The organism is Mixta intestinalis (genome assembly GCF_009914055.1).
GTDB classification, from domain to species: domain Bacteria; phylum Pseudomonadota; class Gammaproteobacteria; order Enterobacterales; family Enterobacteriaceae; genus Mixta; species Mixta intestinalis.
This window is the reverse complement of sequence record NZ_CP028271.1, coordinates 858780-916450: the sequence shown is the minus strand read 5'-3', so window position 1 is coordinate 916450 and position 57671 is coordinate 858780. Positions and strand designations below refer to the sequence as shown.

The 57671-nt window shown below is 47.8% G+C and carries 51 protein-coding genes, 5 tRNA genes and 4 pseudogenes (1 of these 60 only partly in view); 19 read left to right on the top strand and 41 right to left on the bottom strand.

Going from position 1 to position 57671, the window contains the following annotated elements:
* Nucleotides 1-238: 238 nt before the first annotated feature.
* The 24 genes and pseudogenes from C7M51_RS04230 to uvrY form a co-directional block, all read right to left on the bottom strand.
* A tRNA-Leu gene (locus C7M51_RS04230) sits at nucleotides 239-325 on the bottom strand.
* Between the two features lie 9 nt (nucleotides 326-334).
* A tRNA-Cys gene (locus C7M51_RS04225) sits at nucleotides 335-408 on the bottom strand.
* A gap of 470 nt (nucleotides 409-878) precedes the next feature.
* A complete protein-coding gene (locus C7M51_RS04220; protein ID WP_160620641.1) occupies nucleotides 879-1880 on the bottom strand; it encodes a hypothetical protein in 1002 nt (333 codons plus the stop codon).
* Nucleotides 1881-1895: 15 nt separating this feature from the next.
* Nucleotides 1896-2828, bottom strand: coding sequence for an ACP S-malonyltransferase (locus C7M51_RS04215; protein WP_160620640.1), 933 nt, complete (start codon nucleotides 2826-2828; stop codon nucleotides 1896-1898).
* A 10-nt stretch (nucleotides 2829-2838) separates the two neighbouring features.
* Nucleotides 2839-4206: a hypothetical protein gene (locus C7M51_RS04210; protein ID WP_244323793.1), complete on the bottom strand. Its 1368-nt coding sequence runs from the start codon at nucleotides 4204-4206 to the stop codon at nucleotides 2839-2841.
* Nucleotides 4206-4991, bottom strand: a complete 786-nt coding sequence (locus tag C7M51_RS04205; RefSeq protein WP_160620639.1) for an outer membrane lipoprotein-sorting protein — start codon at nucleotides 4989-4991, stop codon at nucleotides 4206-4208. Before C7M51_RS04205 ends, C7M51_RS04210 begins: the two co-directional genes overlap by 1 nt.
* Nucleotides 4992-5001: 10 nt before the next feature.
* Nucleotides 5002-6315, bottom strand: coding sequence for an ABC transporter permease (locus C7M51_RS04200; protein WP_160620638.1), 1314 nt, complete (start codon nucleotides 6313-6315; stop codon nucleotides 5002-5004).
* Nucleotides 6316-6972 (bottom strand): hypothetical protein, encoded by a 657-nt coding sequence (locus tag C7M51_RS04195; protein ID WP_244323792.1) that lies wholly within the window; start codon nucleotides 6970-6972, stop codon nucleotides 6316-6318. It abuts the gene before it with no gap.
* Nucleotides 6962-7663 carry an ABC transporter ATP-binding protein gene (locus tag C7M51_RS04190; RefSeq protein ID WP_160620637.1) on the bottom strand — a complete coding sequence of 234 codons (702 nt, stop codon included), beginning with the start codon at nucleotides 7661-7663 and terminating at the stop codon, nucleotides 6962-6964. The genes C7M51_RS04195 and C7M51_RS04190 overlap by 11 nt, the downstream gene beginning before the upstream one ends.
* 21 nt (nucleotides 7664-7684) lie before the next feature.
* A complete protein-coding gene (locus C7M51_RS22705; RefSeq protein WP_425280994.1) occupies nucleotides 7685-8239 on the bottom strand; it encodes a hypothetical protein in 555 nt (184 codons plus the stop codon).
* 17 nt (nucleotides 8240-8256) lie between these two features.
* Complete coding sequence (locus tag C7M51_RS22700; protein WP_425280993.1) at nucleotides 8257-8673, bottom strand: hypothetical protein; 417 nt, start codon at nucleotides 8671-8673, stop codon at nucleotides 8257-8259.
* A gap of 1 nt (nucleotide 8674) precedes the next feature.
* A complete protein-coding gene (locus tag C7M51_RS04180; protein ID WP_160623557.1) occupies nucleotides 8675-9901 on the bottom strand; it encodes a beta-ketoacyl synthase N-terminal-like domain-containing protein in 1227 nt (408 codons plus the stop codon).
* A gap of 4 nt (nucleotides 9902-9905) precedes the next feature.
* Nucleotides 9906-12464: a beta-ketoacyl-[acyl-carrier-protein] synthase family protein gene (locus tag C7M51_RS04175; RefSeq protein WP_160623556.1), complete on the bottom strand. Its 2559-nt coding sequence runs from the start codon at nucleotides 12462-12464 to the stop codon at nucleotides 9906-9908.
* Nucleotides 12465-12598: 134 nt separating this feature from the next.
* Entirely contained in the window at nucleotides 12599-13759 is a 1161-nt protein-coding gene (locus C7M51_RS04170) for an aminomethyl transferase family protein (protein WP_160620636.1), read from the bottom strand.
* A 17-nt stretch (nucleotides 13760-13776) separates the two neighbouring features.
* Nucleotides 13777-14079 carry an acyl carrier protein gene (locus C7M51_RS04165; protein WP_160620635.1) on the bottom strand — a complete coding sequence of 101 codons (303 nt, stop codon included), beginning with the start codon at nucleotides 14077-14079 and terminating at the stop codon, nucleotides 13777-13779.
* A gap of 18 nt (nucleotides 14080-14097) precedes the next feature.
* On the bottom strand, nucleotides 14098-14649 hold the full coding sequence (locus C7M51_RS04160; RefSeq protein ID WP_160620634.1) for a hotdog family protein: 552 nt from the start codon (nucleotides 14647-14649) through the stop codon (nucleotides 14098-14100).
* 3 nt (nucleotides 14650-14652) lie between these two features.
* On the bottom strand, nucleotides 14653-15408 hold the full coding sequence (locus tag C7M51_RS04155) for an SDR family oxidoreductase (protein ID WP_160620633.1): 756 nt from the start codon (nucleotides 15406-15408) through the stop codon (nucleotides 14653-14655).
* Nucleotides 15409-15428: 20 nt separating this feature from the next.
* Nucleotides 15429-15805 (bottom strand): annotated as a pseudogene (acpS, locus tag C7M51_RS04150) (holo-ACP synthase).
* 20 nt (nucleotides 15806-15825) lie between these two features.
* Nucleotides 15826-17475 carry a ShlB/FhaC/HecB family hemolysin secretion/activation protein gene (locus tag C7M51_RS04145; RefSeq protein ID WP_160620632.1) on the bottom strand — a complete coding sequence of 550 codons (1650 nt, stop codon included), beginning with the start codon at nucleotides 17473-17475 and terminating at the stop codon, nucleotides 15826-15828.
* Nucleotides 17476-17531: 56 nt separating this feature from the next.
* The gene (locus tag C7M51_RS04140; RefSeq protein WP_244323791.1) at nucleotides 17532-20114 is read right to left on the bottom strand and encodes a filamentous hemagglutinin N-terminal domain-containing protein; all 2583 of its coding nucleotides are present in this window, start codon (nucleotides 20112-20114) and stop codon (nucleotides 17532-17534) included.
* A gap of 1163 nt (nucleotides 20115-21277) precedes the next feature.
* Nucleotides 21278-21353: transfer RNA gene (locus tag C7M51_RS04135), tRNA-Gly, on the bottom strand.
* 147 nt (nucleotides 21354-21500) lie between these two features.
* Complete coding sequence (gene pgsA / locus C7M51_RS04130; RefSeq protein ID WP_160620630.1) at nucleotides 21501-22049, bottom strand: CDP-diacylglycerol--glycerol-3-phosphate 3-phosphatidyltransferase; 549 nt, start codon at nucleotides 22047-22049, stop codon at nucleotides 21501-21503.
* Between the two features lie 71 nt (nucleotides 22050-22120).
* Entirely contained in the window at nucleotides 22121-23953 is a 1833-nt protein-coding gene (gene uvrC, locus C7M51_RS04125; RefSeq protein ID WP_160620629.1) for an excinuclease ABC subunit UvrC, read from the bottom strand.
* Nucleotides 23946-24605: a UvrY/SirA/GacA family response regulator transcription factor gene (gene uvrY, locus C7M51_RS04120; RefSeq protein ID WP_160620628.1), complete on the bottom strand. Its 660-nt coding sequence runs from the start codon at nucleotides 24603-24605 to the stop codon at nucleotides 23946-23948. Before uvrY ends, uvrC begins: the two co-directional genes overlap by 8 nt.
* Before the next feature lie 479 nt (nucleotides 24606-25084).
* Here uvrY and C7M51_RS04115 point away from each other — a divergent pair, with 479 nt between their 5' ends.
* On the top strand, nucleotides 25085-25309 hold the full coding sequence (locus C7M51_RS04115; RefSeq protein WP_160620627.1) for a DUF2594 family protein: 225 nt from the start codon (nucleotides 25085-25087) through the stop codon (nucleotides 25307-25309).
* Nucleotides 25310-25440: 131 nt separating this feature from the next.
* Here C7M51_RS04115 and C7M51_RS04110 read toward each other — a convergent pair whose 3' ends face one another.
* The 3 genes from C7M51_RS04110 to C7M51_RS04100 form a co-directional block, all read right to left on the bottom strand.
* A complete protein-coding gene (locus C7M51_RS04110) occupies nucleotides 25441-26058 on the bottom strand; it encodes an acyl-homoserine-lactone synthase (protein WP_160623555.1) in 618 nt (205 codons plus the stop codon).
* A gap of 129 nt (nucleotides 26059-26187) precedes the next feature.
* Nucleotides 26188-26910 (bottom strand): autoinducer binding domain-containing protein, encoded by a 723-nt coding sequence (locus tag C7M51_RS04105; RefSeq protein ID WP_160620626.1) that lies wholly within the window; start codon nucleotides 26908-26910, stop codon nucleotides 26188-26190.
* 620 nt (nucleotides 26911-27530) lie between these two features.
* Nucleotides 27531-28229, bottom strand: coding sequence for an extensin-like domain-containing protein (locus C7M51_RS04100; protein WP_160620625.1), 699 nt, complete (start codon nucleotides 28227-28229; stop codon nucleotides 27531-27533).
* Between the two features lie 295 nt (nucleotides 28230-28524).
* Between C7M51_RS04100 and cycA the strand changes: the two genes are divergently transcribed.
* Nucleotides 28525-29922, top strand: a complete 1398-nt coding sequence (cycA, locus tag C7M51_RS04095; RefSeq protein WP_160620624.1) for a D-serine/D-alanine/glycine transporter — start codon at nucleotides 28525-28527, stop codon at nucleotides 29920-29922.
* 121 nt (nucleotides 29923-30043) lie between these two features.
* Here cycA and C7M51_RS04090 read toward each other — a convergent pair.
* The 3 genes and pseudogenes from C7M51_RS04090 to C7M51_RS04080 all read right to left on the bottom strand — a co-directional run.
* A pseudogene (locus tag C7M51_RS04090) lies at nucleotides 30044-30169 on the bottom strand (metal-dependent hydrolase); the annotation flags it as partial.
* Between the two features lie 39 nt (nucleotides 30170-30208).
* Nucleotides 30209-30835 (bottom strand): HTH-type transcriptional regulator RutR, encoded by a 627-nt coding sequence (rutR, locus tag C7M51_RS04085; RefSeq protein WP_160620623.1) that lies wholly within the window; start codon nucleotides 30833-30835, stop codon nucleotides 30209-30211.
* A 179-nt stretch (nucleotides 30836-31014) separates the two neighbouring features.
* Nucleotides 31015-31928 (bottom strand): annotated as a pseudogene (locus C7M51_RS04080) (DMT family transporter).
* Between the two features lie 291 nt (nucleotides 31929-32219).
* Between C7M51_RS04080 and wrbA the strand changes: the two are divergent.
* The 3 genes from wrbA (at nucleotide 32220) to C7M51_RS04065 (ending at nucleotide 34513) form a co-directional block, all read left to right on the top strand.
* Entirely contained in the window at nucleotides 32220-32819 is a 600-nt protein-coding gene (wrbA, locus tag C7M51_RS04075; protein ID WP_160620622.1) for an NAD(P)H:quinone oxidoreductase, read from the top strand.
* A gap of 24 nt (nucleotides 32820-32843) precedes the next feature.
* Entirely contained in the window at nucleotides 32844-33074 is a 231-nt protein-coding gene (locus C7M51_RS04070) for a YccJ family protein (RefSeq protein ID WP_103058002.1), read from the top strand.
* Between the two features lie 62 nt (nucleotides 33075-33136).
* Nucleotides 33137-34513, top strand: a complete 1377-nt coding sequence (locus C7M51_RS04065) for an NAD-dependent succinate-semialdehyde dehydrogenase (protein ID WP_160620621.1) — start codon at nucleotides 33137-33139, stop codon at nucleotides 34511-34513.
* Nucleotides 34514-34567: 54 nt separating this feature from the next.
* On the opposite strand, the gene agp is transcribed toward C7M51_RS04065, so the two are convergent.
* From agp to C7M51_RS04050, 3 genes are all read right to left on the bottom strand, one after another.
* Complete coding sequence (agp, locus tag C7M51_RS04060) at nucleotides 34568-36211, bottom strand: bifunctional glucose-1-phosphatase/inositol phosphatase (protein ID WP_160620620.1); 1644 nt, start codon at nucleotides 36209-36211, stop codon at nucleotides 34568-34570.
* A 322-nt stretch (nucleotides 36212-36533) separates the two neighbouring features.
* Nucleotides 36534-36621: transfer RNA gene (locus tag C7M51_RS04055), tRNA-Ser, on the bottom strand.
* A 202-nt stretch (nucleotides 36622-36823) separates the two neighbouring features.
* Nucleotides 36824-36911: transfer RNA gene (locus C7M51_RS04050), tRNA-Ser, on the bottom strand.
* Between the two features lie 219 nt (nucleotides 36912-37130).
* Here C7M51_RS04050 and yccA point away from each other — a divergent pair.
* On the top strand, nucleotides 37131-37793 hold the full coding sequence (gene yccA, locus C7M51_RS04045; protein WP_160620619.1) for an FtsH protease modulator YccA: 663 nt from the start codon (nucleotides 37131-37133) through the stop codon (nucleotides 37791-37793).
* A gap of 104 nt (nucleotides 37794-37897) precedes the next feature.
* Nucleotides 37898-38224 (top strand): sulfurtransferase TusE, encoded by a 327-nt coding sequence (gene tusE / locus C7M51_RS04040; RefSeq protein WP_160620618.1) that lies wholly within the window; start codon nucleotides 37898-37900, stop codon nucleotides 38222-38224.
* A 34-nt stretch (nucleotides 38225-38258) separates the two neighbouring features.
* Here tusE and yccX read toward each other — a convergent pair whose 3' ends face one another.
* Nucleotides 38259-38537 carry an acylphosphatase gene (gene yccX, locus C7M51_RS04035; protein WP_160620617.1) on the bottom strand — a complete coding sequence of 93 codons (279 nt, stop codon included), beginning with the start codon at nucleotides 38535-38537 and terminating at the stop codon, nucleotides 38259-38261.
* 89 nt (nucleotides 38538-38626) lie between these two features.
* Here yccX and rlmI point away from each other — a divergent pair, with 89 nt between their 5' ends.
* The gene (rlmI, locus tag C7M51_RS04030) at nucleotides 38627-39817 is read left to right on the top strand and encodes a 23S rRNA (cytosine(1962)-C(5))-methyltransferase RlmI (RefSeq protein ID WP_160620616.1); all 1191 of its coding nucleotides are present in this window, start codon (nucleotides 38627-38629) and stop codon (nucleotides 39815-39817) included.
* Nucleotides 39818-39880: 63 nt separating this feature from the next.
* Nucleotides 39881-40198 carry a heat shock protein HspQ gene (gene hspQ / locus C7M51_RS04025; protein WP_160620615.1) on the top strand — a complete coding sequence of 106 codons (318 nt, stop codon included), beginning with the start codon at nucleotides 39881-39883 and terminating at the stop codon, nucleotides 40196-40198.
* Nucleotides 40199-40274: 76 nt separating this feature from the next.
* Here the strand turns inward: hspQ and C7M51_RS04020 are convergent, their stop codons facing one another.
* The gene (locus C7M51_RS04020) at nucleotides 40275-40691 is read right to left on the bottom strand and encodes a CoA-binding protein (protein WP_160620614.1); all 417 of its coding nucleotides are present in this window, start codon (nucleotides 40689-40691) and stop codon (nucleotides 40275-40277) included.
* Nucleotides 40692-40881: 190 nt separating this feature from the next.
* On the opposite strand from C7M51_RS04020, the gene C7M51_RS04015 reads away from it, so the two are divergent.
* Entirely contained in the window at nucleotides 40882-41532 is a 651-nt protein-coding gene (locus tag C7M51_RS04015; protein WP_160620613.1) for a DUF2057 family protein, read from the top strand.
* A gap of 71 nt (nucleotides 41533-41603) precedes the next feature.
* Complete coding sequence (locus C7M51_RS04010) at nucleotides 41604-42062, top strand: methylglyoxal synthase (protein ID WP_160620612.1); 459 nt, start codon at nucleotides 41604-41606, stop codon at nucleotides 42060-42062.
* Between the two features lie 5 nt (nucleotides 42063-42067).
* On the opposite strand, the gene helD is transcribed toward C7M51_RS04010, so the two are convergent.
* Nucleotides 42068-44122 (bottom strand): DNA helicase IV, encoded by a 2055-nt coding sequence (gene helD, locus C7M51_RS04005; RefSeq protein ID WP_160620611.1) that lies wholly within the window; start codon nucleotides 44120-44122, stop codon nucleotides 42068-42070.
* Nucleotides 44123-44257: 135 nt separating this feature from the next.
* Here helD and C7M51_RS04000 point away from each other — a divergent pair, with 135 nt between their 5' ends.
* Together C7M51_RS04000 and yccS are read left to right on the top strand one after the other, a co-directional pair.
* Complete coding sequence (locus tag C7M51_RS04000; RefSeq protein ID WP_160620610.1) at nucleotides 44258-44704, top strand: YccF domain-containing protein; 447 nt, start codon at nucleotides 44258-44260, stop codon at nucleotides 44702-44704.
* 12 nt (nucleotides 44705-44716) lie between these two features.
* Nucleotides 44717-46864: a YccS family putative transporter gene (gene yccS, locus C7M51_RS03995; RefSeq protein ID WP_160620609.1), complete on the top strand. Its 2148-nt coding sequence runs from the start codon at nucleotides 44717-44719 to the stop codon at nucleotides 46862-46864.
* On the opposite strand, the gene C7M51_RS03990 is transcribed toward yccS, so the two are convergent.
* The gene (locus C7M51_RS03990) at nucleotides 46861-47484 is read right to left on the bottom strand and encodes a TfoX/Sxy family DNA transformation protein (RefSeq protein WP_160620608.1); all 624 of its coding nucleotides are present in this window, start codon (nucleotides 47482-47484) and stop codon (nucleotides 46861-46863) included. The genes yccS and C7M51_RS03990 overlap by 4 nt on opposite strands.
* Before the next feature lie 210 nt (nucleotides 47485-47694).
* Between C7M51_RS03990 and sulA the strand changes: the two genes are divergently transcribed.
* Together sulA and ompA are read left to right on the top strand one after the other, a co-directional pair.
* Nucleotides 47695-48201, top strand: coding sequence for an SOS-induced cell division inhibitor SulA (gene sulA / locus C7M51_RS03985; RefSeq protein WP_160620607.1), 507 nt, complete (start codon nucleotides 47695-47697; stop codon nucleotides 48199-48201).
* 350 nt (nucleotides 48202-48551) lie between these two features.
* A complete protein-coding gene (gene ompA / locus C7M51_RS03980; RefSeq protein WP_160620606.1) occupies nucleotides 48552-49625 on the top strand; it encodes a porin OmpA in 1074 nt (357 codons plus the stop codon).
* A gap of 67 nt (nucleotides 49626-49692) precedes the next feature.
* On the opposite strand, the gene matP is transcribed toward ompA, so the two are convergent.
* A complete protein-coding gene (gene matP / locus C7M51_RS03975; protein ID WP_160620605.1) occupies nucleotides 49693-50154 on the bottom strand; it encodes a macrodomain Ter protein MatP in 462 nt (153 codons plus the stop codon).
* A gap of 185 nt (nucleotides 50155-50339) precedes the next feature.
* Here matP and C7M51_RS03970 point away from each other — a divergent pair, with 185 nt between their 5' ends.
* The 4 genes and pseudogenes from C7M51_RS03970 to C7M51_RS03955 all read left to right on the top strand — a co-directional run bounded on the left by C7M51_RS03970 (nucleotide 50340) and on the right by C7M51_RS03955 (nucleotide 55335).
* The gene (locus C7M51_RS03970; RefSeq protein ID WP_160620604.1) at nucleotides 50340-52088 is read left to right on the top strand and encodes an AAA family ATPase; all 1749 of its coding nucleotides are present in this window, start codon (nucleotides 50340-50342) and stop codon (nucleotides 52086-52088) included.
* Nucleotides 52089-52153: 65 nt separating this feature from the next.
* Nucleotides 52154-52672 (top strand): bifunctional 3-hydroxydecanoyl-ACP dehydratase/trans-2-decenoyl-ACP isomerase, encoded by a 519-nt coding sequence (gene fabA, locus C7M51_RS03965; RefSeq protein WP_141174541.1) that lies wholly within the window; start codon nucleotides 52154-52156, stop codon nucleotides 52670-52672.
* A gap of 902 nt (nucleotides 52673-53574) precedes the next feature.
* Nucleotides 53575-54027: pseudogene (gene tnpA, locus C7M51_RS03960) on the top strand (IS200/IS605 family transposase).
* Nucleotides 54028-54348: 321 nt separating this feature from the next.
* Complete coding sequence (locus tag C7M51_RS03955; RefSeq protein WP_160620603.1) at nucleotides 54349-55335, top strand: acyltransferase family protein; 987 nt, start codon at nucleotides 54349-54351, stop codon at nucleotides 55333-55335.
* 515 nt (nucleotides 55336-55850) lie between these two features.
* On the opposite strand, the gene rmf is transcribed toward C7M51_RS03955, so the two are convergent.
* The 3 genes from rmf to pqiB form a co-directional block, all read right to left on the bottom strand.
* Nucleotides 55851-56033: a ribosome modulation factor gene (gene rmf, locus C7M51_RS03950; RefSeq protein ID WP_141174542.1), complete on the bottom strand. Its 183-nt coding sequence runs from the start codon at nucleotides 56031-56033 to the stop codon at nucleotides 55851-55853.
* 264 nt (nucleotides 56034-56297) lie between these two features.
* A complete protein-coding gene (gene pqiC / locus C7M51_RS03945) occupies nucleotides 56298-56879 on the bottom strand; it encodes a membrane integrity-associated transporter subunit PqiC (protein ID WP_160620602.1) in 582 nt (193 codons plus the stop codon).
* Nucleotides 56876-57671 carry the 3' end of an intermembrane transport protein PqiB gene (gene pqiB, locus C7M51_RS03940; protein ID WP_160620601.1) on the bottom strand. Its footprint extends 848 nt past the window's final position, so 796 of the gene's 1644 nt are visible here — the last part of the coding sequence; its start codon lies off the right edge, out of view; it ends in the stop codon at nucleotides 56876-56878. Before pqiB ends, pqiC begins: the two co-directional genes overlap by 4 nt.

The window sequence follows — 57671 nt, the reverse complement described above, 5'->3', positions numbered from 1 at the left end:
AAAGTTAACTACCCGATAAAGCTGACAGATAGAAGTTTAAACGGTACTAAGAATACAGCGCTGCTCAGATTAACGGTGGATGTATGGTGAACGACTCAGAACGGGCCAGGGCGGGCGATCGGAGGTGACTGCAGACAGTGTATGGCAGAGAAAAGCAACCGAATGAAACCAATAAAAACAAAAAACCGCCCTTGGGCGGTTACGACATCACTGCTATTGCTTTGATTTTATTCAGTTTTGGTGCCCGGGGCGGGACTTGAACCCGCACAGCCATACAGCCGAGGGATTTTAAATCCCTTGTGTCTACCGATTTCACCACCCGGGCGATGTAAATTGGAGGCGCGTCCCGGAGTCGAACCGAGGTGGACGGATTTGCAATCCGCTGCATGGCCACTCTGCCAACGCGCCTTTATTCCGTATGATTATCCCCAATCGGATAATCTAAATTCTTTTTAAGTTAACACCTTAACTCGTGGCGCTAACCCTTTGATTCGAGGAGCGTTTTCGCGTTCCTTCATCTGATGGACGGCATTATGGACTAACTTCCTGCGGTTGGCAACCCCCTGAAGTTAATTTTTTTAGAACCTTTTCTGAAGCGGAAATATATTGCTGCAATAATCACCAATTTTTCAGCTTATCCTGTCAGATAAAGAGGTTCTGTCGGTACATACTGCCCTTTTCATGCTTTACGGTTTCGCTACAGCAATAAGGTATAGATGCCTTTTGCCACAAAGAAAAGGTTTTCCTGAGCATTATGTTACTTTAATCGCTCAGTGATGCAGTCGCGGTTCCTAACTGCCGGAAAAATCACTCGTTTAATATTTCACCAGGTGATAAACCGAACAGATATTATCGCCTATTCGGTTATCCCCCTCCGATTACCAGAGCTGGCTGCGCTTATCTATTTCATTCCAGCGAAAATACATATCACATGCAGACAGGTAATCGGTATGCCAGCACCAGTAAAGATGGAGCAAATAATAGCAAGCCCCAGGCAGGAAACTGGCGAGAAAATAGACTTCAAACGGAAGTTCCCATGCCAATAAAGCCAGTAGTAAATTAATCAGCACTATCCAGACAAACTGTACCATTAGTACCAGCAGCAGCCGGAAAGCCAGCGATGTCCGTTGAAATTTCGCGCAGGGAATAGCCGTTGAAAAAGAAAAATCAATTTCACTCAGAAAAAGTTTGCCGAGAAAAACGTAACGCTTTGACAAGCGCGTAAACAGCAAATTTATAGCCAGTACGATTGCGCATAAAATAAACGTCGCGACGATCCGCGTTGGCGTTAACCAACCCTGAAGAGAAGAAAAATCAGGGTTTCTTCTTAACGGGCTAATGGTCAGTAATGTCAGCACTATCGTCAGTATAAAGCTAAAGCCAATATAGTGATACAGCGTTCGGTACTGTCGCTGATGCTGTGTAGTAATCCCCAACTGCCTGATATAACTCGATCTCAACCAGCGGAATACCAGGTAAACCATTAGGGGCAATATTGCAGACAGCACAACGAACGCAGGCGTTGTCGGCGACAGGCGCAAACCGTAATAAAGAATAAGCCACAGAGCAAGAATCGACACTATTCCTACCAGCAGCGGACGAGAAAGATACTTTTCCGTACGGGAGCAGGTCTTATCTATAAAATAGCTCAGATCAACGTTTTTTGTGACGCCCTTGTACATCCAGTACGCTTCCAGCTCATAGATAACGTTGAATAAAATAACCGCTGTAATGGCACTGAGATACCCGGCGTCGTTTACGTTGATAACGTAGCCATTGTTCCGCCAGTAAAGCCCGAGGAAGAAAAACAGAATCAGGTAAATAAAAGGTAAAACCCTTTTGTCCTGATAACGAATGAAGGTTAAATAATCTGGAATCATGATATCCCCCACTATTCAGATAATTTTTCGACAATGTAAGACCATTGCTGGCGAAAAGCGTGGGAAGTCATTAAGCAACTGCCCCAGATAGGCTTTATTGCTGATTTCGATAAACAGCGGCGGCGTTTCTTGTGCCAGAAAACGCTCCAGCGAATCAGTCCACTTCACCGTATGCGTTAAATGTTGTGATAAGTTTTTCCGGATCGCTTCCGGATTATCTTCAGGTTTTCCGGTTACATTCATCAGGACGTCATATTGCGGTTGCTCAATCGGGAGATATGTCAGAAAATCATGCATCTGCTGAACGCCGTCACGCATCAGGCGTGTATGCCATGCACCGCTGACGCCCAGTTTTACCGCCTCAAAACCATCTGCAACGAGGCTACGATTAAACTCACTCAGGGCCGGGATCGCTCCACCAACTACCTGCTGTCGGCGGCTGTTATCACAGCTGACGTCGAGCTCAATACCGCTATTTTCAATCCGTTTACACATCGCCAGATAATCCATACCTTTTACCGCCAGCATGCTGCCCTTATTCATTTTGCTTAGCGTATTCATTAACGTGGATCGGAAGTGGATCACTCTGAAGGTATCCTCAAGGCTCAGCGCTTCAGCCGCATATAACGCACCATATTCTCCGACGCTGTGACCACAGGCGCCAGAGAGGGTGCAGGAAGCGAGCTTTTCGCGGATCAACGTATAAAGCGTCAGATTAATCGCTGTTACCGCCAGCTGCTGTACCGTAGTTTGTATCAGCTTATTCATCGGCCCTTTTAAACATAAGCGTCGCAAATCCAGACCTGAAATATCGCTGGCGCAGTCCCAGATATGGCGCGTTGCGACGTTAATATCCCAGAGATCGGCTCCCATACCAATAACCGGATTTCCCTGCCCCGCGAACAGTAAAACAATGGGCCTTGATACGCTGTTTATATTGATATCCATATACATTGCCTCAGAAATAATACTTAATCCCGGAATAAACTCCTGTAGTTTTACCAAACAGGCCAAATTCCGAATCTCTGTTTCCCTGTGAGCGATAAATTCCGGTGTAGATTTCCATCTTTTCATCCAGCTGCGCCAGGGGTTTATTATAATGAATGCCCAATGCCAGACTACGATCCTGCATATTCATTACGCCATAAGGTTGCAGACTGGAGCGATCGCCCAGACGGAAGGTGGCAAAGGCGTGAATATAATGCCTACCCTGTAGCTGCCCTCGATTTGCAACATTGTCTATTTCCGCTGCCATCAGATACTGCCAGGCATCAAACGCCCGATCCAGCGGCGCATAGCCGGTGCGTCGGTTAAGGAAGCGAATAAGCTGGGTTTGCTTACGCCATGCCGATCTGGAATAACCTTCGCTCTGAAAATAATATTCCATACCCACAAGGCTAAAGTTATCGGTGGTGTATTGACCGCCCAGCGCTGCCTCCATGCCATTCTTATTGCTACGGCGATAGAGCGACGAAGGAAAGCGGTAATGCTGCACCTGCAATGCCTTATCGTTATCCAGATGACGCCACTGCTGTTGAGCATGCCACGCCAGCTCGGTAGTAATGGCAAACTGCGGCGTCAGATAAAAGCTGTCAGCAACAGCAAGGCTGCGGGATTCACCGAGGCTCATGCTAACCGTAGGCGTATGGCTGACTGACCGATAGTCCGTATAGCGCAACAGGTAGCGCTCACTGGCGTTAGCACGCTCGATTGCCGACCAGTTACCGGATGACATATAGCGCCTGGTAACATGCGTTAACCTGGGCGCTACCGTAAAAGCCAGAGCGTACTCAGACGTCTCTTCTGTTAAGCGCCAGCCCCAAAATGCTTCACGATAAATCGGCTTTATCGCGGGATCGTAAATGCCACTGGCTTTAAATCCACTGTCATAGTTATTAAGTAAATTAGCAGGAGACTTTAAATAAAATAACCCGGAACGATTTTTGAGCTTTCCCGCCTCAAGGCTAACTTTTTCTGAAAATGTCCATGAAAGACTCAGGCGGTCGATCAGGCCTCTGGCGCGGTGTTCGTCCTTTTCAAATTCTTTTGGTTTACGATAAGGCTGATAGGCCAGCGCATAGAGCGAAACCTGTGCATCGAGTTTATTTTCTACCAGCCAGCAACGATTGCTGTAGTGAATCCCCCAGTCGTTGTAGACATTATCTTTTTGATAAGGATGTTTACCGTCTGGCCGCCAGAGCGAAGGCTGCCGTTTGGCATAGCTTATCTGCCCAAAAAGCATTATCTCCGCCCCGGAAAGGCAATCTGCCATTAAACCAGGCGCAACCAGCAACAGTGAGATAAATAACGGGGCAGCACGCAGCATTAGCCCTTACCCCGCTGTATATACTCTTTGGTAAAGTGCGAGACAGGCAGAGATTCAAACCGGACGTCACTATATTCCATAACGGAATAGCCTTTACTGTAGCGAACATCCTGCACCAGGATACGCGTTGGCCGATATTTTCCCAGCACTGGCTGATAATTCTGATACAGCACCTCTTTAAGCAGTTTATTATCCTGTGAGTAGTAGCTGGCTTTATAAGGGCGATAGTCGCTATCCTTTTCAACGTAGTAGGTAATCTTCGGCCAAATAACATCCGCCGTTTTACGTTCCAGCTTTAACCTGTAGCAGCGTTTTTCGCCGCAAGGTTCCTCACCGTCCAGCTCAGCATGATAAGCATATTCAAAATTAGTGACGATAACATCACCATTAGATATCTGCCCCAACAGCCTCTGCTGACGAGAAATTGGCACCGGGCGTCGTAGCTGTGGCGTATAAAACCAAAGCGCGTACCAGTCAGAAAGCATAATTTTGCCACGATCGCTGGGTGGATAGACAAATCGCACCAGCGATCGCGCATCAGCCTCAACGCCTTTTTCCGGTTTCATAAAGCGCATCGAAATATCCAGTACCTGCTTAGCGCTCGGCTCCGGGGAGCCTGAACGATATTCCAGCACCGTGACGGTATAGCGAAAAGGCCGGTTAGGCGATCGCACCTCGTCTGCTAACCTGATAATTTCCAACGCCTGAGGCGATGAGGCATTAGCCCATACCACCGGAGTAAGCACCAGAAAGAGCAGCAATAAGTGCAGACCATAGAGTTTCATTATCGCTTCCTCAGGCATACTTAAATGCATCGGTAATATTCAACCTGGCGGCACGGAACGCAGGCAAAACTGCAGCCAGAGCCGACGTTAACACCGGCAGGATAAATGTCATCCAGATCAGTTCAGGATTATCCGTTTTAATAAAGGCGATATAACCTTGTGTCTGCCCTGGCGAAGGCGGCATAGCAATACCATACAAATTGATAATTCCGGCCAGACCATAACCGATAAGCAAACTTCCCAACGCACCCGCCAGCCCGATAAATATCCCTTCCAGTAAAAACAGCCGCATAACGTGGCCTGGCGGCAGCCCTATTGCTCTAAGCGTGGTGATTTCGCGCGTTCGTTCAACGATATTCATCGTCATGGCGTTACCGATCATAAAAATAACAATCAGCGCAACGATAACTTTAATAAAGAAATAGATACCGGACAGCAGGCTTTCTACCTGTTGATAAAATAACGACATCTCTTTCCACTCTTTCACCACCAGCGGTAGCTGATTATCGATAATAAACTGCTGTAATTTTGCTTTGAATACAGGCAAATCACTGTCGTTTTTTAGCAGAATTAAGATTTTGCTGACACCGTTAGTGCCCATAATATGCTGAGCTGTAATAAGAGGAATTTTCATAGCGACATCATCATAATCTTTGATGCCGGAAGCAAAAATCCCGCTCAACTGTAAGGAGAGTGCGCCCTGTCCTCCGCTGGCATTGACAACCATAACATCCAGCCAGTCCATATAACCTGCATTAAGCGTACTCGCCAGACCGCTTCCCAACGTTACCCGATCGGTTTTAATACGCGACAGATCGCTACCGGAGAGCAACCGATCAAAGGAGCCAAGTTTTAACGCTGCGACCGGCTCTACGCCCAGCGCGGAGAAATAACTGGAGGCTTCATTTTCATAATGAGAGATGATCCCCGAAAATTCCAGCTGCCCCGAAAGCGTAGAAATATAGCTTGAAAGCTGGTCGTTACCAGTAAGCAGCGTCTTCAGTTTTTCATAATCTTCAATAATGCTCTGATTCTTATTTGCCGTAGCAAAATAGTGCTTATGATAAATTTGCAGGTGACCAACGTTAGTTCTTATTGTTTGTTCCTGCAATATCCAGAAAGAGTAACTAATAAACCCGCCATAAATGAAAATGGCAACACCACCTAATATGATAGCGGCAATAGTTGCAGACGAACGCCTTTTATGTCTGAACAGATTCAGAAAGGCAAATTTTGCATCCTGCGTTCTGCATATTACGCAGTAAAGCACGAAGCATAAAATCAGCGATACCACTACCGTGACGATTTCCACTCCGCCTGTCATTTATCCTCCTTCGACTAAAGGCAATATAATCTGTGCGACTTCGTTAACTTTCCATTCCGGAGCCGCGTTATTTTCCAGCGAAAGTAATTTCAAGGTTGGGTGCTGCACTTTTATTTGCGTTAACAGCGCGGCGGCCTGTTGATGTTGTCCACAAAGATAAAGCGCGCGATAGCGCATGTAGCTAACGTCAGGTATAAGATCGTCGAGCAAGGATTCTTTGGCTGCTAATAACTGAGCCGTATCATGCAGGGTAATGACACACCGTCCCAGCTTAGCAGGAAGCCAGGCATCAACACGCGCCCTTAAATATCGGACGCGCGAATCAGATTCATGGAGATCGACAGCCTCATCCAGGTAGAAAAAACCCAACTTTGCATATTCGGCCGCTTTAACAATATCATTCACCGTATCATAATGATTTGCCAGTTTTAGCATGCCGTAAGCATAGAAGATGAGAGAGGTAACGTTTTTTTGTTGAGTATATTCTTCAAACAGCGCCGTAGTCAGTTTTTCCAGGTCGCTGTGTCTCACTGGAAAACCTGCCTGCAGGACAGAATCTACTGCAGGTAGTTTGTTGTTGGCTCTTACCGGGATACTGGCGCTAAACAGTAATATGCCAATACAAAGCAGTCGTGGGAAGTGGCGTTTAAGCATCATAAACCAGTTCTCCATCTCTGATATTGATAACACGCCCCGCTCGTTCTTTTAGCTGAATAGAATGGGTGGAAATAATAAAAGTAGTGGCGGTCTGGGCGTTAATATCTAATAACAGATCGAGGATCGATTCTCCGGTAGCTATATCAAGATTGCCCGTTGGTTCATCAGCCACCACTATTTTTGGCTCATGGGCCAGCGCGCGTGCAATCGCTACGCGCTGCTGCTGTCCACCCGAGAGTTCGCCAGGCTTGCGCTCTGCCAGATCTCCCAGCCCAACAAGATTCAGGTAGTGCATCGCACGCATTTTCGCCTCTTTCCGGCTAAAATGCCCATTCAGAATCAACGGATAACGTACATTATCCAGGGCATTAAGTACCGGCATCAAATTGAAAAATTGAAAGATAAAACCCAGCTCACGACTTCTGATTTGCGCAAGCTGTTGCTCATTCAGTTCATTCAGCACCTGGTTTAAAAACATGACCGTACCGGTAGTTGGCTTATCGATACCGGACAGGATATTTAATAATGTGCTTTTTCCACTCCCTGATGGGCCGCATAGAGCCAGAAAATCACCGCTGGCTATCTCAAGGTTAACGTTCTTCAGCGCCTCGACTCTGTTTTCACCGCTACCGTAGCTTTTACCGATACCATTCAGATAAATTGCCGGCAATTCCTTTATATTGTTTGCCATCTCGCTTTTCCATTAAGCCTGTTAATCACGCCAGGTGTCGAAGTAGTTATAACCACCATAATTATCAGGAACGATGGTGCGTAGTGCTCCCGTAGCCAGGCTCTGCTGTTCAAGAGAGACCCAGCTTAATGCGGGCGTCAGGCAACCGCTGCCGCCATATTTTTCAGTCAGGTTAAGCGCCTCAATACCGGCAGCCTCTATCGCTTTAACCAGCGTACTGCCCGCCCGGCTTTTTCTGAGGCCGGTAAAAAAGATGCGATCGATTGACTCATCAGTAGCAAAAAGCGGTGCCGCACGTTGAATATCGTTACCAGCATTAATATAGCGACCGCAGTTAATCCTTAATGCACTTTCACGCTTGCTAAAAATAAAGCAGCCTGCGCGCTCTACTGAAAGATTGATATGTGTATCCTGCTGCTTTCTTTTACCTCCGCCAGCAATATCCTCATCTGAAAAAACCAGCAGTGGGATTGAGCGGTAGGCGGCACAAATCACCACAAAATCGCACACATCCCAGTTAAGGTAATCCTGCGCAACGCGCATCGCCTGCATTAGTGACTGTTTTTCACCACGCATCTTGCAGGTAAAACCTTTCACCGAGAATTTTTTACCAGGTTTTTAGGCAGCGTATCGATAATTCCAGCATGTAACGCGCTGGACATATTTTCATACAGCCCTGCTTCTCCCCAGGAATCAACGTAGAACAGCGCTGTACGCGATTTAATTAACTGCATGCGTACTTTCGCCGCCAGCTGCTGTAGTGCGTTATCGGACGCCTGCTCCAGCGCCTCAATATACTTAATGTAATCAGGCTTACGAATCATCTCTCTGGCGTAGAGAGTTTTCTCCACACCGAAGCGTTTAAATCCCCAACCCTGCGCTCTGGAGGATTTTAACGCTTTGTTATAAATATGCGATTCCCAGACGTTAAGCCAGCTGGGTATATAAAAATAAAATTCATCCTCTGGCTCAATAATAGAATAAGAGGACAGATAGATCATATTTTCCATCTCAGCCCGCCTGCCGATCACAGTGAGAGATAACCATAGCGATGATGGAGCCATCAACACCTACGCCGGTTTTCAATAAATGCGATTTGTTATGCTGAACAGCGCCGCAATCCACTAACAGATGACTGGATATTTCTTTAATAATTTCATCATTACTAACGGGAGAAAGCAGTTCATTATGCAATAGCGTATGGTGAGCAATAATCAAATCAACCAAACCGGAGCCTGTGGTGGTATACCCTATCTGCCCTTTATAAGCCAGCACTGGGACGGTTTTATCACTCAACAGCATTCCCAGTGCCTTCGCCTCCGCCTTATCACTGGCATCAGAGCCGTTGCCATGAGGAATAATCGCGGCGAGATCGTGGCAACTGATATCGGCCTCCAGCATTACGCCATTCATCGCCTTTAATAAACTGAGGCTTAAATAGGCTGCATCATTACTACGGTTGGCACTGATTTGCACATAGGTTGATCTCAGCTGCACGCCATCGAAACGCTGTCGGGCACGGCGATGACGTCCACTTTCCAGCAGCATAACACTGTATCCTTCAGCAAATAAAACGCCTTTGCTGTTTTCACCAAAGGGTTGCACCACTTCGCTATCCAGCATGCCATTGTTTTCCAGAAACCAGCAATCCTGAGTTTTGATTTCCGAACAATTGATCACCATAACCAGATCGATATCGCCCTGTTCTATAGCTTTACGACCAATATGCAGCGCTGCCAATGCGGAATTACTGGTGCAATTCATATTAGGCGGCTGATACTTTAGCCGATACCGGCTGGCAATATGATGGGATACACCATCCTGCGACATTTTTTCTACGTGCAGATTCATGACCGAGGTAACGAGTTTGACATCCTCAATATCATTCCGATCGTAGAAATTTTTATAATCTCTCGCATCCGTCCGCGGCCCCAGACCGGTCAGATAAACCCTGACGTTTTCACCTGACAAACAAGTTTTATCCAGCCCTGCCTGTACAAGCGCGTTGTCAATCAGGCGATCCAGCAAAGCCAGTACGCTTTTAAGATCGCTGTTGCACTGCAAACGGGCAACATAGCGGTTGTACTTGAAACCGCTCTTGATCGCCTCATCATCCGTTTTAAACCAGCGCGTTTTCTCAACGCGCTTTCCCTGCCTGAGCTGTTCGATTAACGCATGGCTGTTTTCAGCAAACGGCAGGCAGACGCTGTAGCCAGCGATCATTGTTGCGTTGCTCAACGCTTCATCCCTTGATAACGAATGCATAGTAGTTTCCACCCTCGGAGGCTCCCACTAACAACACCTGGTTTACCGCCATGCTCAGCGGTTCACGCACGAAGTTAAGGCGCGCATCGCAAAACGCTTCGGTATAGGGAATGGCCGGAATGCGCTGATTTTTCATGCAGTCGGTAAGAATAGCGAGATTCAGCAGGCCAGCAGAGGACTCGACAAACCCGAAAAAGGCGTTGTAGTTCACTACCGGCACTTGCGGATTTTGCTGGCAGAAAATCTGTTCAATGGCGTCGATTTCAATCCGTGCGCTCTCTTTACTACCGTTGCTGCTGCCACAAACCAGATCGATATCTTTAGCCGACAGGCCCGCGTCCGTAAGCGCGCGCGCAATCGCCAGCGCCATAGCCTGTGCTTTTTCGCTTAGCGCTGAGCCATCAAAATAGCTGTTGCTGCTCGCTTTACCGTAGCCGACGATTTCTGCCAGGATTTGTGCATTTCGCGCCAGCGCGGTTTCCGGTGCTTCCAGTAACAGCATGCAGGCCCCTTCCCCAGGAACGAAACCTTTTGGATCGCTACCATATATCTGATACTGGCTCGCCTCGGAAGCCATATGAATTTTCTGCGTGACAGCATCCATATAGAGAGACATTGAAGGGAAATACTCATCCGCTCCGCCAACGATTACCTGCGGCTGGAGCGCCTGGCGAATAAGTTCATAACCATAAGTCAGCGCGCCTAATGCCGCATTTTCGCCTGTCGCCAGCGTAGTGGTGTAACCTTTAATACCTTCGGAAATTGCGCAAAAAGTAGGGATCGCATTCATCAGCGAACCGGGGAACTCAGATGTACGCACCTTACGCGGATCCGGTTTCAGGCTCTGGAGATATTTATAGGTGGTTTCTTGCGGGCCACGCGCCATGCCCATAATAAAACCAAACTCATCACCATCCTTTCTGATTTTACGCCCGGCACGATTCAACGCTTCTGACAGCGCAATCAGCGCAAATGTGCCTCCGCGTGTTGCTTTACGCGCATCGTAACGGCGTAAATGTTTGCGCGGCTCCAGACCGGTAATCTGAAAAGTCTTAAAATGTTCCGCCTCTTCCGGCAACGGCTGCTCGCTGAGGGAGAAGCCATCGCCCTGCAGTGCTTCAAACTGCCGCGTATCAACCAATACCTCCAGCAGCTCTGCTGCCTCTTTCAGCGTATCGTCATAAAATGTCACTGGGCTGAGCGTAACGGAACGATTGTCAGCCCAGATAAAATCCAGTATTTCATTCAGCGTATGCCCAATGGCGGTTACGGCACCCAGCCCGGAAATTACTACTCGTTTTTCGTCATATGCCGTCACCGGCACCGAAGCGGGTTTAGTGCTGACGACCAAGCTACAGTTATTACCGCCAAAGGCGTAGTTGTTCTTGAGGAAGATATTGATCTCTTTTTCGCGGAACGCGTTGGCAACGTAATCCAGATCGCACCCTGAACGCGGCGTACCGAAATTGAGTGTCGGTAAGACCTGTTTTTCCGGCAGCGTGACCAGACAGGCAATTAACTCCACGATCCCTGCTGCGCCAATATTATGTCCAAAGTAGGATTTGGTTGAGCTGACCAGCATTTTCGCCGCGTCCGGGAACACTTTCTTCATCGCCAGAGTTTCGATTCTGTCGTTCGCCTCGGTTCCCGTTCCGTGCACATTGACATAATCCACCTGCTCCGGAGTAATGCCAGCGTTCAGCATCGCTTTCTTCATTACCTGTACCGCACCGCCAGCGCGCGGATCGGGCCCGGTTTCATGATAGGCATCGCAGGAGGTGGCATAAGAAAGGATCTCGCCATAAATAGTGGCACCTCTGGCGATAGCATGCTCATACTCTTCCAGAACGATCGCACCGGCACCTTCGCCGATGGACATTCCGGGGCTGCCGGAAAACGGCGTGCAGGAATCGGGATGCATTACATTCAGTACGTAAAAACCAGCGAACGTCGGCAAATAAACCGGCTCGGTGCCAACTGCGAGCATGGTATGGCTTTTGCCATTTTGGATATAATCAAAAGCCATTCCCACCGCGTTCGGGCTGGCTGTACAGGCCGTCGCCACCAGTTCCATACCGCCCTTCAGCCCCAACAGCGTGGAAACACTGGAGCAGCATGAGGAAAAACCGCCAGAATAGATGGCCTTTTGCAGTGAAAAATCCTGAATACGCTGTTCAAACAGCGGTAAAAAAGCCTCTGTTCCTGCTGATGAAACACCGATAATCAGTCCGGTTTCGTTAAGGCACGCGCTGTCGTTAATCAGTCCGGCCTGTATCAGGGCATCCTTACTGACCTTATATGCCCAGAGCGCAGCATTATCGAGTGACTTAACGATATCGTCCGAGAGATCTGAATAATCGATCTTATGCAGAACTTCAGCTGCCCGTGCGTTATCAAACCATTTTGCGAAACGCTGGCTATCGGCCACACCGCATTTTTTATCCAGTAACGCCTGCCTGAAGTCCGAAATATTATCTGCCAGAGATGACAGTACCCCCATTCCAGTAATAACAACCCTTTTTCGCTGTTTTTGCATCATCCATATCCGCTTATTATTTTCTATTCTGGGGACAAGTGTTCCCTGTCTCAGGCGCAGAAATGGTCTGAGCTGGCTGGTCGCCGCTCTTTACAGCTCAGAACCTGGTCTGCAAAACAAACACCATCAGCGCATTACAGCGCGCTACGGGATTTCGACGCATCAATAAAACTATGTTCCGTCGGGCTGACCAACATGCTGAGGTTATAAAGGAACGGTAGATTGTGCGTCATAGCGGCAACATCGCCGTCGCGGGTGCGAATAGTGAAACCTTCAATATCTGACCAGGCATAGGCTTCATCCAGCAAAGCCAGCGCAATAAAGGAACAACGAGCCGGTGAAAAAGTTGTGCTGATCAGTTTACCGACAACCTTGCCATCAACCAGTACGCAATCATCAGGCTGCATATTCGTACAGGCAGCAACAGGCAACATCCCTACCACTCTGCATTCAACGCCGGAACGGGAGTACTCTTCTACAGCCTCTTTGCCGATAAAATCTTCTTTGTCGTATTGCACAGCCCACTGCAGCTGTAACTCAACTGGATTGCGCGAGTAAGCGGCATAGATTGAGGTATCCCAGGCAGGATTCTCTATACGTACCGTTTTTTGATAATCCAGCCCACCGGTTTGCAGACGATATTTTTCGCCAATGTCCAGCAGCTGCTGCCACAACGCCGCCAGTGCTCCCTGTTCACCTATCATCAGGTAGCCAAACTCGCCATGTTTACCGCAGCGAAAAACCATCAGCCCATCGTCAGTATTCATAAATTCATGATAGGGCAACCCGATGATGTCAAAGCCATACACTTCCGCCAAAACTTCCCATGAATAAGGCCCTTCAAGCAGAGCGGCTCCCCAGCAGGCCTCCTCCATAGTGCAGATTTGCGGTGTATCCTGAATATCCAGCTCTTCCGCTTTTTCCAAAATCTTTTCCAGCCGCGCGATAACTGCCGACGCGGTCATATTTTCAGAAAGCAGGTAATAGCCTTCATCGGCGCAGAGAATATAGACATCACCGCAAATGGTTCCATCCTCATTAAGAACCAGAGAATAAATGCCCTGTTCATCACGAATAGTAGAAACATCCGCAGAAACCATATGGTTTACCAGCGCCCAGGCATCTTCCCCCATAACGCTAACGATAGACATATGGGAGTAATCAACCAGCAGCGCATTTTCCCTGACGGCACGATATTCAGTATCGTCATCATGGTAAGAGGCAGGTACGGTTTTATCATTAAATTGCCCCATCCGGGCGTGATGCTTTATGTGTAAATCATGAAGTGTGTTCATATAAATACCTTTATGACTTATTTATCTTTAGTGGATGAGGCTGCTTTTTTCTTTTGAATAATGAACGATGCCAAATTATTGATGGTGCGCATATAGGCCGGATCGTCAGTTTCACTTACCTGAATATCAAACACTTTATCTAACAGGACCAGAATTTCAGTTGCGTCAACCGAATCCAGTTTTAATCCATTGCCGAAAAGCGCGGTGTCATCATCAATCTGGGCTGCATCTTTAGGAATATTCAGGCGCTGAATAATTTCCGTTTTAATGGTATACAATACCGCCTTACGCTCATCGATGTTCTCTTGCATCGTTGCCATCACTGAAACTCCATGTCGTTATAAGTTAACTTCCCGATAATTGATTATCGTCCCCTGACTGATCAGCCGTTTTCCGACGTGAGCGGAAACCGAATAGTGTTTAAATCCTTTTTCATCGGCGAAAGCCAGCTTGCTTACTACCTCAATGGTGTCTCCCGGCCAGGCGGTATCTTTAAATTTTAAATTTTGTGCCGCCAGCACGCCTCTTACCTGCGCGCGTCGGGTGCGAATAATATCCCGCATATTATCGTCATAAATTTTTCCGCGGATATCACGCAATGAGTGCAGACTTTCATTATAGCGTTCACGATACAGGTCACAGATATCGGTTAAAAAAGATAAGTATTCACTCGCCTGGCCAAAAATCTCAGAAATAATCGCTCCCGGCATAATAGGATCTTCCGGGAAATGGCCGGCTAAATAAGGATCGTTATAGGTAACGTGTTTGATAACCTGCACATAACCGTTTGGGCCATATTTAAAATCATCAATGCGATCCACCATCAGCAGCGGCGGACGCCAGCCGCCCATTTCCAAAAATACTTTTGAGGGAATGGCATATTTCGACATAAATCACCGCATAACCAGACCGCCATCAATAACGATGGTCTGTCCGACAATGTAACTCGAAGCTGAAGAGCTCAAATAAACGATGGTGTTTGCCACCTCGGCGCTTTTACCCAGTCTCTTTAGCGGAATGGAATTGATAACATCACGAACCACAGTACGCGATACTTTTTTGACCATTTTTGAATCAATCATGCCCGGCGCCACGGCATTAACCCGTACGCCTCGTGGCGCCAGCTCCGCCGCCAGGGTGCGGGTGAAACTGAGCATCGCGCCTTTTGAGGCGCTGTAATTAATCTGACCGACGCTGGGAATAATGGCGGCAATCGAGGCGACATTAACAATTACCGGGCTTTCTGCCGCTCTTAACAGCATCAGCGCTTCTTTGGTTAATCTGAAAACCGTAAGCAAATTGGTATCAATAACTGTGCTAAAATCATCAACACTCATCGCGGCAAACAAGCTGTCTTTAACAATACCAGCATTATTTACCAGTACATCAATTTTACCGGCACTCTCACTAAGATAGGCACAAAGCTGTATAACTGACTCATTATTAGCCAGATCGCACTGTAGGATATTAAGCTGTTCACCGTGCGGGTGAATTTTTTTTAATTCAATAAGATCAGCAGCATGGGAGTTGTATAACGCATAAACCCGACACTGTTGCTCTAAAAATCGGGTGCAAATAGCTAATCCAAGATCGCCACTGGCGCCGGTAACCAGCACGGTTTTATCAATAAGGTCGTTATACTTATACATATAAATAAACCCTCTGTTAATTATTGCTGTGTGAGAATGGCCACAACAGCAATAGCATGAGTTCGACAGTGAGAAATACTCAATGACAATGCTGTCATTTTTTTTCAGCCAAGTGCTCTCTCAGCCTTCCTCGCAGTACGAAACAGGGACAGCCATATTTATCGTGTTCTACTTCCATATCATGAAAACGTATACCTTCACGAAAACCCAGCCCTATAGCCTTAACCATCGATTCTTTTGCTGCCCAAAAGCCAGCTGCTCTTTCATAATTCGGATGCTGGGCATCAATTTTCTTAATCTCCCGCTCGGTAAATACACGTTGCAGGAACGCCCTACCTGACACCGAAATGGCCCTTTCAATACGCTCTACTTCAACTATGTCCGTACCAATAAACATATCTTTCCTCTTGGTAAGGATTATAACTGGTAAAAAACGTGAAAGTTTATAGTAAATTTATCTATATTTAGCTCATCTGGTGAAATTAACGGTGTTGATAACGAAACGTCATAACCCAGTGCACCTGTCCCTCCCTTAATACCTGCTACGGCCCCCATAATTTTTTGGCTACTGCCCGAATTGTGAGTATAGGCACTGCTTGAGATCTGCCCATAATCTATACCGATATAAGGTTCTATCGCTTTATAACTCGTCATAAAATTTATGGTATTTTGCAGATAGAATCCTTTATCACCATACAGCCCACTACTGTTTTCAAAACCACGAACGTTCCAACGACTGCCTATGGTAAACTGATCCTGTAGTGTCAACGGATTAGGCGCATATTGCGCGCCAAATTTCATATTGTAGTAAGCATCAAGAGACCCATAACGAAGTAGCCTGGTATAATTCAAATCCAGATTCACAATGTGACTTGCTTCATTCACTTCACCTGTTTTCATATCGGAAGTAGGGGTTCCCCCAAACCACGTCAAAAAACGTTGATAAGTCAAGCTGCCGTTCAATGCAGCTCCGGGAGAGTTCTGTTTATAATGCAATCCGAACCGAACGTTTCCCATATCACGTTTTTGCAATAATAACGCGATATCATTCAGCTTATAGTCAGCTTTCCTTCGGATAAGCTCAGCCGTCCCGGTGATTTTTTTGTCACTATTACGGAAAAGCGTTCTACTGGCTTTAGCACTAAAATATTTATTTTCTCCACGATAGCTAAGATCCATATCAGCAATACTAAATCCCTGCCGCGAAGCGCTGCTACTATAAAACAACTCATAATCCCAGTAACCGAAAGGAATAGAATAGTAAGTACTGATACTCTTATAATTACCTGTAGTGCTGGTTGTGCCTGAAACGTAGAAAATGTCGTTAGTTTTTGTCAGGTTATAAAGATACCCTACTCCACCTGCTAACTGCCTTCCCGTACTTTTATCGCCCCAGTTATTATAGGTCGCTCTAAGGTTCCAGCTTCTGTAACGATTAGTGGCGATTACCACATTGCTGTAACCATTGCGACTACCAGGCGTAATACCAATTTTCACATCAACACCGGGAACCCGCTGTAAATTTTCAAGACCTTGCTCTATGTCCCTGATATTCAATATATCGTCTTTTTTAAAAGGAAGAATATATTGATAAATATCGTTATTTTCAATTTTTATCTCATCTATTTTTCCCGGAACCACCTTTAAAACCAGTTTATTAAGTGAGAGATCTTGCTCAGGGATTTCAATGCGGGTTGTAATATAGCCTGCATTAATAAAGTAATCCTGAATAAGCGAGACTGTTTTTTCTAAACCCTGCATTCCCATGCAACGCCGCACAATCATTTCCTTTAATTGATTAAGTGATGCGCGCTGTAAAAAATTGTCCTCAAGCACAATTTCATTTATTAAAAAACAATTTTCTTCAACGGGGAATTCTGCTATGTCATTATGTTTTTTATTGATAATAGAATACACATCCTTTTTAACTAAATTATTTTCCTTACGTGCAGCATCATCATTATTTTGCTGTTCTTTAATAATACGATTTAACTCTGGCTGCGCTACCGCCTGAAAATGACAGGCATAAGTAGTTAAAAAACAAAAAATAGCATGCGTTATTTTCATGTTTATCCTGGATGAAAAAGGCGGCAGCCGCCAGACTGCCGCTTTTAATTTATTTATTATTTAGGGCCTTCAGTTTCAAGCACTATTCCGCTGATATTATTTACTTTTCCACTATTCAGTTCGGTTCCTTTAAAACCACCTAGCACAGCATTATTACCGCTATTAAGAATACTATTTGCAGTAACCTGAACATTATTTACTGAATGTAGCTTACCGTAGTTATAGACATTCTTTTCGGATTCAACGATAACTAACTTGTCACTGACCAGGTTAGCTTTATTAGTAATATCTCCTTTCGCGGTTATTAATGTAACTTCACCACTATTCATATTACTTTGATGGTTATTAGTAATGTATCCATCAGATTTAACCGTAAGTTTTTTACCAGCATCTATATCTTTATAGTTAGTTACTGCATTTTTAGCAGAAACTGATACATCACCTTTCGCATGGATAGTATTACGGTTAGAAAGGATACCCTGTTTCACATTTACAGTAACATTACCTGATTCACTATTGATCCAACCGTAGTTAGTGAATGTATTATTCAGGTTTAATGTTAATCCCTGATGCCCCTCAACGACGCCCGTCAAGTTATCTTCTACAATTGTCCCGGAGCTACGGTTATCCATAGATACAGCATCAATTGTCATCGTACCTTTACCGCTTATGAGAGCATAGTTGTTATTAATATAATTAGCATGAATAGAAGCCTCGCCAGCATTGGCTAAAATCTTCCCGTAATTATTGTTTATGTCGCCAGAAATGTTCAGATTAATCGGGCCGGCTTCACCGATAATGCGGCTATTGCTATTAATAAGGGTGGCTGCATTAATTTCTACGCCAGCACGCCCTACCATACCGCCTTTCTGCTGTGGCATTCCAAGATAGTTTCCGTGAATACCTGCGAATTCATAACCATTACGGTTATCAACGTAAGTACCGGCATTAAGAGTTAGCTTTTTATTGGCCACCATTAACGCCTCACTGTTATCAATATATCTGTCAGCAGTAAGCTCTACATCCTGGCCTTCTAATATGCTACCTTTATTAAATATGCTGTCAGCCTTAACTTTTACATATCCTTCTTTCGCCTTAACAATGGCCAGGGTATTGAGGAACTCACGATCAACTTTAATATCAATATTTTCATCGCTTACCAGTCCTGCACGAGAATTAAGCAGTGATTTAGCGGTAATATCTATTGATTTATTGCTTGATAATTTACCATCATAATTATCAACCGAACCGCTACTGGTAAGGCTAAGATCGCCTTTAGTTGCAATTTGCCCATTACGATTATTAATCGCTGCGGCTTTAATTTTGATGCCGCCTTCACCAGCAATAATCCCCAATGAATCTCCGCTAAACGTATCGGCTGTCGCCGTGGTGCCGTTAGTTACGCTGCCCTGCAGCGCGTTAATATGAACATGTCCGGCAGTTGAACGAATAAGGCCTTTAGTATTATAGAGATGGCTCTTACTGGTTAAATCCATATCACCGGTGGCTTCTATCGTACCATCACTATTATCAATATAATTGGATGTTGTGCCGACATAGTGACCTTTAATCAATCCGTTACGGTTATCCAGCGTTCCCGTTTCCAGTAGAACAGCCGCGGAGTGTATGCCTGAGTGCGCTCCTTTACCGGAGTTAGTTAGTGTCTGGTTGTGCGTATTGATCGCCACCATGTTACTTGCTTCGATTTTGCCATTGACATTGTTAAATACACCACTATCAATATATATGTTTCCTTTTGTAGCGATTCTGCCCCCAGCTGAGTTGGTAAGCGCGTTCTGGTTAGTATCGATATTAATATCAAGTTCACCAGTAATTGTGCCTGCCTCATTTTCCAGCGCGTTAGCAGTTCTGATAGAGACATTACCCAATGAATTGATTGCAGCTTTAGTATTTATCAGTTTACCGTTGCTTGTGATCTCGACGCCCAGCGGTCCACCGGCGATAACACCCGCATTTCGCACGCCCAGCCCTTGCTCAGTGCTAATGAGTTTGATTTTATCGGCATACATTCCTCCCAGGGCTGCTACGTCGATACCATAACTGTTGAAGATGTTGAAGAAATTCCATCCCGCTTCAACTTTACCTGTCACGTTACCTGCTGTATCGATATAGTTATTACCTGCAATAACCGACAGCTCTTTAGCCATGACCTTACCATTTACTTTAACATAACGTGCCAGCAACTCGGTTGGTGATACGTTAGTCAAATTTTTAACATCAATAGTACCCTGGCTTACCGCATAGCCTTTTAGCTCACCGTTTTGCATATCTGGCTTACCAGTAGTCAGAGTAACGTTTTCTGTATTGATAAAGTTACAACCTTGACAGCTAATGCCATTTGGGTTAGCAATAATTAAATGTGCCTTGCCGCCAGCCACTTCCATCGTTCCATTTAAGGTACTCTGGTTTTTAGAAGTAACTTCATTCAGAATAATTTTTGCCGCACCTGAAGCAAGGTTACTATTTCCCTGAATTTCCCCAGCCAAAGTCGTGTTAACGACATTTTGGCTGTTATTAAAAATCAAACCATTTTTATCTACATTCAATTTATCGTAGAAGTTATGAGAAATACCTTTATCATTAGCTTTATTAATATCAACGACCGTAACACCATTCACCGCTGATACCGTCGTACCCTCTTTTACTGCGGCGTTAGCAACCTGGATTATTACAGGTAACGTTAGTAACAACGATACTGCTACAGGATTTAGCTTTGCTAAACCGTAATTTTTTTTGTTGCACTCATTTTATTTTTCCTAATTTTACTATTTTTATTTTTCAATAGCGCCTGGCTAGTGATTCCATTCAGTGAGCAAACAAAATTATGTCGTCTGAATATATTACCCCATCACTAATTAAGGCTCCCTGCTTCAATACCTTATAAGATATTGAATTTACGTTTCGGCATCAGAGGAAATATAATTTCCTCTGATGCCATTCTTACCTGTGAAGGCAAGATTTCTGTTAAGTAACTGCGATCGATAAAATTATTTCGCAGCAACCGATAATAGTATTTTTACTGGATTTTTATAATATCAACTGAATTTAAAAAAAATCAAAAACTTAACAATGAAAACATGATTTTTTCTTACTATTAATATGAAAATAAAGTAAAGATATTATTTATTAAGCATTTCAGTCAAGAAAAAATGATTATTTTAGAAAGTTTTTTATATATTTAATGTGGTCAGCACTCGCCTGTTTAAACCTGTAAAAAAACCATATTTATGTTCTATTACACAGGTAGAATAATTGCTATCTTCGATCTTATTTCTTTAAAAAAACATACTATCAAAATAATTTCTCAGCTAACCCAACATCAAAAAATGTAGGTGAAATCTGTTTCACTATTAAAGATTCCAAAAATTAACTGAATGATTTATAAAATCGATCGCTAAAATATAATAACAACCCTTATCAGGCAATCATTAAATAACTAGAAATAAACAAAATAAATAATTAACCAAAGGTTAACAACCACTTTAAGGATGCAAGAGAGACAGCAGACAGCAGACAGCAGACAGCAGACAGCAGACAGCAGACAGCAGACAGCAGACAGCAGACAGCAGACAGCAGACAGCAGACAGCAACATAAAGCTATAGCAAACAAAATTTATCGGCTTGATCTTTTTTGATGAAGGAACTGAAATGGAAGAATGGATCAAAGGGAGTTAATGACTAAAAACCGGAACCTGCCTGTTGGGGAGGTTAAAAATACAAAAAGGGCCCTACGGCCCTTTTTTCACAACAAACGAAATTGACACGTCTGCTGGCGATAATTTGGAGCGGGAAACGAGACTCGAACTCGCGACCCCGACCTTGGCAAGGTCGTGCTCTACCAACTGAGCTATTCCCGCGAAGATCAGCATTTACAAAAAGCTGATAATTTTTTTCTCTTGGCGACATTAACGCCTTTCGATGGGATGCATTTTACTGACCTCTATGGATGAGTCAATAAAATTATCTATCTTCTCATCCGTTTGCCGTTTTTTGCAGCGTATCGATTACCGCTCAAACAGATCGCTACGTGCAGCGTTGAGGTACTGGAACATTGACCAAAACGTCAGTACCGCAGCGATATACAACGCGCCCACGCCAATAGCGGAGATCAGTTGATTAGGATGCCAAAGTAGCGCAACCAGCGCCAACATCTGTGCCGTTGTTTTCACCTTACCGATCCAGGATACTGCCACGCTGCTGCGCTTACCAATTTCAGCCATCCATTCGCGCAGCGCGGAAATAATAATTTCGCGGGCAATCATGGTCGCCGCTGGCAGCGTAATCCACCAGGCGTGAAATTGTTCCGCCACAAGCACCAGAGCCATCGCCACCATCACCTTATCGGCAACCGGATCAAGAAACGCACCAAAGCGGGTAGACTGCTTCCAGCGACGGGCAAGGAAACCGTCAAACCAGTCGGTGATGGCTGCGATAACAAAAATAATGGCACATACCATCGGCCCCCACTTGAACGGCAGATAGAACGCCAGAACAAAAAAAGGAATCAGGACGACACGAAACAGGGTAAGCCACGTCGGAATATTCAATTGCATAAGGTACGCTAACTGTCTGGCATGAGTAGGGTTTACCCGTATGTTGCTACATTGCCACCGGGGTTTCAATGCTAGTGTTTTAACGAGTAATAAATTTTCTCCGCCAGGGCGTGAGAAATGCCAGGAACTTTAGCGATCTCTTCAACCGAGGCGTTCATCAGCGGCTGTAGGCCGCCCATATATTTTAACAGCTGTTGTCGGCGTTTTGGACCCACGCCCTCAATGCTCTCCAGCGCACTGGTATTTTTAACTTTTGCCCGCTTGTTACGATGCCCGGTAATCGCATGATTATGGGAATCGTCACGGATATGCTGAATAACGTGCAGTGCAGGTGAATCGGGCGGCATCGAGAATCCCTCCCCTTCCGGCTCTAAAAACAGTGTTTCCAGACCTGCTTTACGATCGCTCCCCTTCGCCACACCCAGCAGAAGTGGATGCTCCTTGTCCCAGCTTACGTTAAGTTCAGCAAAAACCTGTTTCGCCTGCGCCAACTGCCCTTTACCACCGTCAATGACAATCACATCCGGCACTTTTTCCGGTTCCAGCTCTTTGCCATAGCGACGTCGCAACACCTGACTCATCGCCGCGTAGTCATCGCCAGGCGTTATGCCAGTAATATTATACCGCCGATACTCCGACCGCAGCGGCCCGTTGCTGTCAAACACTACACAGGAAGCTACCGTCTGCTCTCCCATGGTATGGCTGATGTCAAAACACTCCATACGTTTAATCTGCGGTAGATCAAGCGCATCAGCCAGCGCCGTTAGCCGCTGATGAATGGTTGACTGCTGGGTTAATTTAGTTATTAGCGCCGTTGCCGCATTAGTTCGTGCCAGCTTCAGGTAACGGGCGCGATCGCCGCGCGGTTTGCTTTGGATATGGATTTTACGTCCGGCCAGCTCGCTTAGCGAGTCAGCCAGCAGTTCCCGTTCCGGCAGATTGAAATCAAGTAAAATCTCACCGGGCAACGTACGCGCTTCACTTCCCTGCAGGTAGAATTGCCCGACAAAAGTCTGTACCACTTCAGCCAAATCGGTGCCGCCTGGAATTTTCGGAAAATAGCTGCGGCTACCCAGCACCTTGCCCTGTCGAATAAAAAGAACGTGCAGACAGGCCATACCTGCATCATAGGAAACGCCAATAACATCCAGATCGTCACCCTGATTGGAGACAAACTGTTTCTCCGTAACGCGACGTACCGCCTGAATTTGATCGCGCAGGCGCGCCGCTTCTTCAAAACGCAGCGCCTGACTAGCCTGTTCCATCCGGCTGACCAACATATTCAGCACCTGATCATCCTTGCCGGAAAGAAACAGCCGAACATATTCCGTCTGCTGGGCATATTCTTCTTCGCTCACCAGCCCGGCAACGCACGGCCCCAGACAGCGGCCTATTTGATATTGCAGGCAGGGCCGCGAACGGTTGCGATAAACGTTATTTTCGCACTGACGAACAGGGAAAATTTTCTGCAGCAGCGCCAGGGTTTCACGCACTGCATAACCGTTAGGAAACGGGCCGAAGTATTCGCCTTTCGCATGTTTTGCGCCGCGATGAATTGCCAGACGTGGATGGGGATCGGCACTCAGGAAAATATAGGGATAAGATTTATCGTCACGCAGCAGAACGTTGTAGCGAGGCTGATAGAGCTTAATATAGTTATGTTCCAGCAGCAGCGCTTCGGTTTCCGTATGCGTAACGGTAACGTCAATATGATGGATATTGGCTACCAGCGCTTCGGTTTTACGACTGGCAAGGTTGCTGCGAAAATAGCTACTGAGGCGTTTTTTCAGATCCTTGGCTTTACCAACATAAATCACTGTGCCGCCACTGTCATACATGCGATAAACGCCTGGCTGGCTGGTGACGGTTTTCAGGAAAGATTTTGCGTCAAAGGCTTCACTCACTACTGATCAACGACTCCGCATTAAACAGGCCATGCCGGATGGCCAGATGCGTTAACTCTACGTCGCCACTGATATTTAGCTTGCTAAACATTCGGTAACGGTAGCTGTTAACGGTTTTGGGACTGAGATTAAGCTGCTCAGAAATATCTGTCACTTTCTGTCCCTTGGTTATCATCAGCATAATCTGCAATTCCCGTTCCGACAAACAGCTAAAGGGAGATTCACCCTTTTCTGGCTCAATCTGGCTCAACGCCATCTGCTGCGCAATATCTGAAGCGATATAGCGTTGCCCTGAATGAACTGAACGAATGGCGTTGATCACTTCCTGCGGCGCGGCGCCTTTGCTGAGGTAACCCGCCGCCCCGGCCTGCATCACTTTAGCTGGCAGCGGATTTTCCGTATGGATCGTCAACATGATGATTTTGGCATCCGGGTTGAAGCGCACGATCTTGCGCGTGGCTTCCAGACCGCCAATCCCCGGCATGTTCATATCCATCAGGATGACATCAACCTTATTTGTTCGGCACCATTTTACCGCATCCTCACCGCAGCAGGCCTCACCGGCTACCTGAATACCTTTGATATCTTCCAGTATGCGACGAATCCCTGCGCGTACCAGTTCGTGGTCATCCACAAGAAGAATGCTAATCAAAAGAGGATTTCTCCGGAATGGTCATGTTTAAGGGCGACACTTTAATTAAGCGTCTTAATGTTACTCTCTTTTGTTGTGGGTTTGAACATAATTCAGTGTTTTTTTAGGCAGGTAAATGGGCATTTTTATCCTGCATTTATCAGCTATCTTACTGAGAAGGCTTCATTCGCTCAGATAATAAAAGGTTAAAAGCGTTAAAAATAAGCAAAAAAAATTTTAAATGATAAAACCTTTACAGACAACAGGTTACAATAATAAACAACAGCAGCACTTTTCCCAATTATTAATTATTCTGTCGCCGTTTTTTAGTACAAAAAATAGTTTGCCTATTTAATTGGCTTCTTCAGTTCATGTGGTGATTTATTCCACAACGTTCGAAACGAAGCGAGAAAGCGGTCTCATAATTTATGTTATACTTTATCAGGATTGAATTTTGAGCAGTAACTCTAATATTTGTACAGTATTATCAAGGAGAAACTATGGGCCAGAACGACTTTACTACCTCAGAAGAAACTAAAAACCTGGCAAATGAAGTAGCCTGCCTGAAAGCGCTGGTCACCATGATGTTAAAAAGTATGGGGCAAGCGGATGCAGGAAAAGTGATCCTCAATATGGAGCGGATAATCACACAACTGGATGACCCTCAGCAGGCGGAAGCGTTCAGTCAGACTATCGGACAGATTAAAACGGCTTATCGCCGCTAACTACGGCAAGCGGGTTAATTTATTCCCCAGGCGACAAGAGTTCTGACACGCTGCCCGTATAAACCCTTCGTTACAAGGCGTTTCCCCCTTACACAGGCCAGCGCCCACTATATCGGGCGCTGGCCCCAGGCTTAACGTCCGTGCGACTGCCAGTTGATAGAGACGCCCAGCGAAGGCAACACTTCTTCCGGGCTAAAACGGCGTGCGCCACGGTATTTTTCCGCCAGTTCCTGCTGCTTAACCGGGATTTTTACCGCAAACAGATTGTCTTCTGACTGAATGAGACCCGGCGTTAAAGGTTCAAATTCTACTTTATGCTGCTCGAACATCTGTTCCAGCATGGGCGTCGCCGCACTGACCAGAAACTCAATGCCTGATAATTCTGCCAGTTGAACCGCATGCCAGAGAATGGTTAACGGCAAATCGCGATCCACATCCAGTCGGGCAGAAAAACGAGACATTTCCCATACCACTTCTTTGCGATCAAAAGGTACGCTGATACCTTCAATGTTGCCAGGTTCCTGCCACTGCATCAAACGGGCGCAGCCACAGATACCGAAACGCACATGCCATGCAATAAGCCAGGTAACATCGGAGCGGTCAAATCGATCGTACTCCTGCCCCGGCGTACTGAGTCGGGAAGGAATCGACCAGCCTTCGCCACGAGCAAATACGCTGTAACGGTAACTGCCCAATTCAGCCAATAACGAGGATGGCATATCCTTTAGCTGGGTTTGGATAATCTTCATCATGTTCCCCTGTCGCACTCCCTCGTTTGAGCCGTATGCACACGGCGTTTTGCCAGCTGATACCCCGGCCGAAGGGTAGACAACTGGTTAACCTTATGAAACTACTAAATTTAGTAGTTGCAAACCCCTTTACAGTAACCCCATCGCGGCCGCATAGCTGGCTACCTGCGTTTTGTTGGGTGCGTTAAACCGCTTTTGCAGATTTTTTTGGTGAAAATTTACCGTATAGGGCGAGATGGAAAGTATCAACGAAATCTCGGCTGCCGTTTTCCCTTCCGCCGTCCATTTTAAAATTTCCAGTTCACGCGAACTTAGCGTTATATCTAAGATCCGCATCGAAATATCATCCAGGCGCAGCAACGTTTGCAACGCCAGATCCAAAAGATACTGTAGACCCAACTGTTGTTCAGGCAACAACTTCAACATATTTACTGCTTTTTTAGACGCTACTGATAATATACCCGTTGCACGATTAGATGCCATCAACGAACAGGAAAAACCTGAAGACAATCCATACTCTTTTGCCTCGCGCCAGAATATTTCGTCGTTTTCCGAAACAGTATCCTGCCAGGCGATAAATTTTCCTGACGGCGGTGCGTTACGCAAAACAGGATCGACAGCATAATAGTTTTCATTATCGTACCGCTTTAACCAGCAGTGCGGGTAGGTAGTAAAAAGAAAGGTTCTGGGACGGGTAAAAGGTACCGGATGACGGATAAATAAAGCAAAGTGATCCAGTCCCAGTGCTTCAACCCACTGTTGCAGTGCATCTGTTAACTCTTCAGAATTATTTAGCAAAAGAAACTGCGCCTCGACCTCTCTGCGCCAGGCAAAGTAATCATCGAACGTCATCAAAGCCTCGCCGGTGCGCGCTGCCCGCTCGCGCCGTGGATTAAGTCAAACTGCCACCGAAGTAACAAAAAATTAAATGCTGACGAAAAATTATTTTAATTATATTGTTTCTGGTGTGGTTGATAACCCTTTGCTGCATTTCTAAACCGTTAAGCAAATGTAATCGTATTGCCTAATGCCTACGTTGATCAACCCCTTGTAATTTCGTCATGTTATGTTCGTTAAAACCCATGGTTCCTTCTGCTATAGCAAATCAGTCAAATAATAAGATTTTTCTTAAAATTATTCAACGTTATTGCACTCTTAGCAGAATAATTTTTTGCCCTGTATAATAGGGGCTAATCTACATATCGCTAATCATCTTCCCTGGTAAACAATTTAATCGCGCAACCGCCAGAAAAAACATCACTGAAACTAATAGATATTGCGAATTTTTGTGTTAGATTTGCCTGCAAAATTAACAATTAACTTTATTGTTAATAAGAGAATCAATTGGTTATTATAATTTAAACTATAAATAACACGCGGCAATATTGATATTTAACGTTACCGAAAAGGTTATAAAGGTCTGTCTGTATTGGTGAATAATTAAGCGCTTCAGGTCATGCCATCGCATTGGGTTAACGACATAACCGATAGCCTTGCATACCAAGATGGAAGTGGGCGGCATGCGCCGTGTTATAGTCCGGCCCCAGCGCATTACCAAACCAGGCGCAGCCATCATTGAACCACTGCCGTAACAGCGCAGGCTTCTCTCCTGTTCCCTTCCACTCTTTTCCCACGCTAAGACGCGTACCATTCGCCAGGCGAAAAGCCGTCACATCCCACGCATTGGCCGTTGCATGTTCACTTAAACGTCCGGTGGCACGGTGATAGATATTACGGCAGGCATAGCTTCCTACATGATCGATTTGAACCAGTGATGAATGTAATGGGCTGGCAAGCGCGCTTTTTTTCGCCTGAATAACAAACATCGTGCTGCTTATCGCCAGCGGGCAACTGGCAAGAAAACTGCTGCTCAGTTTGACCCCTGCTAACTGTTGAATACGGATTGGTGCAGGAAGCGGACAGGCACCGGTTACCGCAGGCGGTTGGGTAAAGCTAATCAGTTCCGCCTTTTTCGCCTGCGTCAGTACTGCCAGACAGGCAGCAGGATCGCTTTTTAACCGCTGTAGTTTATATTGCGTGATCGGGCCAGGCGGATCGGTGACGTTGAGCGGCGTGAAAGGATTCCAGTGAGACGGCAAATTTTTTTGCAGCCAGGGAAAAGCTGCCAGCGCAGCCACTATCAGTAGCAAGAATGCCGCGATGCCCTTCACCCGGCCCTCCTGTGATATGCCGCTGAGATAATACAGAAAGTGTAGTTGCAGACCCGTCAAGCAACAGAAAAACGGTCACTTTTGAGCTTTTTTGTTTTGATGCTGCACAAAAGTTGCACAATTGAAACAAATGTAAATAAATGATGCCAGCCACAGGTACGATATCCTGTAGGATTGGCAAAAATCATTAGCTGTTAATCCGCTTATTACACTATCTTATGCCAACTTACCTTCGCGTAAGAATAAAAAATATCGGCCAGCAGAGCCGCACAACATCACAGACAGGAACCACCTCATGGTAGATCACACTAAAGATACGCTGCAAAGCGCAGAAAGCCCGGATAAGCTCCGACGGAGCCTTCATAATCGCCATATACAGCTGATTGCCATTGGCGGTGCCATCGGTACCGGCTTGTTTATGGGATCCGGCAAAACCATCAGCCTCGCGGGCCCTTCGATCATTTTCGTTTATATGATCATCGGTTTTATGCTGTTTTTCGTTATGCGGGCGATGGGAGAGTTACTGCTTTCCAACCTTGAATACAAATCCTTCAGCGATTTCGCTGCTGACTTGCTGGGCCCCTGGGCCGGCTATTTTACCGGCTGGACCTACTGGTTTTGCTGGGTGGTTACCGGTATCGCCGATATTGTCGCCATCAGCTCCTACTTTCAGCTCTGGTTTCCGGATTTCTCGATCTGGATGAGTGCCCTGCTTTGTGTAGTGGTGTTTCTGGCGCTGAATATCCTGACGGTGAAGCTGTTTGGGGAAATGGAATTCTGGTTCGCCATTATCAAAATCGTGGCAATTGTCGCCTTAATCATTACCGGCGTTGTGCTGGTTGCGCTGCATTATCCCTCTCCCGGTGGCGGCAGCGCTGCGCTATCCAATATCTGGAGCTACGGCGGCATGTTCCCGAAAGGCCTGAGCGGGTTCTTTGCCGGTTTCCAGATTGCCGTTTTCGCCTTTGTCGGTATTGAACTGGTCGGTACGGCGGCGGCAGAGACGCACGATCCTCATAGAGTGCTGCCACGTGCCATTAATGCCATTCCGCTGCGCGTTATTATGTTCTACGTGCTGGCGCTAATGGTTATCATGGCCGTGACACCGTGGAATAGTGTAGTAGCAGACCGTAGTCCCTTTGTCGCCATGTTTATGATGATTGGCCTGCCTGCAGCAGCCAGTATTGTGAACTTTGTGGTGCTGACCTCGGCGGCTTCATCCGCCAACAGCGGTATTTTCTCTACCAGCCGTATGCTTTATGGTTTGTCAGAACAGGGCGTAGCACATCGCACCTTTGGACGCCTTTCTACCCGTGCGGTGCCAACGTCAGGTCTGTTCTTCTCCTGCTTCTGTCTGCTGGTAGGCGTGGCATTAATCTACCTGATTCCAAACGTAATGACCGTATTTACCATGGTCACTACGGTATCAGCCATTCTGTTTATGTTTGTCTGGACAATCATTCTTTGCTCTTATCTGGCGTACCGCAAGAAGCATCCGCAGCGCCACCAGAATTCCAGCTTTAAAATGCCTCTGGGCAAGCTGATGTGCTGGGTCTGCATGGCCTTCTTTGCGTTTGTGATTGTTTTGCTGACATTGCAGGAAGATACGCGTAATGCGCTGATGGTTACGCCACTGTGGTTTATTCTGCTGGGCTTCGGCTGGTGGATGCGCAGCCGTAACGCGGCTCGATAACCTAAAGGGCGAACATCTGTTCGCCCTTTTTCATAGCCGCTCTCATAACTGCTGCCACGTCTGTGCTAACGGCAGCCGCCCGGATGACAGGCGTGAAGGCTGACCACCAACGCAACCATTAATATTTTTGCTTCAGCACACCGGCGATAAGCCAGACCAGCAGCAGTGAACATAAGGTCAGCCAGATCAGCGCATAACTTTCGGTACGGTGCAGCATCATGTTGCGTATTGCATCGCCATGATCGAGAACACCTCCGTTCTGGCGAAAGTAAAGTTTCTGGCTTTTTTAACGCATACGAATGCCTTCAATCACCATATGCTGCACGTTAGCTACCGTTTGCGCGAAAAATGCCGCATCATTCAGGGTACAGCCACTCACCGCCTCAACCTGCACGGCAAAATCGGCATAATGTTGAGTCGTTGCCCATAGCATAAACACCAGATGCTGCGGTTCCACTGGAGCCAACCGTTTTTGTGCGACCCAGTTTTCAATCACACGTGATTTATTATCAATCAGCTGTTTTAAATCACCTTCCAGCTCCGCTTTCAGTAGCGGCGCGCCCTGCAACATCTCCAGACAGAACAGCCGAGAGGCTTGAGGATGATCGCGCGAAACCTCCAGTTTAAGCTGGATATAGTGACGAATGGCTTCCAGCGGATCCTGATCTGCGCGCAGTGCACGCAGCGGTGCCAGCCAGACATCAAGGATCTCTTTCAGCACTGCGATATAGAGCGCTTCTTTTGAAGGAAAATAGTAAAGCAGGTTCGTTTTCGATATTCCGGCTCGCTCAGCAACCTGATCCAGGCGAGTACCATGAATGCCGAACTGTGAAAAATATTCCAGCGCCGCTTCAAGAATGGCGGAGCGCTTTGCTGCCGCTCGCGAATGTCGTGTTGGAGCCCGGTTCACCACGTTGACGTTATTCCTTTTTGAAAATGTACGCAGCACATCTTAACAAAGAAGTGCTGGTGCTACGGTAATCCCCTGCGCGTCTGCCTGATGTTTATGCGATTCCCCCCGGCAGGTTCATAACGTTACGCAGAGATCATGATTATCGCGCACTTCCTGTTTGCCCGGTTGCAAGTTGCGCTCTACTCCTCGCGTACAACAGACGATACCCTGAACCGCTTTTTCAGTTTTAATTCGCTGACGATAACGCCCAGTACAATCAGCGCACCACCGAGCAACGCCGCACCAGGCAAACGTTCACCGGCGATGCGTCCAAAGATACCGGCCCACACCGGCTCGCCAGCGTAAATTACCGTCGCGCGCGTAGGTGATACACTGCGCTGCGCCCAGTTCATAGTGACCTGAATCAGCGCGCTGGCTACGCCAAGTCCCATTGCACTCCCCCATAGCCAGGGAGACATTGCTGGGATCTGCTCCCCATCAGGAATCATTAGCATAAAAGAAAACAGCGAGGCGACGGCCAGCTGAACGATAGTCACTCGTCGGATATCAACCTTCCCGGCCCACGCACTGATCAAGATAATTTCCCCGGCAATAGCCAGCGTGCTGAGCAGCGTAGCCAGCTCACCGGGGCTGAGAGCGAGCCCTCCACTTTCTGGTCCCGCCACCAGCATTAAACCGCTAAAAGCAAGCACCACACCGCACCAGGACATTAAGCCTGGTCTTTTCCCTAAAAAAGCCCACTGCAACAGCGGCACCAGAGGAACATATAGCGCGGTGATAAAAGCTGACTGGCTGCCGGAAATAGTCTGCATGCCCCATGTTTGCAAGCCGTAGCCACCGCTGATTGCAATACCGATCCAGAAACCCGCTGTAAGCTCCAGACGTGTAAAGCCCCTCAGCGATCGCCATGAAAAAAGCAGCAGCACCCCTGTCGCGGTAGCAAAACGTAGTCCGACAAAAAAGAAAGGGCCGCTCATGGTCATCGCATGGTGGACCACCATAAACGTGCCCCCCCCCAGACCATGGTAATAAAGATAAGAATTCCTTCCGGCAACGTAAACCGCCATTTGTAACGTGATAACCGACCAGACATATCCAGAAAATCCTGAAAAATTAAGTGAGATAGTGTGCTTTTCCCGTTGTGGCAGGTCAATCACCAAAGCGTGTCCAGGCAAGGTCGCTGTCTTCTTCTATACTCAATTATTGCTGTTATCTTTCATTGCTACAGGAGAACGTTATGACCCAGCAACAATCCCAGCAGAGCAAAGACGATCCGAACCAGGCCCCGGAGTCAGGGGATAAACAACCTACTACCCCCAAGAAATAAGCGAGCCGACTAATATGTCGGACAGTTGTCAAATACTATGCAACAGGGAGTCGAATAATGGCGAAAATTCTGGTGCTCTATTACTCAATGTATGGACACGTTGAAACTATGGCACAAGCGGTAGCGGAAGGCGCAGGACAGGTAGAAGGTGCTGAAGTTGTGGTCAAACGCGTACCTGAAACTATGGATGCCGGGCGTTTCGCTCAGGTAGGCGGTAAAACTGACCAGGCCGCACCGGAGGCGACACCAGATGAGCTTCCACAGTATGACGCTATTATTTTCGGCACCCCAACCCGTTTCGGCAATATGTCCGGTCAGATGCGCACTTTCCTCGACCGCACCGGTGGGCTTTGGGCCTCTGGCGCGCTCTACGGCAAACTCGCCAGCGTTTTTACCTCCACCGGAACCGGCGGCGGGCAAGAACAGACCATCACCTCCACCTGGACGACACTGGCCCATCACGGCATGGTAATTGTACCTATTGGCTATGGCACAAAAGAACTGTTTGATGTCAGCCAGGTACGCGGTGGGACACCTTACGGCGCGTCCACCTATGCCGGTGGAGACGGCTCGCGTCAGCCCTCTACAGAAGAGCTGAATATCGCCCGCTTTCAGGGGCAGCACGTCGCCCGGTTGGCGGTAAAACTGAACGGATAGTCTCAACCAACACAGGAGAACACTATGGCAACGCAACAATCCAAAGCACATCATGTCGGCGAATGGGCAAGCCTGCGCCATACCTCACCTGAGATTGCTGAGGCAATTTTTGAAGTAGCAAATTATGACGAAAAGCTGGCTGAAGAGATCTGGCGTCAGCAGGGTAATGACGAAGTGCTGTTTCGTGCCTTTGATAAGACCGACGCCGACGTTCTGACCTGGGATGATACGGTTGTTGAACGAAAGAATGTCTGATTAGCCAGAGTTGGGCGGGGTCTTCCCGCCCTGCTTTTACAGCCAGCGAAAAGGAGCCTTCTGTGTCAACCTATCAATCCGTTAATCCCGCAACCAACGAAGTCATTAAAACCTGGCCCTCACATAGTGATGAATATGTTGAATCTGCACTGGAAAAAGCCTGGCAGCTTTACCACTCCGTCTGGTCAAAAGGTGATATCAAGCCGCGTATTCAGGTACTGCACAAGCTGGCAGATCTGATCGACAGCCGTGCTGATGAGCTGGCAAAAGTTGCCAGCCAGGAAATGGGTAAACTGCTGAAACAGAGCCAGGGCGAGGTGCAGATTTGCGCCCAAATCGCGCGCTATTATGCAGAAAATGCCGAGCGTTTTTTACAGCCGGTATCCTATCCTACTGATTTGGGTGAGGCCTGGATCGAATATCATCCGCTCGGCGTACTGGTTGCCGTGGAACCATGGAATTTCCCCTATTACCAGCTAATGCGCGTTCTGGCACCTAACCTGGCGGCAGGTAACCCGGTGCTGGCGAAACATGCCGCGATCGTCCCGCATTGTGCCAGCTTATTTGAAGCGCTGGTCCGTGAGGCGGGCGCACCAGAAGGTGCCTGGACCAACCTGTTTATCTCCAGCGATAAAGTTGCTGAGCTGATTGCTGACGATCGCGTGCAAGGTGCTGCACTTACCGGTTCCGAACGCGCCGGTAGCGCCGTAGCACAGCAGGCGGGTAAATACCTGAAAAAGACTACGCTTGAACTGGGCGGGAATGACGTTTTTGTCATACTTGATGATTGCGATCTGGACGATGCTGTTAAGCAGGGTGTGCAGGCCCGACTCAGTAATGCCGGGCAGGTTTGTACCGCAGCGAAACGTTTTATCGTACAACGCAGCGTTGCCGATCGTTTTCTGGCGAAATTCACCGACGCGTTTAAAGCAATGAAGCTGGGCGATCCGCTGGATGAAAGCACCACGCTTGGCCCACTATCTTCTGCCAGCGCGCGCGATACTCTCACAGAACAGGTGCAAAACGCCATCAAACATGGCGCAACCTTGCATTACGGTGGTGAAGTAGTTTCTGGTCCCGGCTGTTTCTATCAGCCTACCATTTTGACCACGATTACTCGCGATAACCCCGCTTATTTTGAAGAATTTTTCGGGCCGGTAGCGCAGGTGTATGTGGTAGATAATGATGATGACGTTGTGCGTTTAGCCAACGATTCACACTACGGGCTGGGCGGTGCGGTATTTACTGGCGATATCGAGCGGGGTAAACGTCTGGCATCACGTATTGAAACCGGCATGGTGTTTATCAACTCCGCAAGTGATACCGCAGCAGAGCTGCCCTTTGGTGGTATTAAACGTTCTGGTTATGGGCGCGAACTCTCCGATCTTGGGATCAAAGAGTTTGTTAACCAAAAGCTGGTCGTCATTTCAAAACCGTAAGCCAGCGTTCGTTGCACAAAAAAGGGAGCCTCTGGCTCCCTTCTTATATACCCTTTACTGTGCCGCTGGCGCGGTCTCGGTAGTCGCTTTTTGTTGCGCTTTTTCTTCGGATGACGTTGGCGCGGCTACGGTCGGCTTCTGCGCAGCTTTATCTGCTGCGGCTTTCTCTTTTGCCGCGTTGTCAACCGCTGCTTTTTCCTGTGCTGCCTTTTCCGCCTCGGCTTTTTCCTGCGCGGCTTTAGCTGCCGCTTTTTCTCTGGCTGCCTTCTCCGCTACCGCTTTTTCCTGGGCCGCTTTAGCAGCAGACGTTTTTTCCTGCGCCACCTTATCCGCTTCAGCTTTCTGCTGGGCGGCCGCGTCAGCAGTTACTTTTTCCTGCGTTGCCTTTTCTGCATCCGCAGTGGTTGTCTCTGGTGCATTTACTGCCGCTGGTACGGGTTGTAATGCCGTTCCCTGCAGAGCAGCATTTAACACGCCGCTAAACTGTTCCCATGAGCAAAAACCATCGGCATCCGTCTGACAGCCATTCAGCTGCAATGTTACGCGCTGCGGCGGGTTCTTCAGGCTGAGCACTTCACCATCACGTAACTGCTCTGCCGTCTGATACACATACTCAACTTTTACCAGGTCCTTGTTCGCTTTAGCATCATGCCAACGTTCAAATACCACCTGACCGCCGATAGGCGTTTTTTCATACTGGCCCGGCAACGTATAAGGTTTCACTTCCAGCGCCGCCAACAGCGAGGCAACATTAGAATCATGACCTACCAGCAACATAACTTTCGGCGCTGAGGCCCGATCCTGATCGATCAGCTGACTGCGAATATAATCGATCAGCGGTGACGCTACCTCACGTGCAATCTCCGGTGCGGTAAACAGCGCATCCTGATAGCCGTTTTTAATTGCGGATAATTCCTGCCATTGTTCTGATGTCTTGATTTCGCCCCAGGCCACCTGCTCCAGCGGGAAGCCCTGATAATATTGCAGCGTAAAGGCATCCACCAGCGAGTTACCCACCTTCAGCGGCCCGGCAACGTTCGGTTCCTTACCGTTTTCCGCACTAAATTTATTTTGATTCTCGCTGCTCAGCGTACACTGTTTTTTACCGTTGCAGGCCGGTGCATTTTTATAGTCCACAATCTTTTCAAGCTGCTGGAAAGCAGGCTTGAGGCTCAGCTTATCGCCCTGCGCATTTAACGCCGCCAGCGCTTTTTTATTAAAGTCTTCGCTGTCGTTAGTTATTACCGGATTAAATACCGGGTCCATACTGCCCATTTCATTCTGATGTGTCACAGCAACGTCGCAGCCGGGGAACGCTCCGGTCACAAAGTACTGGGCCGTGGCAACGGTACGTTGCAGGCTATTGGCATAGGCGAACACCTCATCAGGCGCAGGACAAACATCTTTTTTCACCAACCCCTGTTGTGCCAGCCATTCGCGCGTATAACGTCCCATATAGATTTCCAGTACGCCGCCTTTGGTCGTCAGCTCGCCACCCGGTACATCCCACTGCGGCCATGCTTTTTTAGTGGACTGAGCCAGCACGCTACCATTATCCACCAGCGGCGCTCGCAGATTATGGCGGCTCAGCATAAGCACCTGCTGAAGTTGCAGATCGCCATCAGCGGCCTGGGCGGAAAATCCTATGGGTAACGCCGCAATAACCGACAGTGCGCAAAGGGAGAATTTTTTGATCATTGTTACCGTTCCATTTGATCTGATGATGATTTGCTGACTCCAGACCAGGGGCGTGAGAGCCAATACCAGGTATGACACATCATGTTGCATTCCGCCCGGAGGCGGCGATGCGGTTTCATATCGTATCAGGACTATAGCAGACGCGCGACACTGCGAGTTAGTTCTGTTAGCTAACTGAAAAGCAACAGGATGTTTTACGCTGCACTCAGCAACCATTGAAATTGACCACCGGGTGCTAGGAAGTGAATAAAAGCGGGAGGAACGGCATGACCTAAAAAGCAGACATTAAAAAAGCCAGCACGCTGTGCTGGCTCTTAAAATTTGGCGGAGGAGGAGAGATTCGAACTCTCGGATGGTTTCCCATCGGCGGTTTTCAAGACCGCTGCCTTAAGCCACTCGGCCACCCCTCCGCAAGACAATCAACGCGCTGTTTGCCGCTGTGTCATATTGTGCGACGAAGTCTAACGGCTTGATTCTGCTTACGCAAGCCCTTTAAAACAAAAAATATCTGACTGCCTGTTTTTGCAGCGCACCGGTTAAAACAACCGCAGCAGAACTATTTTATCCAAACGAAAACGGGCCAGCATTGCTGCTGACCCGTTATAAATTTAGTGGCGGAGGAGGAGAGATTCGAACTCTCGGATGGTTTCCCATCGGCGGTTTTCAAGACCGCTGCCTTAAGCCGCTCGGCCACCCCTCCGCAATGAGGCGAACTATAAACACCCCTTTGCCGCTTGTAAATAGTTAGCCCGACCGTTCGCATGAAAAACAGGCAACACTGATTTTTTTGCTGTCATTATCGCCACTGAGCTCACAAAAACAGCGTGCTAACGCGTAAAGAAGGGTAAAACGACTTTTCCCTTTTTCCTGCGCTTCGTATGCTCTGTGCCAGGATTGTGACCCCTGTATGAGGTGCATTATGGATCGTATCATTTCCCGCTCTGGCAGCAGTAGTTCGCTGCTGAGCACTCACAAAGTTTTGCGTAACACCTATTTTCTGCTGGGCCTGACGCTGGCATTTTCCGCCGTGACCGCCACCGTCAGCACGCTTTTAAATCTGCCTGCGCCAGGTCTTATCCTGATGCTGGTTGGCTTTTACGGGCTAATGTTTCTTACCTACCGTCTGGCAAACAGCCCGTTAGGTATTCTGGCCGCTTTTGCCTTTACCGGCTTTCTCGGCTACAGCCTGGGCCCTATTCTTAACGCTTTTCTGTCGGCAGGCATGAGCGATGCTATTGCTCTGGCGCTTGGCGGCACCGCGCTGGTCTTCTTCGGTTGCTCCGCTTATGTGCTGACCACACGCCGGGATATGTCTTTCCTCGGTGGAATGATGATGGCAGGCTTTGTCGTGCTGCTGGTTGCGGTAATCGCAAACCTCTTCCTGCATCTGCCAGGTTTACAGCTGGCTATTAGCGCGCTGTTTATCCTTTTTTCTACCGGTGCGATTCTGTGGGAAACCAGCAATATTATTCACGGCGGCGAAACCAACTATATTCGTGCCACTATCAGTCTGTATGTTTCGCTGTATAACATCTTTGTCAGTCTGCTCAGCATTTTGGGCTTCGCTTCACGTAACGACTAATATCGTACCGTCTGTTATTGTCAGGCCCCGCTCTGCGGGGCTTTATTTTTTGCCGCCGTTAAATTTGCTAAACTAGGCGCAGGTTTACTCAGTGAGGCAATACCGTGTTGTTTGAAGGTAAAGATATCGCGCGCGATGCGCAGGGTTACCTGCTTAACCCGGCAGACTGGAGTGAAAAGCTGGCGTTATCGATCGCAGCGGAAGAGTCGATTGAAATGAGCGAGGCGCACTGGGAGGTGGTGCACTTCGTACGTGACTTTTATATGGAATTTAATACCTCGCCTGCAGTCAGAATGCTGGTTAAGGCGATGGCACAAAAATTTGGCGAAGAGAAAGGTAACAGCCGCTATCTGTTTCGTCTCTTTCCTGATGGCCCGGCAAAGCAGGCGACAAAAATCGCAGGCCTGCCCAAGCCGGTAAAATGTTTGTAATACTCTGGGCGGTTGTCATTAACCGCCCTCTTATTCAACCGATAGTAAAGTGCTGCGGTACATCCGCAGACTGATGCGGTTCGGTCAATACTCTGTCAACGCGCGCGCTGCGCGGTCCACCCGCCTTCAACCACATCAGCAGCTGCTCCAGTTTATCGCTTTCGCCACAGGCCAACACCTCAACGCTGCCATCATCCCTGTTGCGCGCATAACCAGTCAGCCCGAGCTGCCGTGCCTGCATTTGCGTGCTGTAGCGAAAGCCTACGCCCTGTACCTGTCCATAAACCCAGGCCTTCATACACCGTTGCGCCATTGTCTTCTCCCCTGATGTACGCTGATTGCATTTTTCCGGTATCCACCGGACAATGTCGCCTCATTTTCCGTTGGTAAGCATAGCAAAATATGACTGTTCGATTGATTCTCGCTAAGGGGCGTGAAAAGTCCCTGCTCCGTCGTCATCCCTGGATTTTTTCCGGCGCCGTTGCCCGCATGGAAGGTAAAGCCCAGCGCGGTGAAACCATTGACATCTGTGACAGCCAGGGAAAATGGCTGGCTCGCGCCGCCTATTCACCTGACTCGCAAATTCGTGCGCGCGTCTGGAGCTGGCAGCAGGAGGAATCGATCGATATCGCCTTTTTTGTTCGCCGTCTGCAATGCGCGCAGCAGTTGCGCGACTGGCTGGCCGCACGCGACGGGCTCGACAGCTATCGCCTGATTGCTGGTGAGTCAGACGGGCTGCCCGGCGTGACCATCGACCGTTTCGGTCAGTTCCTGGTATTGCAGCTGCTGTCCGCCGGTGCCGAATATCAGCGTCCCGCTATTATTTCAGCGCTACAACAGTGCTACCCTAACTGTAGCATTTATGATCGCTCTGATGTCAGCGTACGTAAAAAAGAGGGCCTGGCGCTGGCGCAGGGCCCGATAAGCGGTGAACTGCCGCCCGACCTGCTACCGATTAGCGAACATGGTATGAAACTGCTGGTAGATATCCGCACCGGCCACAAGACCGGTTACTATCTGGATCAGCGCGACAGTCGTTTCGCCACACGTCGTTATTCGCAGGATAAGCGCGTGCTCAACTGCTTCTCCTATACCGGCGGCTTTGCCGTTTCCGCCCTGCTCGGCGGCTGCCGCGAGGTGATCAGCGTTGATACATCCCAGGCAGCGCTGGACGTTGCACGGCAAAACGTTGAACTGAACGGTCTGGACGTCAGTAAAGCGCAATTTTTGCGTGAGGACGTGTTTAAGCTGTTGCGTAGCTATCGTGACAGCGGTGAGAAATTCGATCTGATCGTAATGGACCCACCCAAATTTGTTGAAAATAAAAACCAGCTGGCAGGTGCCTGCCGCGGTTATAAAGATATAAATATGCTGGCAATGCAGCTACTCAACCCCGGCGGAATGCTGTTGACCTTCTCCTGCTCCGGCCTGATGCCGACTGATTTATTTCAGAAAATTATCGCCGATGCCGCCGTGGATGCCCACCGTGATGTACAATTTATAGAGCAGTTCCGACAGGCTGCCGATCATCCGGTGATCGCCAGCTATCCTGAAGGACTTTACCTGAAAGGTGTCGCCTGCCGCGTGCTGTAACTTGAAAACGATGCCTTTGCCACCATATTGGTTTACAGAGGCAATGTTTGTCAGGAGGTATTGATGATTGCCAGTAAATTTGGAATTGGTCAGCAGGTGCGTCACAGGATGTTGGGCTTTCTGGGCGTGGTAGTTGATGTTGATCCGGAATATTCGCTCGACGATCCCGCCGTGGACGATGTTGAAACCAGCGAAGCGTTGCTTGCTGCGCCCTGGTATCATGTGGTGACTGAAGATGATGACGGCGAGCCGGTACATACTTACCTGGCCGAAGCGCAGCTTTCAGGGGAGCCGCAAAGCGAGCACCCGGAACAGCCGTCGCTGGATGAGTTAGCCGCTTCAATTCGCCAGCAGCTGTTAGCCCCGCGGCTACGTCACTAAGCTACTGGCCTGACGCAACAAGTACGGCACACAACAGCCTGATGTGGTTATCCACGCCAGGCTTTTTTTTCATCGATTACTTTTTCAATAATCCCAGTCGCGGGATCTCAATTTTTGGGCAGCGATCCATGACCACGTTCAGGCCCGCCTCTCTTGCCAGCTCTGCGGCCTGCTCATTAATCACCCCCTGCTGAAGCCACAGCGTTTTCGCGCCGATGCTGAATGCTTCTTGCGCCACGCCCCAGGCCGCTTCCGAACGGCGGAATACATCCACCATATCCACCGGCTCAGGTATATCTGCCAGCGCAGCATAAACTTTTTGCCCCAGCAACGTCTGACCAGCCAGCCCGGGGTTAACCGGTATGACGTGATACCCCTGCTGTAATAACCAGGCCATAACTTCATAGCTGGGACGTCCCGGATAATCGCTGGCACCCACCAGCGCAATGGTATGAGTGGAAGTCAGTATATCGGCAATCTGTTGATCGTTCATAAATCCGCTCCTGAGGTTGTTAATTCAACCATTCTAGGCCATTTATCATGCAGGAATGAATCATCTACTTTCCAGACCACATTTAACGATTCAGGGCACAAAATAATATGTTAAAATGTTAACACGCTGCCATAATGTAAGAATTTGATACATTCACTGCCGGGGATTCCGTGCACCTTTTGGAGAAATAATGAAGCTGCGTTTGATCTGTTCAGGCTTGCTTGCGTTGCTGTTCGCAACATCCTGTTACGCGACTACGCTCAAGCTCGATCCTGATATCGATTTACTGGTGCTGGACGGACGAAAAATTTCAGGCTCGCTGCTTAAAGGCGCCGAAGGACTGGAGCTGGATAATGGCGAACATCAACTTCTTTTTCGGGTTGAAAAACCTGTTGGCTCTTCCCAGAACGGTGCAAAGCGCAGCTATGTCTCCAATCCGCTGATCGTTACCTTTGTGGCAAAAGCAAAATCGATCTCTATTCGCCTGCCGCCGCTGGAAAATCTGCACGATCGTCGGCAATTTGATAAAAACAACGCCTTTATCGTAGTGGATGAAACAGGCCAGACGGTACCCAGCCGTCGCGATCGCTTGCCGCTACGCGATAAACAACAAACCGATCTGGAAAAAGCGTTGATGATTTATAACCGCAACGGCCAGATAGCCTCAGTTCCACGTTTTGCCCAGCAGCCACCGCTGAGCGTGCGGCAGGAAAAATTCCCGATTGATGTGGTCAGTACCGATGCCCCTACCGGGCGTCTGCTACAGCTATGGTTTCATCAGGTTGACAGCGCCACTCGTCAACGCCTGCTGAGCTGGGTAAAGGCGCTACGGGCAAGTTGATGTTTACTATCAGGCAAGGGTAAACTCGGACCTGTTTTCTTTTTTCACTTCTTTCTCAACAGGATATCTGAATGGAGCAAACCACTCGTACCCTTGCTGAAGCAAAAAATATCGCTCTGGTGGCGCACGATCACTGTAAAACATCTTTGCTGGAGTGGGTCAGTCAGCATAAGACGCAGTTAGAGGAGCATACGCTGTATGCCACCGGCACTACCGGCAATCTGATTCAGCGAGCCACCGGTCTGAAGGTAAACGCCATGCTGAGCGGCCCTATGGGCGGCGATCAGCAGGTTGGCGCACTGATTGCCGAGGGAAAAATTGACCTGTTGATTTTTTTCTGGGATCCACTCAATGCTGTGCCGCACGATCCCGATGTTAAAGCGCTGCTGCGTCTGGCAACAGTATGGAATATTCCTACCGCCACCAACCGCTCTACCGCCGACTTCATTATTAACTCGCCGCTGTTCGCTCAGGCCGTTCAGGTTCAGATCCCGGATTATCAACATTATCTGCAAACGCGTCTTAAATAATATCGCTACGGTTTACGCAATACCGGTACGCCCAGGCGCTTAAACTCTTCAACAAAAACCGATGGCTGCTGGCGATTATAGAGCAGCCATACCTGCTGTTTCGCTCGTGTTAACGCGACATAAGCCAGCCTTCGCTCTTCGGCATCAGGAAAATCTTCAGGCTCAGGCAGCAGCCCTTCTTCTATTACCGTCTCACGCTGCGCCGCCGGAAAGCCATCGCTCCCCTCATGCAAACCGAGAAGGATGACATAATCCGCCTGCTGGCCCTTGCTGGCGTGGATCGTCATAAAATCGAGATTCAGCTTCGGCCAGCGCGTTTTGGCCTTTGCCAGCAGATCCGGTTGCAGATGATAATAGCGCGCCAGCAACAGTACGCGTTCGTCCAAAAGCGCATAGCCGCTAATCTTATTCAACAGATCTTCCAGCCGATCGTCAGGCAATAGCGAAATCGCTTTTTTACCTCCTTTAGTCAGGCTGTTTAGCGGCTTAGCCAGCTGATGAGGATTTTCCAGAATAAATCGATTGGCGATATCACCGATACGATCGTTAAAGCGGTAGGTGGTATCCAGCACGCAGCTATCGCCGCTGCCAAAATGGTGATGGAACCGATTGATCAGGTTCATTTCCGCGCCGCTAAAGCGATAAACTGCCTGCCAGTCATCGCCAACGGCAAACAGAGTAGTTTGACGATTCTGCTTACGTAGGGCACTTAACAACGCCGCCCTTTGTGGTGATATATCCTGAAACTCATCGACAAGGATATGTTTCCAGGGACTAATAAAGCGCCCTTTCTCCAGCAGATTTACCGCCTGATGTATCAGCCCGGAGAAATCCACGGCCCCTTCCTCCTTCAGCGCGGTTTTCCACGCCTTCATTAATGGGGCCATCAGCTTGATACGCTTTGCAAAGCGATCGCGCACGGCTTCAGGCGCATCGGCAATCATCGCCGCCTGAGCACCACCATGTATCCGCATCAGACCCAGCCACTGCTCCAGGCGGCTTACCAGACGCTGCGTCAGCATTTCATCCTGCCAGAAATCGCCTTCCGGCACCGTCCATGCCAGTTCATCCGTTAGCCACTGACGCCAGCCGCTGGCGTGCGCTTTTTTCCCGGCACACTGCTGCCGCCAGGTTTCAATTAACAGCTGGCGTCGTGCCGTGCTGTCGGTTTCCAGGCGGGAAATTACCGGCCTCTTCTTACTTCCTTCGTGAATAATATGCAGTGCCAGTGCGTGAAAGGTACGCGCTTCAATATCGTTATTATGCAGACGAGCCTTGATGCGCTCATTCATCTCCTGCGCTGCCTGGCGTCCAAACGACAACAGCAATATCTGCTGTGGTTGCGCCTGCTGACGCAGCAGTAGCCATCCTGCACGCGCCACCAGCACCGACGTTTTTCCGCTGCCAGCCCCTGCCAGAACCAACAGCGTCTCTTCTCCATTCACTACAGCGCGCGCCTGCGAGCTGTTTAGCGGCGTCTTCTCCACCGAGGAGAAAAAATCCGCATACTGCTGTAGCATGCGTTCCGTCCAGGCCTGGTTATGATTTGCCAGCGTGGCTTCGCCTTTGTGCAGCCAGTGCAGACACTGCTGATACAGGCTCCTACAATTTTCGAAATCATCAAGCCGTACAGCAGGCAACGGCAATGCGCTAAAGGTATCTTCGATTTGTGCCTGACGTTCAGCCAGCTCGTTTCGCTTCAGCCAGCGATCCTGAGCCGCCGTTCGCAGCAGCTCATCCACTAACTGCTGCAATACCTGCGCGCTGATCTCACTCATCTCCGCGCTCCATTGCTGCCACGCCTGCGACAGATAATGATAAAAGCGTTGCGTTTCCTGCCATTCCGTTCCGTGCAGCCTGACTACCTTATTATCCGGCAGGGTAAATTCCAGCTCGCCCCAAATCAGGCCGCGTTTACATTGGATCTCCAGTAACTGGTTAAACGGGATGAGATATTCATGTTTTTCACCGCTGACTTCTACTCCCGCGCTTAACAGACGCACCCGGTTATAAGGATGCTGCGCCAGATGTTTGCCAAGTGAAGTTGCTTTTAATTCCATGCGTTATAACCAAAAGTATACGGATTCGATTAAGGGCTAGTCTACCGGGCTGTAGTTTACCGCTCCACCGATAAAACAGGTTACAATCAAACGCTGCTATCTCTGATAAATACTGTTTTCTGAAGGAAGCCTGTAATGCGTACCGTTTTGAATATCCTTAATTTTGTGCTGGGTGGCTTCTTTACCACGTTGAGCTGGTTACTGGCGACGCTGGTCAGCATTATCTTTATCTTCACTTTACCGCTGACGCGTTCCTGCTGGGAGATCACTAAGCTCTCGCTGCTACCTTATGGCAATGAAGCGGTTCATGTTGATGAACTGCATCCCGATCGACGTAATGTCCTGATGAACACCGGCGGCACGTTACTTAATATTTTATGGCTCATTTTTTTCGGCTGGTGGCTCTGCCTTTCTCATATTATGGTCGGCATCACACAGTGCATTTCAATTATTGGGATTCCGGTTGGTATCGCTAACTTTAAGCTGGCGGCTATCGCGCTCTGGCCGGTCGGTCGCCGCGTGGTTTCTACCGAAGAGGCTCGTGCCGCACGCGAAGCCAATGCACGTCGTCGTTATCAATAAGGCGGGCAAACAATGTTAGCGCTGACAGCAGGAATGCGTCGTTATATCGCCAACAGTAGCGGGTTATATCTGACCCGCATTTTTTTTGCGTTGGCAGGTGCCGCCGCTTTTCCCTGGTGGATCGATCAAATTATCTGGACGCTGCCGCTAACGCTGGGCGTAGTTGCTGCCGCGTTGGCCGATCTTGACGATCGCTTTACCGGACGGTTACGTAATCTTTTGATTACCCTGCTCTGCTTTTGTATTGCCTCCGTTTCAGTTGAACTACTGTTTCCCTGGCCATGGCTGTTCATTATCGGGCTGGCCTTTTCTGCCTGGGGATTTATTCTGCTGGGTGCACTTGGACAGCGTTATGCCACTATCGCGTTCGGCGCGTTGCTGATTGCTATCTATACCATGCTCGGTATCAGCCTGTTTTCACAATGGTATTTACAGCCGATACTGCTGCTGCTCGGTGCAGTCTGGTATAACCTGCTCACGCTGGTAGGGCATTTACTTTTCCCTATTCGCCCGCTACAGGAAAACCTGGCGCGTAGCTATAGCCTGCTGGCACAATATCTGGAAGCCAAAGCCAATCTGTTCGATCCTGATGTTGAAGAGAACGACGATCGCGGTTTAGTTGATGTAGCCATGGCTAACGGTAAACTGGTTGCGGTACTTAATGAAACGAAAACCTCGATACAAAGTCGCCTGCGCGGCGATCGGGGCCAGCGCGGTACGCGCCGCACGCTGCATTACTATTTCGTCGCGCAGGATATTCACGAACGCGCCAGTTCCTCCCACATCCAGTATCATGCGCTGCGACAAGAGTGGCGCTACAGTGAAATTCTGTTCCGTTTTGAACGCCTGCTGACAATGCAGGCACAGGCCTGTCGACAGTTATCGGAAGCTATTTTACTGCGCCAGAGTTATCAGCACGATAACCGCTTCGAACGTGCCTTTAATCATTTGCAGGCGGCGCTGGACCGCCTGCCTGACACGCCGGAAGACAAAGCACGACAAAAAGCGCTGCGTTATCTGCTGAGAAACCTGAAGGCGATTGATGCGCAGCTGGCAACTATTGAATCAGAGCAGGCGCAGGAACAGGCGCGGCAGAACGGCAGCGACACCCACCTCTCCAGCGAAGGATTAACCGGCTGGAGCGATATTCGCCTACGCTTTAGTCGTCACCTGACGCCAGAATCACCGCTGTTTCGTCATGCGGTGCGTATGTCATTGGTACTTTGTGTCGGCTACGCTTTTATTCAGCTCACCGGCCTGCAACGTGGCTACTGGATTATGTTAACCAGCCTGTTTGTTTGCCAGCCCGGTTATAACGCCACGCGACGGCGTCTGGCGTTGCGTATTATCGGCACGCTGTCGGGTATCGCGATTGGGTTACCAGTATTATGGCTGGTACCTTCTATTGATGGTCAGCTACTGTTAATCGTGCTGTCCGGCGTGCTGTTTTTCGCCTTTCGTCAGGTACAGTACGCGCATGCCACCATGTTTATTACACTGCTCGTGCTGCTCTGCTTTAATCTGCTGGGTGAAGGCTTTGTGGTCGCCGTACCGCGTATCGTCGATACGCTGCTTGGCTGCGGTATTGCCTGGCTTGCCGTCAGTTACATCTGGCCAGACTGGCGTTTCCGCCGTTTACCCGCCGTGGCAGAAAAAACCTTTACGGCGAACTGCCGTTATCTGGATGCGATCCTCGAACAGTATCATCAGGGTAAAGATAACCGCCTGACCTACCGTATTGCGCGGCGCGATGCACATAACGGTGACGCTGAGCTTGCATCCGTTGTCTCTAATCTGTCAACGGAAATGCGCCCCGATCCGCTACAGCGTGAGGCGGCTTTTCGTTTACTTTGTCTTAATCATTCCTTTTTAAGCTATATATCCGCGTTGGGCGCGCATCGGGAAAAGATAACGCAACCAGAACTGCTGGCGCTGTTGGACGATGCAGTGTGCTATGTCGACGATGTTTTGCAGGTCAACATCGTCAGCGAACAACAGGTACAGCAGATGATGAACACGCTATCTATCCGTATTAACCATTTAAACAGTGAAGCAGATTCCCAGGGACAGCTGGTGCTACAGCAAATCGGCCTGTTGATAGCCCTGCTTCCGGAAATCGCCCATTTGAAAAAGCAGCTTGCGTTACCGTCTGCGCCTTAACGATGTCGTCCTTTACCTGCGTTTACCGTGTGATAAAACCAGTGACGCAGCTCTTCTTTTACCTCTGCAGGCAGCGCCGCCTGGTGATGTCCGGAAATGGCGCCCTGCAGAGCCAACAGACAATTCAGCCCCAAATGTTGATTGCGCGCTCTTAATCGTAACCAGCAATCTTTCGCCCCGGCTTCACGCAGAGCATGCACGCTGTTGATACCAATCTCCCGCAACAGCATTTCCATACGCACGCCCATGTTAGGCAGATCTTTGACACGCACGTTATTTCGGCGGGCATTTTTTTGCTGTCGGGCCAACGCCAGCGAGGATTTTGACAGTTTGATAAGCAGAGGCCGATCGGCCCACAGCGCCTCGTTGATATGGTAATAGTGCAGGATAACCGGCAGGCCTTTTTTATTAATGACCAGCGGTGATAAAAGCTGTTTGCTGATCCTGATATAACTATTTAACGTTTCGCAGCCACGTAGATAAAGTTCACCATTAGCGATCAAGGCAAACACGACCTTTTCTACTGCCAGACTATAGCCACCAAACTGCGAGCGGACGGTGATATTCCCTAATGCGGCCAGCTGTGCCTTTGATTGAGCAATCCTTTGTTGTGTATCCATATGCGGCTCCATTTCCTTAAGAGTCTCAGACTAACTCCCTGTTTTACATCATCTAAAAACATAGGCAATTCTGGTTAACGGTTCAATTACTAAATGAGCTTGCCGTAATTTAAGTCGTAAAATTGCGAGACGTTTTCAAAAAATGAGGTTGATCTTAGGCTTTTATCGCATTACTGTATATCCATACAGTAACCACATGAGCTGATAATCATGCGTACTCATTTACTGAAGTCTTCCTTTGCTCGCGCGGCGCTGTCAGGCCATCCCAATGCTTCTTTGTCACCGTCGCTGGCTCACGGCTGGATTAGCGAATTAAGTTACAGTGAAGCACAGCCAGGATTGACGCAGCTGCTGTTACTACCGCTGCTACAGCAGCTGGGCACCCAGTCCCGCTGGCAGCTTTGGCTGACTCCACCGCAAAAGATCAGTCGAAGCTGGCTGAAAGCATCCGGGTTACCGCTGGATAAAATGATGCAAATCACCAATCAGCCAAAAGCAGGTACGGTTGAAGCGATGGTAAAAGCATTGCAGACGGGTAATTACAGCGTGGTGTTAGGATGGTTTCCGTACGATATCAGTGAAAATGAGCGTCGCCAGCTTGAAGAAGCGGCTTCAGTGGGGCAGGCTTTAGGACTGATTATGCGTCCTCAATCGGGCTGTTCGTTACTTGACGGACAAAAAAACAGGCTGAAAATTCACTCAACTTTGTATCATTAAGTAAATATAAGATAAATCTCAGTTAAAAACAGAGACATTCTTCCGATAACCCGCTGATTCTACTCTGGCGCGGCTGCGCCTGAGTTTCGCCACACTGACTTATACTTTTTTTGGCGCTAAAAATCAGGGCAGATGTTAAAAATTGTGTACGGAACAGTCTTTTTTTGCGCACCTGCCTCACATCTTACTTGTAAGTTTCTCGCCACGTTGTAGACTTTATCTCGCCAGGGTGCTCTATAACCTCCGTTTTCCGGTAGAGTAATAATCGAGCAAAAGGACCCGGCGAAGGATTACAACCAAGAGCTTACTTTAAGCTCCTTGCCTATTTGGATGATAACGAGGCGCAAAAAATGAAAAAGACAGCTATCGCAATTGCAGTGGCACTGGCTGGCTTCGCTACCGTAGCGCAGGCCGCTCCGAAAGATGACACCTGGTACACCGGTGCTAAACTGGGCTGGTCTCAGTATCACGATACTGGTTACTACGGTAACAACTACGTAAATAACGATGGCCCGACTCACGAAAGCCAGCTGGGCGCTGGTGCATTCGTTGGTTATCAGGCTAATCCTTATCTTGGCTTCGAGCTGGGTTATGACTGGCTTGGCCGCATGCCGTACAAAGGCGACGTAGTGAACGGCGCTTTCAAAGCACAAGGCATCCAGCTGGCAGCTAAACTGAGCTACCCGATTATGGATGATCTGGATATCTATACCCGTCTGGGTGGTATGGTATGGCGCGCTGACTCTACTCAGCACGTTGTTGGTACTAATATCAACCGTAAAGACCACGACACCGGCGTTTCACCGCTGGCTGCCGTTGGTGTTGAATACGCGCTGACCAAAAACTGGGCAACCCGTCTGGATTACCAGTGGGTTAACAACATCGGCGACGCAGGTACCGTTGGTACACGCCCTGATAACGCCATGCTGAGCCTGGGTGTTTCTTACCGCTTCGGTCAGGATGATGCAGTGGCTCCGATGCCGGCCCCGACTCCGGCTCCGGCTCCGGTTGTTGAAACCAAACACTTCACGCTGAAATCTGACGTGCTGTTCAACTTCAACAAAGCTACCCTGAAAGGTGAAGGTCAGCAGGCACTGGATCAGCTGTACTCTCAGCTGAGCTCAATGGATCCGAAAGATGGTTCTGTTATCGTTCTGGGTTACACTGACCGCATCGGTTCTGACCAGTACAACCAGAAACTGTCTGAGAAACGTGCTCAGTCTGTTGTTGATTACCTGGTATCTAAAGGTATCCCGTCTAACAAGATCTCTGCACGTGGCATGGGTGAATCTAACCCGGTTACTGGCAACACCTGTGACAGCGTGAAAGGCCGTAACGCCCAGATCGACTGCCTGGCACCGGACCGTCGCGTAGAAATCGAAGTTAAAGGCATGAAAGACGTTGTTACTCAGCCGCAGGCTTAAGTAATAGTCGTTACGAAAAACCCCGCTCAGGCGGGGTTTTTTTATGGCTGCGTTTGTAACTTTCGTTCTACTTTACATCGTCTTTGCCAAGAATCGCCTGTAAATCCTGGCGTAGCGTAGACATCTGGCTGGCATATTTCTCTTTACGTTCGGCATCTTCAATAAGCTGTACAATAGTTTCAGACAGAGTGCTGCTGCGACGCTGCGCCAGTCCGGCCAGCCTTTGCCATACCAGATATTCCAGATCGATAGATTTCTTACGGGTATGCTGATGTTCAGCATTGAAATGACGCTTTCGCCGTGCGCGAATCGTCTGCTTCATACGGTTTTCCAGCGCCGGATTGATATGTTGCTCAATCCATTTCAGCACGTCTATCGGATGGTTTTCCATCGCCAGTAAGGCCTTTACAGCTTCCTGCGCGGCGCTGATTTCAATATATCGGGTGATCGCTTCCCCTTCCCGATGTTTTTTCACCAGGTACTTCCATTTCCATCCGCTTTCAAGGTTTTCCAGCTGCTGATATTTCATCGGAATCTCATCATGAGCAGGTAACAAACTAAGAATAACAGCTTTTTTATCTCTTGCGGCAGAGAAAGGCGCAGCGACATATTCACCGTTCCCCTTCTCAAGGACATCCCAATCTCTGCCGTGCTTAACAGCCTGAAAAGCTGTATAATCGCGCTTTACATTAATACAAGACAAATACGATTACTTTGACCAGCAACCGACTTGCATGGCAGGCGCTACAGCCTGATGCCGATAGTTTCCAGCCTGTTTTTTCCCGCGATTTTAGCGATAACGGCTCTGATATTCTGCCTGACATCCAGCCTCGCCTGTTTGATGCCGCCCAGTTGCTGCAGCGTAGCCGTGCGCCCTTCCCACTGCTGCTGATTCGCTGTGCGGAAAACAGTGAGACGCTGTCATTGCTGGCGCAAACATTACAGCATAACGACGTCAAGAAGAAAGATCTTTACGGCGGTAACTATCTGATTAATGAAGAACAGATTACCTGGCAACCGGCGCAAATAGCAGAAGATGCATTTGCCAGCCGCGGCGAGACGCAGTTTGCTGACTGGATCGAACCAGAACAGCTTTTTGGCTGTGTGCGTATCTTTGCCCAACGCGTTACGCTGGAGCCGGGACTGATTCATCGCGCTAACGGCGGTACGCTACTGCTTTCTTTGCGTGCGCTACTGGCACAACCGCTAATGTGGCTGCGTCTGAAGCAGATTGTGCAGCAGCAGCGTTTTGACTGGCTTTCACCAGATGAATCACGCCCGCTGCCGATCGGCATTCCTTCAATGCCAATGCAGCTGAAGCTGGTACTGTGTGGCGATCGCGATGCGATGGCCGACTTTCAGGAGATGGAACCTGAGCTTGCTTCGCTGGCTATCTACAGTGAATACGAAGAGAGCCTGCGCGTTGAAGAGCAGGAAGACATGGCCCTGTGGTGCCGCTGGGTTACCGCGCTGTCACGCCAGGCCAGACTACCAGACATCACGCCCGATTTCTGGCCTCTGTTACTACAGGAAGCGGTACGCTACAGCGGCGATCAGGAAATTTTGCCGCTTTGCCCTGCCTGGCTTGGTCGCCAGCTGCGTGAGGCCGCAGAGTATGGCGAAAGGCTGGACGCAGAAGCGTTACAAACCGCGTTGGACGCCCGCAGCTGGCGGGAAAATTACCTGCCGGAGCAGATGCGCGATGAAATCCTGCTTGACCAAATTCTGATAGAAACCGAAGGCGCTATAGTTGGGCAAATTAACGGCCTGTCGGTTATTGAATTCCCCGGTCATCCACGTGCGTTTGGTGAACCGTCACGTATCAGCTGCGTTGTACACGTGGGCGATGGCGAATTCACCGATGTTGAACGTAAAGCCGAGCTGGGCGGAAACATTCATGCCAAAGGCATGATGATCATGCAGGCTTTCCTGATTGCCGAGCTGGAGCTCGATCAACAGCTTCCCTTCTCCGCCTCTCTGGTATTTGAGCAATCCTATTCCGAAGTTGATGGCGACAGCGCCTCGCTCGCTGAGCTGTGCGCGCTGGTCAGTGCCCTGGCCGAACAGCCGATCAATCAGCAGATTGCGGTAACCGGTTCAGTCGATCAGTTTGGTCATGTTCAGCCGGTTGGTGGACTGAATGAAAAAATTGAAGGTTTCTTTGAAGTCTGTCAGCAGCGCGGCCTGACCGGCCAGCAGGGCGTAATTATCCCGGCGGCAAACGTACGTCATCTCTGCCTGCAGCAGGCGGTGGTAGATGCGGTGCGTGAAGGTCAGTTTCATCTGTGGGCCGTCAACGAGGTGGTTGAAGCTCTGCCGTTGCTGACCGGTATTGCCTGGAAAAAAGACAACGCACCATGTTTGTTACAGTCAATTCAGGAGCGCATTACAGAATTTAACCAACAGGAAGCGCGGCAACGCCCCTGGCCTCTGCGTTGGCTAAACTGGTTTAACCACAGCTGATCGGAGTTGTTCAGCTTACACCTGTTAGCTAAACTTCGTGATTCACTAAACAAGGCTTATTGAACATGGTTGAAAAACGCGACTCCTACACAAAAGAAGATCTGATTGCCTCTGGACGCGGAGAGCTTTTTGGCGCTGAAGGGCCACCGCTGCCGTCTGGCAATATGCTGATGATGGACCGCGTGGTCAAAATGAGCGAAGAAGGCGGTAACTTCGGTAAGGGATATGTTGAAGCAGAGCTGGATATTAATCCCGATCTCTGGTTTTTCTCCTGCCACTTTATCGGCGATCCGGTAATGCCGGGCTGCCTGGGTCTGGATGCAATGTGGCAGCTGGTTGGCTTTTACCTGGGCTGGCTTGGCGCGGAAGGCAAAGGTCGTGCGCTGGGCGTTGGTGAAGTGAAATTTACCGGACAGGTGTTGCCGACTGCGAAGAAGGTCACCTATCGTATCCATTTTAAACGCGTCATTAACCGTAAGCTGGTAATGGGCGTAGCGGATGGCGAAGTACTGGTTGATGGTAACGTGATTTATACTGCCAGCGATCTGAAAGTGGGTCTGTTTAAAGACACTACCGCGTTTTAAGCATCCAAAATAAATACCCTCCGGCATAGCCGGAGGTTTTTCAGGCATACCTGTAGAATATGTTACCAGTTGTGTTCTTACAGGAGTATCTTAGTATTTATAGAGTACTTATAGGTTGCCTATATATGGAATCGATAACTACTCATCTGTCATCGTCTTCAGAGTAGAGTTTTATATAGTTCTGTACATTTAATTTATCGTTATCCACAACTAAACGACAATGCACCCTTTGCACTAAAATACTCTGTTCTTGTATTTATACTTTAAATAACCAAATTTCACATATAGCATCAGTTTGCTTTCCTCTTTCGAACATCTCATAAAGCAAGACACGTCATCTTCGACGAAATGCATTTCTCCGCATCCGATACCTATAAGCGTTAATTCGGAACAACAAATTATGGTATTTACAGTTGCAGCAGGTATGCGCTAAATATTTTCATCTACTCCTGGGATTCTTTTTTGTTTTTTGTTTGAACTTTTTAATTGCCACGCAGCAGAGTATTTTAACAAAACAAAAGAGATTTTATAGCTATCTTAAAACTAAAAATTTCATGCATCCCTGGCTGGAGACGGGTTCTATAAGCGATAAAAGTACTTATTAAAAACAAGTACATTCTAATTTGATGATTAATATAATTCACTATTTTTATTTTGAATATTTTTAACAAACCATTGGATCAAGCAATATAATCAAAATCATTTTTTGCATGGGTTATAACATTACCTTCTTAGCCGATATTATATAATAAGTCATAAGACCCTTCAACAATAGATTTTTTGTTTATCAATTTTAAACCACCTCCTATGGAGATGGTGATCGTTCATGCGGGCTCTGCCTATAGCATGCCCATGCTAAATATTACCCTGTTTTGTTACCAGCAAATCAAGGAGTAAATAGCATGAGCAGATATGAACCCGCTTCCCACGTATTCTATCGCTGTCAGTATCATCTCGTATGGGCCCCGAAGTACAGATACAAAATCCTCAAGGGTAACCCTGGTAAAGAGCTTTACCATAATATCTACATTCACTGCAGTATAAATAAATGCACGGTAGTAGAACTAAATGTGCAAATAGATCATATACATCTGGTTGTCAGAACCCCACCGAGTTTAAGTGTTTCCAAATTAATGGGATTTGTGAAGGGCGAACAGCCATCAGGTTGTTCGTGAAGTTTCCTTATCTCAGGAAGCACAAACTTTGGGTTAATCACTCTTGTTAAAGAGTGATATTTTGTGGATTCAGTAGAGACAAATGAAGAAATAATCAGACGATATGTACGGTACCAGGACAAGGTAACCAAAGAGGAACAAGAAAGACAAATACAGCTGGAGTGGAAGGGTAGTGTTTAAGCCCCCTTTTAAGGGGCTGTGTCAAAGCCACCTGTTATGCAGGTGGTTTTTTACTAAGAAACCTACGTTACATATGTACTTTAAAACAAAATCATCATTAGTTAAAATGATAATAAACAATACTTAATTTCCTACTTTGTTTTCGCAGGCAGGATTAAGTCTACCATATAGCTTAAGCAGTGTAGCGATATGTTGGGCTTACATATTTTTGTTGATAATTATCAGAAAAAATGCTATTTTTAATTTTTCATTATTACTTTTCTTATCTTCATGACCGCAACACATCAACTTCAAAAAAGTCAAGTCATTTCAGTACATTACATGAGGGGTTTTGCATGTCTGATTGTCGTTCTTTTACATTACGGAGCCTATATAAATAATTTATTTTCTTTTGGGAAATTTGGCGTAGATTTGTTCTTTATAATTAGTGGTTTTATAATTACTCTTACTACATCAAAAAACAAAAGTATTATTCATTTTTTGAGGAAAAGGTTTTTAAGAATTTATCCAATTTACTTTATTGTCTGGTTATTTTTTTGTCTTACCTTATATTACAATGAGTCTCTTTCTACAATTTTAAAGTCTTTATTTCTACTGCATAAAGATTACAGTCAACCTGCACCTGGTTATGGTTGGAATATGTTGGGCCCTCCGTGGACGTTAGCCTATGAGGTAGTATTTTATTTTATATTTGCCCTTGCTATGAAAATAAATCATCGTAGAAGAATTCATGTGGCAACAGCTACTATTATCCTGGCAGTTGTAGGCCTGCAATATTTATATAATGGAAATTTTCACTTTAACTCTTCTATTTCGGCGCACTTAGACGTTAAGAATCCAGGACAGGCTGTAATTAAACTACTTAGCACTACGATATTATTTGAATTTATAGCCGGCATGATTATAGCGTATAACTATGATAAAATTAAAACACTAAAACCCAAGACTTATATTCCTTTAGGCGTACTATTATTAATTGTTTCTTTTTTTGTTTTTATTAAATACCATAACACCGGATTCGGTATGGATGGTTTTTTTTGGTTTACCCTCCCGCTTTTTTTAGGCTTATTATTACTTGAACCTCTGTTAATAAAATTTCAATTCAGAGCATTATCCTTTATGGGAGATATTTCTTACACTCTGTATTTAATTCATTTCCCAATATTATTATTATATGAAAAACACTTCCCAACATTTGGTATGCACCATTACAGCTTTCTGAAATTTTTAATATTAATCGGCTCAAGCATCCTAATTTCTACTTTATTACATAAGTATATTGAAAAACCCTTGATGCTAAAAAAATAGTCGCTAAGGATTCCACTTGCATAGCAGGGGGATTCCTTCCCTTAAAAGTCTTTAAATATTTTGTTCTATTGTTATTCCGTTAACCTGAACTACACGCCTAACTTATTCCCTAAGGTAAGATATGCAAAATTTGTCGTTAGTGAAAGTATATTTTTTTACAGAATCTGTTAATTCAAAAAAATAAAAATGGGTGAGATTCTGGCTTCAGATATATGCGCTCGACTTGATTACTTAACTTAAAACCATTGCATATTTTTATCGTGTATAAAATTAAAATGGTGCAATAGAACTCTTTAACGCGATCGCCTTTCGAACTTTCGTATTTTTACTTAATGTTCATATATAATGATTTTGACAACGACAGGATACGTAGGAAGCGGATTCATATCTGATCATACAATTTATTGTTTTTAAAAAAACGGGCTAGTATTTAGCATGAACACTTTACAGATAGAGTCCTACATCAACAAAAACCTCCGCTTACAGCGGAGGTTGTCCTTTTTCTGAACAGGCCGTCAGGCCAGCGCCGTACTGACGCTAACCGCCCTGTCCTCCATGGCTTTTCGCCAACCTCCCAACCAGTGAGACCGAGCCTCGATCATTTGATAAGGACACATTTCTTTTGAGCGCCCGTTGATGCCAGCCTGATAACCTCGTGAATGTGCCCGTTCCAGGCGGTCTCGTTTTTGTCTCTTCATGCCTCATTTCCCTCATTCAGGTATGGTGGAACTGGTGGAAAGAAAACAATGGTCACAAAATGTGCAACCACATTCCTGTTCTACCCCTATCGGCAAAAAAGGTCAATGCGCAAAATTCACGCCATTGTCATATGAATACGCTATTTTTAGAGTTTTTTCTGGTGAGAGGAGCTGTTACCGGACAACGTTCTGATTGTGAAATAAAAAAATTCCGATCCCGGCGCGCTGAACGGCACCGACAGATCGGAATCAGAGACAGAATATTTAATTATTTTGCAGAGCAGAAAAAGCAATAGCCATCTTTTGCGCTTCCTGTTGCCAGCCCTGCGCCAGCGTTCTTACCAGCGCATCATACCCATCTTCCTGTTGTGGCAGCGTCAGGTTAAACGGCTGACGGGTAATACGCCCGCCATGCTCCAGCGTCCAACTACCGCTGATAACTACCTGCCCGTCATAACGTCCATGAAAACCAGTAACGCTCACATTCAGCGTGTCGTGCTGCTCACCCAACGGTAAAGCGGAAACCAGCCTGCCGGGTAAGGCAGCGCTAAGATTGGTTACCAGCGTTTGCTGTAACTGCTGATCGAGCGGGCTGGCCCACAGATTGTTCGCTGCGATAACATATTTTACGTCACTGGTTTGATAAACCACACCGTTGCCCGCCAGATAATCGGGCACCGACACATGTTCCACCCACAGCGGCAACGCACTTTCCGCCAGTAGCGTACTTTGACTGACCGGCGCCATTGCTGGCGCTCCCGCTGGCAGCTGGTACATCGTGGTTTGCGTGGTGGTACTACAGGCGCTTAACGCCATCACCATCGCCAGCGGCATCCATTTCATCATTGCTTCGCCCTCTTCGGCTGCGGATCCTCGCCTGGTTTAGCTTCAAACACCAGCGCGTTGCTCTTCTGATTAAGCGTTTTCAATACCGGTTGCAGTTCGCGCAATACCTGATCGAGCCGCTGCATATCCCCCACCAGCTTGTTATAGGCAGGCGATCCTGGCTGCAATCCTTTCATACTGCGATTCAGCTCGCGCAGCGTCTGCTGCATATCCTGCGGCAGCTGTTGCATTGACGGGCTGGCGGTAATTTTATTCACGTTATCCAGCGTTTTTTGCAGCTCTTGTAGCGTGCGCTGACTTTCTCTCAGCGTACCGGTAGCCTGATTAATCATCGGATTCAGCGGCAGATTGTTAATCTTATCCAGCGCGTCCATCAGCTTCTGCTGAATCTGACTCAGCCCGCCGGTGACGGTAGGGATAATTTCCAACCCGGCGACTTTTTCCGGCCCCTTATACTGCGGCGCGTTACTATAAAAGTCGAGATCGATATACAACGAACCGGAAAGCAGGTTACCGGTTTTCAGTGAGGCGCGCAGACCACGTTTTTTACCATCCTGCAGATGCTGTTCAATATCGAAATCGCTACCCAGACGGTTAATAAAACGATCGGGCTCGATCCGTACCAGTACCGGGATACGATAATCATTATTCAGCGACTGGTTCCAGCCCGGCACGGTATAAGGTGCCTGTGCTACGGTACCAAGGCGAATACCGCGGAACTCTACTGGCGCCCCCGGCTGCAGACCGCGAATTGAATCGTTGAAGAACATCAGGAAATCAAGATGTTTGGTA

Coding starts and splice junctions, on each gene's coding strand:
- pgsA (WP_160620630.1), bottom strand. CDS start 22,049: ATGCAATTGAATATTCCGACGTGGCTTACCCTGTTTCGTGTCGTCCTG.
- C7M51_RS04160 (WP_160620634.1), bottom strand. CDS start 14,649: ATGTCGAAATATGCCATTCCCTCAAAAGTATTTTTGGAAATGGGCGGC.
- yccX (WP_160620617.1), bottom strand. CDS start 38,537: ATGGCGCAACGGTGTATGAAGGCCTGGGTTTATGGACAGGTACAGGGC.
- C7M51_RS04015 (WP_160620613.1), top strand. CDS start 40,882: ATGAAGCTGCGTTTGATCTGTTCAGGCTTGCTTGCGTTGCTGTTCGCA.
- C7M51_RS22700 (WP_425280993.1), bottom strand. CDS start 8,673: ATGGAAAATATGATCTATCTGTCCTCTTATTCTATTATTGAGCCAGAG.
- C7M51_RS04105 (WP_160620626.1), bottom strand. CDS start 26,910: ATGACGTTCGATGATTACTTTGCCTGGCGCAGAGAGGTCGAGGCGCAG.
- C7M51_RS04195 (WP_244323792.1), bottom strand. CDS start 6,972: ATGATGCTTAAACGCCACTTCCCACGACTGCTTTGTATTGGCATATTA.
- C7M51_RS04200 (WP_160620638.1), bottom strand. CDS start 6,315: ATGACAGGCGGAGTGGAAATCGTCACGGTAGTGGTATCGCTGATTTTA.
- C7M51_RS04205 (WP_160620639.1), bottom strand. CDS start 4,991: ATGAAACTCTATGGTCTGCACTTATTGCTGCTCTTTCTGGTGCTTACT.
- cycA (WP_160620624.1), top strand. CDS start 28,525: ATGGTAGATCACACTAAAGATACGCTGCAAAGCGCAGAAAGCCCGGAT.
- C7M51_RS04170 (WP_160620636.1), bottom strand. CDS start 13,759: ATGAACACACTTCATGATTTACACATAAAGCATCACGCCCGGATGGGG.
- C7M51_RS04145 (WP_160620632.1), bottom strand. CDS start 17,475: ATGAAAATAACGCATGCTATTTTTTGTTTTTTAACTACTTATGCCTGT.
- rmf (WP_141174542.1), bottom strand. CDS start 56,033: ATGAAGAGACAAAAACGAGACCGCCTGGAACGGGCACATTCACGAGGT.
- C7M51_RS03990 (WP_160620608.1), bottom strand. CDS start 47,484: ATGGATACACAACAAAGGATTGCTCAATCAAAGGCACAGCTGGCCGCA.
- C7M51_RS04210 (WP_244323793.1), bottom strand. CDS start 4,206: ATGCTGCGTGCTGCCCCGTTATTTATCTCACTGTTGCTGGTTGCGCCT.
- ompA (WP_160620606.1), top strand. CDS start 48,552: ATGAAAAAGACAGCTATCGCAATTGCAGTGGCACTGGCTGGCTTCGCT.
- sulA (WP_160620607.1), top strand. CDS start 47,695: ATGCGTACTCATTTACTGAAGTCTTCCTTTGCTCGCGCGGCGCTGTCA.
- C7M51_RS04000 (WP_160620610.1), top strand. CDS start 44,258: ATGCGTACCGTTTTGAATATCCTTAATTTTGTGCTGGGTGGCTTCTTT.
- wrbA (WP_160620622.1), top strand. CDS start 32,220: ATGGCGAAAATTCTGGTGCTCTATTACTCAATGTATGGACACGTTGAA.
- C7M51_RS04175 (WP_160623556.1), bottom strand. CDS start 12,464: ATGCAAAAACAGCGAAAAAGGGTTGTTATTACTGGAATGGGGGTACTG.
- C7M51_RS04110 (WP_160623555.1), bottom strand. CDS start 26,058: ATGAAGATTATCCAAACCCAGCTAAAGGATATGCCATCCTCGTTATTG.
- C7M51_RS04155 (WP_160620633.1), bottom strand. CDS start 15,408: ATGTATAAGTATAACGACCTTATTGATAAAACCGTGCTGGTTACCGGC.
- yccA (WP_160620619.1), top strand. CDS start 37,131: ATGGATCGTATCATTTCCCGCTCTGGCAGCAGTAGTTCGCTGCTGAGC.
- C7M51_RS04020 (WP_160620614.1), bottom strand. CDS start 40,691: ATGAACGATCAACAGATTGCCGATATACTGACTTCCACTCATACCATT.
- C7M51_RS04190 (WP_160620637.1), bottom strand. CDS start 7,663: ATGGCAAACAATATAAAGGAATTGCCGGCAATTTATCTGAATGGTATC.
- C7M51_RS04070 (WP_103058002.1), top strand. CDS start 32,844: ATGGCAACGCAACAATCCAAAGCACATCATGTCGGCGAATGGGCAAGC.
- rlmI (WP_160620616.1), top strand. CDS start 38,627: ATGACTGTTCGATTGATTCTCGCTAAGGGGCGTGAAAAGTCCCTGCTC.
- C7M51_RS03955 (WP_160620603.1), top strand. CDS start 54,349: ATGAGGGGTTTTGCATGTCTGATTGTCGTTCTTTTACATTACGGAGCC.
- agp (WP_160620620.1), bottom strand. CDS start 36,211: ATGATCAAAAAATTCTCCCTTTGCGCACTGTCGGTTATTGCGGCGTTA.
- pqiC (WP_160620602.1), bottom strand. CDS start 56,879: ATGATGAAATGGATGCCGCTGGCGATGGTGATGGCGTTAAGCGCCTGT.
- helD (WP_160620611.1), bottom strand. CDS start 44,122: ATGGAATTAAAAGCAACTTCACTTGGCAAACATCTGGCGCAGCATCCT.
- C7M51_RS04165 (WP_160620635.1), bottom strand. CDS start 14,079: ATGGCAACGATGCAAGAGAACATCGATGAGCGTAAGGCGGTATTGTAT.
- fabA (WP_141174541.1), top strand. CDS start 52,154: ATGGTTGAAAAACGCGACTCCTACACAAAAGAAGATCTGATTGCCTCT.
- C7M51_RS04220 (WP_160620641.1), bottom strand. CDS start 1,880: ATGATTCCAGATTATTTAACCTTCATTCGTTATCAGGACAAAAGGGTT.
- yccS (WP_160620609.1), top strand. CDS start 44,717: ATGTTAGCGCTGACAGCAGGAATGCGTCGTTATATCGCCAACAGTAGC.
- C7M51_RS22705 (WP_425280994.1), bottom strand. CDS start 8,239: ATGCGTGGTGAAAAACAGTCACTAATGCAGGCGATGCGCGTTGCGCAG.
- C7M51_RS04010 (WP_160620612.1), top strand. CDS start 41,604: ATGGAGCAAACCACTCGTACCCTTGCTGAAGCAAAAAATATCGCTCTG.
- hspQ (WP_160620615.1), top strand. CDS start 39,881: ATGATTGCCAGTAAATTTGGAATTGGTCAGCAGGTGCGTCACAGGATG.
- C7M51_RS04115 (WP_160620627.1), top strand. CDS start 25,085: ATGGGCCAGAACGACTTTACTACCTCAGAAGAAACTAAAAACCTGGCA.
- matP (WP_160620605.1), bottom strand. CDS start 50,154: ATGAAATATCAGCAGCTGGAAAACCTTGAAAGCGGATGGAAATGGAAG.
- C7M51_RS04215 (WP_160620640.1), bottom strand. CDS start 2,828: ATGGATATCAATATAAACAGCGTATCAAGGCCCATTGTTTTACTGTTC.